This is a genomic window from Enterococcus sp. AMC1086 (genome assembly GCF_058216575.1).
The window spans coordinates 2132744-2190414 of record NZ_CM177100.1 but is presented as its reverse complement, the minus strand read 5'-3'; the positions used below and the strand labels follow the sequence as shown (position 1 = coordinate 2190414).

Here is a 57671-nt window from a genome sequence, read left to right as displayed (position 1 = left end):
GTCGCTTGTTTAATGTACTTGAGCGTGGAAATGCGAGTTATGACCGTGTGAATGAATTACTACATGAGAAAACACATATTACAGAGAAAAAAGATGCGATCCAAATACCAGCTAAAGGTCGTTTATCAATGGAAATTGCTCAGTTCACGTATCCTAAAGATGATCAAGCTACACTAGAACAAATCAAATTCACTGTGGGTGTGGGAGAAACATTAGGAATCGTTGGGAAAACTGGCGCTGGTAAAACGACAATTTTAAAATTATTGATGCGTGAATACGATCATTATCAAGGCCGTGTGATGTTTGGCGAACATGATATCAAAGAATATTCATTGGATGCTTTGATGAACTCAATGGGGTATGTTCCTCAAGATCATTTTCTGTTTTCTATGACAGTACGAGATAATATTCGTTTTGCTAATCCTGATTTTACTGAAGCAAAAGTTGAACAGGCTGCTGAAATGGCGTTTATCAATAATGAAATCAAGGCTTTCCCTAAAGGATATGATACGTTAGTTGGGGAGCGTGGGGTTTCTTTATCAGGTGGGCAAAAACAACGGATTTCAATTGCTAGAGCCTTGATCGTAGATCCAGAGTTATTGATTCTAGATGATGCATTATCTGCTGTGGATGCAAAAACGGAAGAAGCGATTCTTTCAAATTTAAAAGAGGCTAGAAAAGAAAAAACAACGATTATTTCAGCCCATCGATTAAGTAGTGTGATGCATGCAAAAGAAATCATCGTTTTAGATGAAGGGAAAATCGTTGAACGCGGTACTCATCAAGAGTTGTTAAGGTTAGATGGATGGTACAAGCGAATGTGGGATAAACAACAATTAGAAGCGAAGATTGAAGGGAGTGAAGCATAATGGAAGAAAAATATGAATCAGAATGGACAAAATCAGTTCCTTTAAAAGAACAAGTCTCGATTGTTAAGCGATTGCTTAAATTTGCACAGCCATTTCGTCGTACGTTTATAACGGCTATTTTGTTTGCATTGGTCTTATCCATCATTAATATTCTTTTACCGAGAATTATTCAAACGTTTATGGATAATTATTTGACGCCAAAAACAGCAACCAATCAAGTGATTTTCTTTTTTGCTGGTTTGTATCTATTTGGTGTGATCGTGAAAAGTATCGTCTGGTTTTTCCAATGGTTTTTATATTCTACCGCTTCACTCAAAACGTATCAGTTTATTCGTGTGAAGTTGTTTGAAAAGTTGCAAACCTTAGGAATGCGTTATTTTGATCAAACACCAGCAGGCTCGATTGTTTCTCGTGTAACGAATGATACGGAGACATTATTTGAATTCTGGTATGTATTTTTAATGGTTTTAACCGGGATTTTTGCCGTAGTTTCTTCATTTATTGCGATGTTTCAAATCAGCGGGAAAATTGCGTTGTATAATCTGGTTTTCTTACCTATTTTATTGATCGTGATTTGGTACTATCAAAAATTTAGTTCTAGAATCTATAGAAGTATGCGTGAAAAATTAAGTCAGCTAAATACGAAGCTAAATGAATATATTTCCGGCATGCAGATTATTCAGCAATTTAGACAGGAACACCGTTTGGAAAAAGAGTTTGAAGAGACGAATAATGATTATTTACGTACACGTTTTTCAATGATCAAAACTAACTCATTGTTGTTGGGTCCAATCATTAATTTCCTTTATACGTTGGCGATTGCCTTGACACTAACATTATTTGGGTTTGATGCATTGCATTCTCCTGTAGAAGCTGGAATGATTTATGCTTTTGTTACCTATGTGCAGGCTTTCTTTAATCCAATGACACAAATGATGGATTTTTTAAGTGTTTTTACGGATGGGATGGTTGCAGGGAGTCGAATTTTGAAAATTTTTGATAATGAAGAATTGACTCCGCAACAAAATGTAGGAGCTAACGCAGAAATTATGCGTGGGAAAATCGAGTTTCGTAATGTTAGCTTTTCTTATGATGGTAAGAATAATGTTTTGAATAATATTAGTTTTATTGCCAACCCTGGTGAAACCGTGGCGTTGATCGGACATACAGGAAGTGGTAAGAGCTCGATTATTAACGTTTTGATGCGTTTTTATGAATTTTATGAAGGTGAAATTCTGATCGACGATCGTGATATTCGTGAGTATCCTTTAGCTGAGTTGAGGAAAAAATTGGGATTGGTTTTACAAGATGCATTTATGTTCTATGGCGATATCGCTGGGAATATTCGAATGTTGAATCCAGAAATCACGGATGAACAAATCAAAGTCGCAGCGGAATTTGTGCAAGCAGATAAATTTATTGAAACCTTACCAAAAAAATATCATGCAAAAGTCATCGAAAGAGGCGCAAGTTATTCAAGTGGTCAGCGTCAGCTGATTTCATTCGCTAGAACGATTGTAACTGATCCGAAAATCCTAGTATTAGACGAAGCAACAGCGAATATCGATACTGAAACAGAAGGATTGATCCAAGAAGGCTTAGCGAATATGCGTCAAGGTAGAACAACGATTGCGATTGCTCATCGTCTATCCACCATTCGAGATGCTGATTTAATTTTAGTGTTGGATAAAGGTCGGATCGTCGAACGTGGGGATCATGTACATTTATTAGCCCAAAATGGGTTGTATGCAGATATGTATAAATTGCAAAACAGTGAAGGATAAAAGATACTAAAATTCGATGTGCTCTAAGCGAAGAGTAGCTGATTTTTTCTCGCTGTTTCGTCGAATTTGGAGTGTAGAACAAAACGGATGTTTCGTTTTGTTCTACACTATTTTCTTATTAATAGTAAGTACAAAAGAGATGCTATCCAGAAAAAAGCATGATATAATGAAAAACGAAAATAAACGATTCAAAATAAATTTGTTTTAAGCAGATACTATCATTGGGCAGAAATATAGACAATCAACACGTTAAGTTGTAAAGTGAATGTACTTGAAAATTTCGGAGGGTGAAAAACTTATGTATGATGTAATTATAATTGGAGCAGGACCTGCTGGAATGACTGCAGCGCTGTATGCGTCACGCTCTAATCTTTCAGTATTGATGATCGAACGCGGTGCGCCAGGCGGACAAATGAATAATACAGCCGAAGTAGAAAACTATCCAGGTTTTGATTCAATCATGGGACCTGATTTGGCGTATAAAATGTACGAAAACGTTGAGAAGTTTGGCACTGAAAATGCATATGGTATTGTGAAAGATATCAAAGATCAAGGTGCTTATAAAGAAGTCATTTGTGATGATAAAACGTACCAAACAAAAACGGTGATCATTGCAACAGGTTGTGAACACCGTAAATTAGGTGTTAAAGGTGAAGAAGAATTTGCAGGTCGCGGTGTCTCTTATTGTGCAGTTTGTGATGGTGCATTCTTCCGCAATAAGAAACTTTTAGTGATTGGCGGAGGGGATTCAGCTGTTGAAGAAGCGATCTATCTAACACAATTTGCTTCAGAAGTTGTAATCGTACATCGTCGTGATGAACTACGTGCCCAAAAAATTATTCAAGACCGTGCGTTTGCTAATGAAAAAATTTCGTTTGAATGGAATACTGTTTTAGAAGAAATCGTTGGAAATGATATGGTCGTAACAGGTGGACAACTAAGAAACGTCTTGACGGATGAAGTGAAAGAAATTTCAGCAGATGGTGTTTTTATCTATGTTGGACTTGATCCATTAACAGAGCCGTTCATAGAAGCTGGATTAACAAATGCAGAAGGCTGGATCGAAACAGATCAAGAGATGAAAACAAGTATGCCAGGTGTTTTTGCCATTGGTGATGTTCGTGAAAAAACATTACGTCAAATCACAACAGCTGTTGGAGAAGGCGGAATTGCAGGGCAGCAAGTCTATAAATATATTGAAGATATGACAGAAGTTGAAGAAGTGAAATAATCAATCATTTTATTGAAGCATCATTATAATTTTGATTGACCAAGAGTTAGGTCAAAGCTTGATACGTTTTGACTTAGCTCTTTTTTTATACTATCTAATAGGAGTGAATCTGATGAGCCTTGATTTAAAAGCAATCGAAGAAGTCGTCAATAAAGAAAAAAATGCAGGTGGATTTTCTGAGTTGATCCGTGATTTTAAAAAGATCGGTGTTGAAAAATATGATTATTTAGTAGAAGCAGGTATGTATCGCTACTATGATGAGGCATCATACATTGAAATCCAACTGAATGGTAAACCTAAAAAAGTGGCGGCAACTGAGTCTTCTACAGAAATAAAAAGAGCCGTTTTAAAAGCACAAGCAGGTGACATTACATTTGAAAAATTTACAGAACTTGCTGGAGTTGCAGGCGTAGCGTATTGGCGGACAGATTTACTTGCAATGAAAGTGGATTACTTTGGTCAAAGTGGAGAAATTTTGTTAAGTGAACCAATTCCAGAAGTTTAAATTTAAATGGAGAATTATGTTTTCTTTTGACAATTTTTGATATATGAACTATTATGAATACGGATTAAGAACTGAATAATTGTTAGGTGAGGCTCCTATTTTGACATATGCTACTGCCGCGAAAGAATCGAGAGACTCTTAGTTGGTTGAACAGGAATGATCGTGAAGGTCATTCATAATGTAGCTGATAAGAAATTATCTACGCTTTATAGTGCTAAAGCTCAACGATAGAGAAGCTTTATTTAAGTTGCTATTTCACGCACACTCTATTGTTGAGTGTGCGTTTTTGTTTTGCTGTGAATCACAGCGACTGGCTCCGCCAGAGCTGATGATGAACAGTACTTGGCGACCAAAGGGAGCGAAGTTCCGCAAAAAGAACCAAACAGCTAAAAGAAAAATCAGAATCAGCTAGCCAAAGCCTTAAGACTTGAAGGACCAACAGGCTTTGCCAAAGCTGATGGTAAACAGTACTTGGCGACCAAAGGGAGCGAAGTTCCGCAAAAAAAAGACAAACAGCTAAAAGAAAAACAAAAATCAGCTAGCCAAAGCCTTAAGACTTGAAGGACCAACAGGCTTTGCCAAAGCTGATGATGAACAGTACTTGGCGACCAAAGGGAGCGAAGTTCCGCAAAAAAAAAGACAAACAGCTAAAAGAAAAACAAAAATCAGCTAGCCAAAGCCTTAAGACTTGAAGGACCAACAGGCTTTGCCAGAGCTGATGATGAACAGTACTTGGCGACCAAAGGGAGCGAAGTTCCGCAAAAAGAAACAAACAGCCAAAAGAAAAATCAGAATCAGCTAGCCAAAGCCCTAAGATCAGAAGGACCAATTGGATCTGCCAGAGCTGATGTTAAAAAGTATAAGGAGCAGTACTCAATATAACAAAATCCACACCTAGCAAAAAATTTCATCGTTCCAAAATAAACAAAAGAGAGGAAGAGACTCATGGAAGACCCCAGTCAGTCGAGAAATAAACGAAATGTAGCCTTTATCTTAGAAACGATGGAATCGAAATGATTTTTTCCTGCCCCTTCTAAATAAGATGAAGCAAAAGGAGGAAAAGAAAATGATGAACAAAAAAATAGCAGATGCCAAGAAATTAACAAAAGACCAAGAATTAAGAAAATTAGCACTACTTTCTGAACGAGAATTGATGATGGAGCTTCGTACCTCAGAAAAGGGCTTATCTGAAGAAGATGCCAAGAATCGTTTAGAAGAATATGGACCAAATGAGGTATCCGCACAAAAACCGACGCCCGCAATTATTATGTTTTTAGAAGCCTTTAAAGATCCGTTTGTTTATGTATTAGCATTATTGATGGTCGTATCAGCTGCAACAAAAGATTTTGAAGCAGCAATTGTTATGGGAACTATGATTTTAGCTAGTGTTATTATTGCATTTATTCAAGAATATCGTTCTCAAAAAGCAAGTTTGAATCTAAAAGAACTAATCGAAAATACAACAGCTGTGACACGTGCCGGGCAAACCAAAGAGATTCCGATGGATGAAGTGGTGCCAGGAGACATCGTAACACTTGCAACAGGGGATATGATCCCAGCAGATGCTGTGTTGATCTGGACAAAGGATTTATTTATCAATCAATCATCGTTGACTGGAGAATCAATGCCTGTAGAAAAATTTGTGGATGCAGGCATCGATAAAAATTCAGATTCTATCTCTGCTTTAGATATGCAAGACTTGATTTTTATGGGAACTGACGTATTAAGTGGACAAGGTAAAGCGATTATTTTAAAGACTGGGCAAAATACGTTCTTCGGTGATATTGCCAAAAATGCGACAACGCAACGTGGAAAAACTTCTTTTGATATTGGTTTGACTAAAGTTAGCAAATTTTTATTAAGAATGGTTATGATCTTGTTTCCTATCGTATTTTTGATTAATGGTCTTACTAAAGGAGAATGGGGCGAGGCATTTTTCTTTGCGATTGCTGTGGCAGTTGGTTTGACGCCTGAGATGTTGCCGATGATCGTAACAAGCAATTTAGCAAAAGGTGCGTTGAGTCTATCTAAACATAAAGTGATTGTGAAAGAATTACCCTCTATTCAAAATTTAGGTAGTATGGATGTTCTTTGTACGGATAAAACGGGAACGATCACAGAAGACAGAGTCGTCTTGGTGCAACACCTAGATCCCTTAGGCGAAATCAATGACCAAGTATTAGATATGGCTTTTTTGAATTCTCATTACCAAACAGGCTGGAAGAACTTAATGGATATCGCTGTAATCAACTTTTATGAAGAAAATAATAATCAAAGCCCATATAGCTCAGTCACAAAATTGGATGAAATTCCGTTTGACTTTTCTCGCCGTCGTTTAACGGTAGTCGTTAATGCTGATGGTCATCAATTTATGATCACAAAAGGTGCTGTTGAAGAGATGGAGGCTGTCTGCACACACGCAGAAATCAATGGCGAAATCGTCCCTCTAACACCAGCATTACAAAAAAGAATGCGTGAAGTCAATATTCGCATGAATGAACAAGGGATGCGTGCATTAGCTGTAGCTGTAAAAAAAGATGTTCATAGTGAAGCTATCTATAGTGTGGAAGATGAACAAGGAATGACCTTGATCGGTTTTATGGGCTTTTTAGATCCAGCTAAAAAATCAGCGATCACTGCTATTAAGTCTTTGCATCAGCATGGCGTAAACGTAAAAGTTTTAACAGGAGACAATGATATTGTCGCTAAAAAAGTCTGTAGTGATGTAGGAATAGAAGTGTCACATGTTGTACTTGGATCGGACATTGATAATATGTCGGATGAACAAATGAAAGAAGAAGTAGAAAAAACTAATTTATTTGCTAAGTTGAATCCGATGCAAAAATCACGAATTATTGAAACCTTACAAGATAATGGTCATACAGTTGGATTTATGGGAGATGGGATCAATGATGCGCCAGCGCTTCGTAAAGCGGATGTTGGAATATCTGTTGACACAGCAGCTGATATTACCAAAGATGCAAGTTCGATCATCTTATTAGAAAAAAGTCTCAATGTTTTAGAAGATGGTGTGATCGAAGGTCGAAAAGTGTTTAGTAATATGATGAAATATATTAAAATCACGATCAGTTCTAACTTTGGGAATGTTTTCTCAATATTACTTGCAAGTGCGTTTTTACCGTTTTTACCAATGCTTTCCATTCAATTATTGATTCAAAATCTAATCTATGATATCGCACAATTAGCGATTCCTTGGGACAATGTTGATGAAGAAGATTTATTAAAACCTGTACGTTGGGAAACCAATGGATTAATGAAATTTACCCTATGTATTGGGCCAGTAAGTAGTATTTTTGATATTATGACATATGCTGTGATGTGGTTTGTATTTAGTGCAAATACTGTTGGCAGTCAACATTTATTCCAAACAGGTTGGTTTGTTGTGGGCTTAGTCAGTCAAACATTAGTTGTTCAAATGGTTCGTACTCGAAAATTACCATTTATTCAAAGTATTGCCTCACCTGCTGTGATTCTGTCCAGCTTAGGTGCAGTTGCCTTAGGATTGTTGATTGTCTTGACACCAATTCGGGAGGTTTTCGACTTTGTGAAACTTCCAGCTAATTATTGGGGCTGGTTCATTTTGATCATTGTACTATATTTGATCACAGTAGAGGTTGCCAAACGACTTTATATCCATATCACTAAAGAGTGGATTTAATGTAGAAAATGTTCATACCTCATTTTAGTAAAAAATAAATAGGGTGAAATAATTATTTTTCAGGAATAAAAACTCGAAAGAAATAACGAAAAATTTCATTGTGTTTAAAGTTGTTATTCGTAAAGAGAAGAGAAAAATAGGTTTTTAGATATTAATATTCGTTTTTTGGGGAACAAAGACAAAATTAGAAGAATTTTGTCTTTGTTCTTTTTAGTATGCTTGAAAAAAACTACTCTGTTTTCAGCAAATAATTTCTAATTTAAAAATCTACTGTAACATAACAAGGATTACATCGACTATAACAGAGTAATGTCAAAAGATATGATTGGGAGAGCTTTTTATAAAACGGTTTCTTGTTTGTGATTTTAATCACTAACCTTTGGTACGATAGGTTTCAGGTATTTTAATCAAATTTGAAGAAATGCTCACTTTTTACTTGCTCTTTTACCTAATTAGTGATAATTTGTAAGTGTAGTCGATAAAAAGTAATACAGTTTTTGATGCTGTTTTATTTTTTACGAAAAAAAGAAACGTAACAGAGAGGATTGTGTGACAAAATGGCAAAGGCAAAGAAACAAAAACCTATTGACTTTAAAGCACTTATGGAAAAAGTCGACGCTGATTTCCCAACATTTCAAATTTTAGATAAAGATGGGAAAATCGTAAACAAAGACGCTGTACCAGATTTATCAGATGACGAATTAGTAGAATTAATGACTCGTATGGTTTGGTCACGTGTATTAGATCAACGCTCAACTGCTTTGAACCGTCAAGGTCGTCTAGGATTCTTCGCACCAACAGCTGGACAAGAAGCAAGCCAATTAGCAAGTCAATTTGCTATGGAAAAAGAAGATTACCTATTACCAGGTTATCGTGATGTACCTCAATTAGTTCAACACGGTTTACCATTGACAGAAGCATTTTTATGGTCTCGTGGCCATGTAGCAGGTAACCACTATGCACCAGAATTAAATGCTCTACCACCGCAAATCATCATTGGTGCGCAATACATCCAAGCAGCTGGTGTTGCTTTAGGAATGAAAAAACGCGGCAAGAAAAACGTTGTCTTCACTTATACAGGTGATGGCGGTTCTTCACAAGGTGATTTCTATGAAGCAATCAACTTTGCAGGAGCCTATCATGCAAACGGCGTGTTCATCATCCAAAACAATGGTTTTGCGATTTCAACACCTCGTGAAAAACAAACAGCTGCTAAAACATTAGCACAAAAAGCTGTAGCAGCAGGAATTCCAGGGATCGTCGTTGACGGTATGGATCCATTAGCAGTTTATGCAATTGCAAAAGAAGCGCGCGAATGGTCTGCAAATGGCAATGGCCCTGTATTGATCGAAACATTAACTTACCGTTATGGTCCACATACATTATCAGGTGATGATCCAACTCGTTACCGTTCAAAAGATATGGATGACGAATGGGTACAAAAAGATCCACTAATTCGTTTCCGTAAATATCTAGAAGACAAAGGGTTATGGTCTGAAGAAAAAGAAAACGAAGTAATCGAAAAAACTAAAGAAGAAATCAAAGTAGCAATTGCAGAAGCAGATAAAGTTCCAAAACAAAAAGTATCTGATTTCTTGAAAAATATGTTTGAAGTTCAACCTCAAAACATTAAAGAACAAATTGCATTCTACGAAGCGAAGGAGTCGAAATAATCATGGCACAAAAAACAATGATCCAAGCAATTACAGATGCCTTAGCTCTTGAAATAGAGAAAGACGAAAACGTCTTGGTCTTCGGTGAAGACGTTGGTAAAAATGGCGGAGTTTTCCGTGCAACTGAAGGCTTACAAGAAAAATTTGGCGAAGACCGTGTCTTCGATACTCCTTTAGCAGAATCTGGAATCGGTGGTTTGGCTTTTGGTTTAGCATTAGAAGGATACCGTCCAGTTCCTGAAATCCAATTCTTTGGATTCGTATTTGAAGTCTTTGATGAAATCGTCGGTCAAATGGCTCGTACTCGTTACCGTATGGGTGGAACACGTAATATGCCTATTACTGTTCGTGCGCCATTTGGTGGTGGTGTGCATACACCAGAACTTCACTCAGATAACTTAGAAGGATTGATTGCTCAATCTCCTGGTATCCGTGTAGTCATCCCATCAAATCCATATGATGCAAAAGGACTATTGATTTCTGCGATCAGAAGCAATGACCCAGTTGTTTATTTAGAACACATGAAACTATACCGCTCATTCCGTGAGGAAGTGCCGGATGAAGCATATGAAGTGCCTTTAGATAAAGCTGCTGTTACTCGCGAAGGTACTGATGTTTCTATCATTACTTACGGTGCAATGGTTCGTGAAGCAATCAAAGCTGCTGACAATTTAGCAAAAGACAATATTTCTGTTGAAATCATTGACTTACGTACTGTCGCTCCTTTAGATGTTGAAACAATCATTCAATCAGTTGAAAAAACGGGTCGCGTAGTCGTAGTTCAAGAAGCTCAAAAACAAGCTGGCGTTGGTGCTATGGTTGTTTCTGAAATTTCTGAACGTGCAGTATTATCATTAGAAGCGCCAATTGGCCGTGTATCTGCTCCAGATACAATCTTCCCATTTGGACAAGCAGAAAACATTTGGTTGCCAAATGCTAAAGATATCGAAGCGAAAGCAAGAGAAATCGCAGAATTTTAATTAAAACTGAATAAAATTGCTTTAAATAGCATGCCTGAATTTTCACGTGACATGTTTTCACGTGGAAATTTAGCGCTGTTGTTTCCGCATTTTTCCAGTTAGACAGATACGATAAAGGAAGGGAAGGCTTAAAAAATGGCTTATCAATTTAAATTACCAGATATTGGTGAAGGTATTGCAGAAGGCGAAATCGTAAAATGGTTCGTTAAAGCAGGAGATACCATCAATGAAGATGATACATTATTAGAAGTTCAAAACGATAAATCTGTAGAAGAGATTCCATCTCCAGTTACAGGAACAGTTAAATCTATCGTAGTACCAGAAGGCACAGTAGCAAATGTTGGAGATGTGTTGATCGAAATCGACGCACCTGGACATCCAGAAAATGATGCAGCACCGACAGCTGCTCCAGCTCAAGAACAAACGCCTGCACAACCAGCAGCGGTTCCAGAAGCACCTGCAGCAGACAGCAGTGGCGGCGTGTTCCAATTTAAATTACCAGATATTGGTGAAGGTATTGCAGAAGGCGAAATCGTAAAATGGTTCGTTAAAGCAGGAGATACCATCAATGAAGATGATACTTTATTGGAAGTACAGAATGACAAATCTGTCGAAGAAATCCCTTCACCAGTAACAGGAACAGTTAAAAATATTGTGGTTCCAGAAGGCACAGTAGCAAACGTTGGGGATGTATTGATCGAAATCGATGCACCTGGACATAACTCTGCATCAAGTTCAGCACCAGCAGCAAGTGCGCCTGCTCAAACTGAACAAGCAGCACCAGCACAAGCTGCGTCAACAGGTGTCGTAGCAGCAGCTGATCCAAACAAACGTGTCTTGGCTATGCCATCAGTACGTCAATTTGCTCGTGAAAAAGACGTTGATATCACGCAAGTTGTACCAACTGGAAAAGGTGGACGTGTCACAAAAGCAGACATCGAAAGCTTTATCTCAGGTGGCGGACAAGTAGCGCCAGCACAAGCTGAACAAACTGCAGCAACACCACAAGCAACTGCTACAGCTGAAACAGCTGCACCAAAAGCTCCGGCTAAACCATTTGTTTCTGATCTAGGTGAAGCTGAAACTCGCGAAAAAATGACGCCAACTCGTAAAGCAATTGCTAAAGCGATGGTGAACAGTAAACATACTGCACCGCACGTTACATTGCATGACGAAGTGGAAGTATCTAAATTATGGGATCACCGTAAGAAATTTAAAGATGTTGCAGCAGCAAACGGTACTAAATTAACATTCTTACCATACGTTGTAAAAGCATTGACAGCAACAGTTCAAAAATTCCCAATCTTGAATGCATCAATTGACGATGCAGCACAAGAAATCGTTTATAAAAACTACTATAACATTGGTATCGCAACAGATACTGATCATGGATTATATGTACCAAACGTTAAAAATGCGAACACGAAGAGCATGTTTGCTATCGCTGATGAAATCAACGAAAAAGCAGCTCTTGCAATCGAAGGTAAATTAACAGGTGCGGATATGCGCGATGGCTCGATCACAATCAGTAATATCGGTTCAGTTGGCGGAGGCTGGTTCACACCAGTTATCAACTACCCGGAAGTTGCAATTTTAGGCGTAGGTACAATTGCTACTCAACCAGTTGTAAATGCAGACGGTGAAATCGTTGTTGGACGTGTTATGAAACTTTCAATGAGTTTTGACCACCGTATCGTTGATGGGGCAACTGCTCAAAAAGCAATGAACAACATCAAGCGTTTATTAGCTGATCCAGAATTATTATTAATGGAAGGATGATTATCACATGGTAGTAGGAGATTTCGCCATTGAATTAGATACAGTCGTAATTGGTTCAGGTCCTGGAGGATACGTTGCAGCGATTCGTGCTGCTGAAATGGGTCAAAAAGTTGCGATCATTGAACGTGAGTTTATCGGCGGTGTATGTTTGAACGTTGGATGTATTCCTTCTAAAGCATTGATCGCAGCTGGACATCACTATCAAGAATCACTAGATTCAACTATGTTTGGTGTAACAGCTAAAGGTGTTGAGCTAGACTTTACAAAAACACAAGAATGGAAAGACAACAAAGTTGTTAATACTTTGACAAGCGGTGTTGGTTTCCTTCTAAAAAAACATAAAATCGAAATTATTGAAGGAGAAGCTTTCTTCGTTGATGAAAACACATTACGCGTGATTCATCCGGATTCAGCTCAAACATACTCATTCAATAATGCAATCGTAGCAACAGGTTCTCGTCCAATCGAAATCCCAGGATTTAAATTTGCCGGACGTGTCTTAGATTCTACTGGCGGTTTGAGCTTGAAAGAAGTACCTAAGAAATTTGTTATTATCGGTGGCGGTGTTATCGGTGCGGAATTAGGTGGAGCATATGCGAATCTTGGTTCTGAAGTAACGATTTTAGAAGGTAGCCCTTCAATCTTACCAACGTATGAAAAAGACATGGTTAAACTAGTTACAGATGACTTCAAGAAGAAAAATGTAACAGTTGTAACAAAAGCAATGGCTAAAGAAGCAATCGACAATGGCGACAGCGTAACTGTAAAATATGAAGTAGACGGTAAAGAAGAATCTGTCACTGCTGACTATGTAATGGTAACAGTTGGACGTCGTCCAAACACAGATGATCTTGGTTTAGAACAAGCAGGTGTTGAAGTTGGCGAACGTGGTTTAGTTAAAGTGGACAAACAAGGTAGAACAAACGTATCAAATATCTTCGCTATTGGTGATATCGTACCTGGCGCTGCTCTTGCTCATAAAGCAAGCTACGAAGCGAAAATTGCGGCAGAAGCAATTTCTGGTAAAAAAGTAGAAGTTGACTACAAAGCAATGCCTGCTGTAGCCTTCACTGATCCAGAATTAGCAAGTGTTGGTATGACAATTGCTGAAGCCAAAGAAGCGGGATTAGAAGCAACTGCGTACAAATTCCCATTCGCTGGTAACGGTCGTGCTATTTCTTTAGGTAAAACTGAAGGATTTGTACGTTTGGTAACAACAAACGAAGACAATGTCATTATCGGAGCACAAATCGGCGGAGTTGGCGCAAGTGATATGATTTCTGAATTATCATTAGCAGTTGAATCTGGCATGAATGCTGAAGATATTGCATTAACGATCCATCCACACCCATCTTTAGGGGAAATTACTATGGATGCTTCTGAGTTGGCTTTAGGTTTGCCAATTCATATTTAAATAGCATATTTGTCACACAAAGAAAGACCGAGCTAGCCAAGCTCGGTCTTTTGTTTTTTGGGCTCTTTGTCAACTAATGTTGGTGAAGAAAATCCAAAGAATTAAATCAATTATTGTAAGGCCTAGAGGAAAATACCTCTAGGTTTTTCTATTTGGCTGAAAAAGAACGTTACCAAAGCATAAAGCAATTCTCAATTTAAAGTTATAAAAGTTACGAAACCCATACGCATTTCTCTTTAACACTTTGATATGGTTGTTCAAGCATTCCAATGGGCCATTGGAATAGGATAATTCTAGAGCATGCTTAATTTCATTTTGAACTTTCTTAAAGGTAGAAAAAACTGTTTGGTAATAGACGGGAAGTCCAGAACAATCTTGTTCTAATAGCGAGTGGAATCTTGTGTAGTCTCGTGTTTGTACCGCATAAAGAACGTTCTGATAACAGGTGTAACCAGATTTTAACTCCTCATCATATGCAAGGAGTCGATCAACGAGTTCTGTTTCTGTTAAATAGGTGCGGAAAGAAGGACGCCATTGGCGTTTTTCAAAATCGAGCTTCGATTGGTTCTTTTGAAGAAGTTTCCAGTACTTCTTCAAGTGTCGATATTTTTTTGCCTCTACAGTTCCTTTCTGGAGAAACAGATTCATTCGTTGAATGCGGTGTTTTAAAAAGGTTCGTCCAATGTGTTGGACAATGTGAAAGCGATCGAGAATAATCTGAGCCATAGGAAACAATTTTTTGACGAGAGAAAAATAAGGAGCGTACATATCACAAACGATATATTTTACACGTTCACGAACAGACAAAGAGAATCGTGAAAAATAACGTTGTAAAAAGGACAATTGACGGTTTTCAATGACATCAATTAACTGCTTTGTTTGACCATCCATCATGATAAAACTCATAGAAGCAGCGACCTGTTTAACCGATTTAAATTCATCAAAACAAAGGACTTCAGGCAAGGTCAGGCGATTGATTTTTTTCGGTTCATAAAATTGTTTCAAGACGCGATAGACAGAAGAAACAGAGACCTTCTTTTGACGCGCAATCTCACTCATAGACGTGACCTTTCTTAATCGATCGGCAATGGATAGCTTCACTTTCTTAGAAATCGAACACCCTTTTTGGATCAGACTTGTTTCAGCGACGAACGTTCTTTCACAGGAATAACAGAAGAAACGGCGTTTCTTCAAGCGTAAATACGTTTGATACTCAGACACATCGTTCATTAAAATAAGACAAGTCGTATAGCCCCAACGAATAATCTTTCCTTTTTCTTTCTCTCCACAATGAAGACAGGAGTGGGCTAAATAGTCTAATGTACCAGAAAATACCTGACAAATTCGTCCCTTAATGCGTTCTTTTTCTAAAGAATTTTCAGTAAAAGTAATGTTTAAGTCTAGAATATCTAAGGTATTTTTGATAAGATTGGTGTAAGACATCTTGATTTCCTCCTTTTAATTGGTTTTAGTCGACTTAATTCTAAAGGATATCGGGATGTCTTTTCTATTATTTTGCATTAAAAAAAGATGCCGGTGATTTCTCACCAACATCAGAAAGTATAGAGCCGTTTTTTGTTAAATAGAACGTATCTGGAACTATTTTTTATTTAATGGTTGGTGAATCATAATGACTATTTGCCTTATACTATTGATCGCATCTTCTTTGATTTGAAACGACAAAAATATTCCTATTATTTAGCAAGTATTTTCACTAAAGTGTATTGTTTTTTCCCTTTTCGAACAATAATAAATTTTCCATCAAAGCTATGATCTGCTGTAACGGTAAAGTCCAATTCTTTAATACGATCACCATTGATTGAAATTGCACCATTTGTGATATCTTCTCTAGCTTGGCGTTTAGAAGGTTCGATTCCAAGTTCAATCAACCAATCTACAAGATTTTGATCAAGCGATTCTGTTTCAATAGTAGGCATGTTTTTAAAACCTTCTTCAATTTGCTTGGAGGTTAGATTTTTTACGTTACCTGAAAATAATGCTTCTGAGATTGCTAGAGCATCATTTAAATCAGCTTCACTGTGAACAAACTTTGTCATTTCTGCTGCTAGTACGCGTTGTGCTTCACGTAAGTGTGGTTCCGTTTGGACTTTTACTTCTAGGGCATCAATTTCCTCTTTCGTTAAGAAGGTAAAGAATTTCAAGTATTTGATTACGTCGCGGTCGTCTTGGTTTACCCAGAATTGGTAGAATTCGTAAGGCGTTGTTTTTTCTGGATCAAGCCAAACTGCACCGCCAGCTGATTTACCAAATTTTGTTCCATCTGCTTTTAACATCAATGGAATTGTTAAACCAAAGGCTTTTGCATCCGCACCTTCTTTTTTACGAATCAAGTCTAAACCTGCTGTAATATTGCCCCATTGATCGGCGCCGCCAATTTGCATGCGGACATTATTATTTTGAAATAAGTGCAAAAAGTCCATTGATTGTAGGATTTGGTACGTGAATTCTGTAAAGGAAATTCCTGTTTCTAAACGGCTTGCTACGATATCTTTGGCAAGCATTGTGTTGATGTTGAAAAATTTACCATAATCTCTTAAGAAGTCTAAAAGAGTAAGATTGTGTGTCCAGTCATAGTTGTTTACTAATGTTAATGTATTGTCAGTATCTACAGCAAATAATTTTTCCATCTGTCTTGTTAAAGAGTCAACGTTATGTTGGATGGTGTCCATTGTCTGTAATTGACGTTCTGTTGTTCGTCCACTTGGATCACCGATTGTTCCGGTTGCGCCACCGATTAAAATAACAGGATGGTGTCCGAATGCTTGGAATCTTTTTAGCATCATAAATGGAATCAAATGCCCGATATGCATACTGTCTCCTGTAGGATCCACACCGCAATATAGTGAAATGCTCTCGGTCTCAACGTATTTTCGTAAACCTTCGCTATCTGTTTGTTGGTTGATGGCGTCACGCCATTCTAATTCATCAATAATGTTTTTCATTTCGCCTATTCCTCTCCTAAATAAAATAAAAAACGCCCCATAGGTTTTAGCCTATGGGACGAACTTCGCCGTGTTACCACCCAAATTGTACATGAAAAGATCATATACCTCTCAAATCTGTATCGTAGATAGACGCCTACTTACGGTAGGAAACTAAAAGTGTAATTCACAAAAATGTATATGCCAACTCTCACTAAATGCTGACTCTCTGAAAAAGGGACATTACTGCTACTTCGCTTTATTAAAGTTTGATATGTTATTTTGTAGCAATTTTACGACAAATAAGCCAACTTGTCAAATACTTCCTTGAGAGTCACGTTTACAAGTTTTGGTTTAGGCATTAATTCATCGGCCTAAACAATTTTATAAGCGTTGATTTAGCTATTTTTTAAACGAAAGCAGAGCAAAGGAATTATTTTTCTTTATTATTTTCTGGATCATATGTTATTTTTTCAGTGAAAGAATGGATGGGTTTGACCTTTAAGATATCTAAAAAGAAAGTAAAAATCGGGATACCGACAATCAATCCCCAAACACCAAACAATCGTTCACTGATCAATAAAATAACAAATGTATAAAAAATCGGTAATTCTGTTTTGCTGGACATAAATTTGGGATTCAATACGTAAGACTCAAATAAATGCACTACGATGATCACCACTAAAATATAAATTACATCGTTGATACCACCTTGTGAATAGGCGATGAAACTTAGCGGAATACAGGAGATAATCACTCCTGCAACGGGTATTAGACTCAAAAGAAAAATCATGATTGCTAAACTTGGCAATTGATGAAATCCAATCAAAGCCAAACAAATCGTTGTAATACTAGTATTAACAACAGCAATAAAGAATTGAGCTTCCATTACGACACCAAATGTATTTACAAACTTATCAGCAAAATAATAGATGTCTTGAAAAAACCAGTCGAAATCACTTTTTAAAAATAACTTAGAAAACTCAGTCATTTGTTTTTTCTCGATCATAAAAAAGAAACTTAGAACAAATGAAAGGACAAAGGAAATACCGATCGAACCAATGTCTTGAACATAACGTAAAATGGTACTCGCCCCATTTTGGATTTGTGACATTAAATTTGATTTCTCTAGATAGTCATCTATGATCATCAATAGTTGGTTATGATTATCTCCTGGATTTTTATAAAAATGGATCACCGAGTTATACATCTGAACTGTTTGATGGATAACAACTGGTACATACTTTGTAATAGCCAGATAGACTAAAAAAACAATTAAAGAATAGGTTGCTAAAACTAGTATGAGCGATGGGATTTTTAAAAAGCGCTGAACAAATTTCACGAAATGAAGCGCTAAAAACGTAAAAATAAATGTTAATAAAATCATTGTGATCATACTTCTAGCTAAAAATAAAACAAAAATAACAACACCCAAAACAAAAAAACGTCTTAATCGTTCGTTTTGAATAAATTTTTCATAAACCGACACAGACTTCACTCCTTTAAACTATGATTCGTTGTTTGTAATATCTTATATAACTATAATGCTTTTTTACATTTTTAGATAGTAGTTCTATCTATAATTCTAAAAAAAGAATTATTTTTACTCAGGCTCAAATTTAAAAAGGTGTTCCCCTTTACAAAATGAACGTATGTTCGTATAATTGGTTTTGAAATAAAACAAGGAGAGGAATGCTATGTTTTTTGATTATGAAAAAGAACCAAGAAGAGTGATTTTTTGCATTGATGTAAAATCATTTTACGCGTCAGTAGAATGTGTCGCTAGAGGTTTCAATCCAATTGAAAAAATGTTGGTAGTCATGAGTCATGCAGAAAATACGGGTGGTTTGGTTTTAGCTTCTTCTCCAAAAGCGAAAGAAGTACTGGGAATCACCAATGTGACACGAAAATATGATGTTCCAAACCATCCAGAATTGGTAATCGTCCCACCGCGAATGAATGAGTATATCAAGGAAAATATGAAAATCAATGAGATATATAAGAGCTATGTAGCAGATGAAGATCTACATATTTATTCGATTGATGAATCGTTTTTAGATGTGACCGCTAGTTGGAAATTATTTGGACGAACACCGGTAGAACTCGCACAGATCATCCAACAAAGAATCAAAAATGAAACAGGATTAGCGATCACAGTTGGAATAGGGGATAATCCCTTATTAGCAAAATTAGCGATGGATATTGAAGCTAAGCATAATCAGGAGCGCTTAGCCCAATGGCATTATGAGGATGTATCCGAAAAAGTTTGGACAATCGAAACGATGACCGATATGTGGGGGATTGGGAGTCGAATGGAGAAACGCTTAAATAATTTAGGGATTCGATCCGTTTATGATTTGGCACATGCTGATTTGAATAGTCTGAAAAGAAATTTAGGAATCATCGGTGAACAGCTTTATGCTCATGCACATGGTATCGACCGCAGCCGTTTATCGGAAAAATATATACCAGAAGAACGCTCTTATAATAATTCTCAAATTTTGATGCGAGATTATTTGCGACAAGAGGAGATCGAAGTTGTGATACGTGAAATGGCGGAACAAGTGGCGGCCAGACTTAGAAAGGCACATTGCCAGACAGAATGTGTGCATTTATCCATTGGTTTTTCAAGGACTGATAAGTCTTTAGGATCAGGATTTTCAAGACAAATGAAAGTTCCTTTAACAAATAGTAGTAAGCTGTTGATTGAGTATTGTTTAACAATATTCAGACAACATTGGCATGGAGAAGAAGTACGACATATTGGGATTACTTATACCAAATTGAATTATAATACTTATGTACAACTAGACTTATTTCATGAACCTGATGAACAGATCAAAGAGTTAGAGTTAGATCAGCTGATTGATGATATCCGGCAGCGATTTGGCTATGTTTCTTTAGTTCATGCGAGTTCAGTATCATCAGGCGGCACAGCAATTTCAAGAGCATCATTAGTCGGTGGGCATGCTGGAGGAATGGAGGGCTTACAATGAGCAAAGAGCGGGATTATTATTTTGAACAGTATCAAGATCGAAAAATGAAAAAGTGGGCAGGTTTTTATTTATCTGAACATACAGCAATCATTGAACAAGAGAAAAAAAGACAGCCAGCTGAAAAAAAAATTCAAATGAGTTGGACGGAAATCGATGAAGTTTTAGCTCAGGCTTTTCAAAGTCAAGCTGAAGTGAGGATTCAAAAAGAAGAACTGGATTGTGATGGGAACTACGGTGCAGACGTTATAGGAAGGATTCAAGGACATGATGCATTAGGGATTTATGTAGATGGGCATAAGATTGGCTATGATGAGATCCGCCATATCCAATTTCATAAAAAAAATAAGGCTTAGACATAACTCTACGAGTCATATCCAAGCCTTAAGGAATCAGAATAAACGCTTCTGTTCCAATTTTGTTTTAAGTTTAATGACGAGAGATAAAAAAGAATTGAACGAATGCTAAGAAAATCATCACGAATGCAATCAGTCCGCATATAATCAAATGACGGCGTTTGTGCATCATTACAATGGCAATAAACTCTCTTAAAAAAGCATTTGGTAGAAAGTAAAAGGCTGTTTTTGCTCCAAGTCCATCTGCGTTTAGATTCGCCATTTTCGCAAAAAGACCTGCACGAAACAGATGGAAATTGTTGGTTGTAAATAGTGCATGAAAATCTGTTCCACCAAAAACTGTTTCCATGATTTCTTTTGAAAATCTCATATTTTCTAAGGTGTTTTTTGAATTTGATTCAACTAAAATATCTTCTTCTGGAATTCCTTTTTCGATGGCGTAATCTTTCATTGCAATACTTTCAGCAACATGCTCATCATTCCCTTTACCACCAGACATAAGAATTTTGGGTGGACTTAATGTAGCATTGGCTTGGGCTTTATAAAATTGAATGGCCTTTTCGATTCGTTTGCCTAAAAGTGGCGGGACTGTTTTTCCATCGATCAATCCAGCCCCTAAAACGATGATAAAATCTTGATCATATTTAGGCTGATTAAATTGATAAATGACTGAAATCGTCAAAAAATTATAGAAAACAAAAGAAAAGTAGAACATTGAGAGTGGTAAGATACCAAATAATAGAGAGGCCCACTCAGGCAAAATTCGACTTGAATAATGATTAAAAATAAGAAAAGCCGTCAGACCAACTGCTAAAAGTAGTGTTAATAAGTTCGCTAATGAATGTCCTTCTTTGCGCATAACGACGATTGCATTCCAATACAAAAATACAACCAAGGCATAAAGTCCGATCAATATAAGTAGGAACAAAACAACGAGCGTAATTCCTGCTAAAACAATCAATAATGGATTGAGTGTTCTATAAAGCAAAGACCCCAAATAAGTCATACCAACAATTAGAAATAAGTTAAATAATAACCCATTTGTTAATCTACGTTTTTCTTTAAAATAACTAAAAAGAAAAAGCAGTAGAAAGCTTGATGGTAATAAGAAATAGTAGGTGTGAAGCTGAATTTCTAGGTAAATGACATACACGATAAAACAAATTGAGAACCAAAGTACTTCATAAAATTTCCAATCTTGATTCACCTTTTTTTTGCGCCACTTTGGGATCCAAAATACACCAATAAGATAAACAATGCCAATAATAATACTAAAATAATTCCCCATAATAGAACTCCTTCAATAAATGATTTCAATCTTAGTATAACGAAAAAGAAAGAAAAAAAATACTCTAACGTTTGTTTTTAGACGACTTAAAAATACTTGTATGAAAATAAGCATTCTTCAAACCAATAGAACAAAAGAATGCTTATTTTTTAATTATTCACATGAACGAACGGGGAATGTGATGAAAAAACTTGTTCCAAAACCTTCTATTGACTCTAATGAAAGGAACCATTCATACTTCGCAACTATTGAGTTTACTGCAAACAAACCAAGACCAGTCCCTTCATCAGCTGATTTCGTCGTGAAGAAGGGTTCAAATATTTTTTCTTGTAATGCTATGGGGATGCCAGGACCATTGTCAGAGATTTCCAATGTAACAAAACTGTCAATATGATTTATCCGATGGGTGTTTGTTCTCAGAAAATCAGTTGTCTCTTTTGAGGCAGGTCCGACAGTTACTTGAATTTTTTGTATATTGTCTTTATTGTTTTTTGTTGCTTGATAGGCATTGGTGATTAAGTTATAGATCAAATTTTGTAAATCAGTTTCTTCTAATTTAGTCGTTCCCAAATTATCTTGAATGGATAGCGTTAGTTGAACTTTCTTAGGAATGATTTCCCCAATCAAATGAGCGGCTACACCAATCGTAGCTGAAATGTCCATCCATTCTTGAACACTTTTTTGAGGTTTAGAAAAGTGCAATACATTTGAAGAGAGCTGTTTTCCTTTTTGGGCAGAATGTAAAATCTCTTCTAAATCTGCTTTCAATAAAGGATCGTCTCCGTGTTCCTCCAATAATAATTGTGTGTTGCCTATAATGGGGGTTAAAAAATTGTTCATGTCATGAACGATCGAAGTGGTTAATAAACCGACTGTTTCCATTTTATTTCGCTGGTAGAGTTCTAATTCAAGTTGATGCTGCATTTTTTGTTGTTTTTGCTTTTCGATCAATTGACGATTTTCTGCTTCGATCGTTTCTTTTTTTCTAAAATTATGAATAAAGAGCGAGCAGATAATGATCAATAGTAATAATAAAACGAGTAGAAAAGACAAGACGATCACAAAATTAATAATGGCATCATTTCGTTCATTATAATCGGCATTTATTGCAACAACCCAATGGGCAAGTCCGACATCGATCCATTCAAAGGCACTGATTTTTAAGACTTCTGTCGGCGTATCTTCATCCCACCAATAAGAGTTGTAGGTCAATTTTCCAGATGAATGGTTTAGCTGATATTTTTCCAATCGTTTTAAATCAGAATAATCAAAGTTCGGATAAAGTTTTTCTCGGCCGTTGATAATGTCTAAACCAACTTGCTCTTTTACAGGATGCATAATGACAGTCATTGACTGGTCTTTAATCATGGGATAGCCTTTATAGTCGACTTCAAAATCTTGCAGAAAATTCCTATAGAAAACGTCCAAATTTAGCGGTAAAATCAGATAACCATCGATAGTACCAGAAGCAGTTTTGATTTCTTGGTAAAAATTGACATAGGCTTTTTTGTCGATAAAATACGAATCACCATTTTGAACGGTCGGTTCGGCTAAAAGCTGTTTTAAAGACAAATCATGGCTAATGAATGGATGAATGGTCTTGATATCTGCAATGACTACTTGTTTTTTCTTAGAATCCCAATGAAAAGCGTATAAGGGGGTACCGTCAGGTTTCATATAAAAAAGTGCGTCAGCTTCATTGTTTAGTGATTCAAAAAATGTATTGAGAGAAGAAGAACTGTTTTTTAAGTAAGTTTCTGGATTATCACTATTTTTTAAATTGCCATCGATAGCTAGATAATTAAGTGCTTGGTGTCGATTTTTCATGGAAAGCTGAATCACTTTTCCAACATATTCTGTCGACTGTAATAAAAAGTCTTGTCCACTGGCAGTAGTTGTTTTGCGAATAACGGAAAAACCACGAACTGCAAAGAAAACGGATGCAACAATAAAAACGATCATTGCTGCGATCATGATGTTCACAATTCTATTTGTTCGTTTCATTGGTCTAGCTCCTTTTAAAAGTCTGTTCATATCATAACAAGTTCATGTTGAAATTTAAAGATAATTCCGCTATTGTATAGGTAACGTAAAAAGAATGTTGAGGTGTATACATTGCGGAATGAAAAAATTTTAGTAGTAGATGATGATCCTGCAATTCGCCGATTAATTTGGAAATCGCTTCAATCAACGGGATTATTGGTGTATCAAAGTGATACAATTGAACAAACCTTAGATATTATGGATCGAGTGACATTTCAATTATTTTTATTGGATGTTAGTTTAGAACATGAAAGTGACGGATATCATTTGGCTCAATTGATTCGAGAACGTCAACCATTGACACCGATCATATTTGTTAGTGGAAAAAAGAGTGAGTATGATATTATTAGTGGTTTAGAATCTGGTGGGGATGTTTATCTGCCTAAACCGTTTGCGCCAAATGTCTTACGAGCGCAAGTTATTAGTACATTGAATCGAACAGAGCAGCTATTGACCTTGAGTCAACAACGTGAAGAAACGATGTTGAGAGAAGGGATTTTTTCATTTGATAAAAACCAATATCAGTTTAGCAAAAATGGTGAAATTGTGAGCATGACGTCAAAGGAGATCATGATGATTTTGTTTTTTATGGAGAATCCGTATCAAGTATTTAGTAAAGAACAGATTTATGCGAATGTCTGGAGTAATGGAGATATGGATAAGAATCTAATCACTGTGTATATTAATTATCTAAGAAATAAAATCGAAGATGACCCCAAAAAACCAAAATATTTACAGACGGTTTGGGGAATTGGCTATCTGTTCAATCCGGAAGGAGAGGCCAAAGCGGGTGTTTAATAGCTATAATTATAAAACAGGTGGTGATCAATCGAGTCATCACCTGTTTTTTATTTATGTAAACCTTAAAATAAACCTTCCAATTTTCCTGAAAAGAAACTCAAAGCGACTAAATCAGCTGACCCACCAGGGCTGAGATTTTTTTTGATCAATTGCTGATCAAAAAGAAATAAAGCATCTTCTAGTTCTTTTTTTGAACAATCTATGGAAAAAGCTTGTGATAGTTCACAGGCCTGTTCTTTGACGGTTTGCCAAGCCGAAATCCCACCGCGATTAATCAAATTAGAATCTTCAGTTGTAGCCATTAAATGGAGTAGTAATAGTAGAAATAGTGTTCGTAGCTCACTCTTACAATGCTGCCTTAAAAAGGGGAGCGCACTATTTTTAAGCGTAGGATAACCTAATTCTGCTTCACCTCGAATCCCAACGATACCATATTCTAAATAAAGTTTTTCTCCATAGCTCAATTGTTGTTTTTGAGTTAAATCAGCAAAATCATTTGAAAGTAATCCTTTTGTCATAAGACGTATATAATTGAAAATAGCGGATGTGTTTTGTTGGGATAAAGGGAGTTCGAATTTTTGCGCATTCATTACTTTCCCTGTAGCGCTTAAAAGTAAGGCGAACGAAAAATTGGCTCCTTTATGGGTATTGACACCATTCGTTTGTTTCAGCATCGCGGTTTCTGCTTTCTTACCAAGTGTCCGTACCTTTTCAAATAAGTCTAATGGTGTTCCATCATGAGTGAAACCTAACTGTGCATATTCCGTAAGAAAAGGAGCAAGGGCGACACTACTATCAATAAAAGTAAAATAATTCATATCTGTATGTGCGCCGCAGCTTTTAGGATCGACTAGACCTGGTTTAGGGTAAAGAGCTGCTTCATATAATAAAGCTTGTAGTGCAAATTCGCCAATCAATTGAGAGGTGTTTTTTTTATTTAGCTGTTTCATTTAAATGTTTTTCCATTTCCTTAAGAATAAATGTTTGAGAATAATCCAAATGCTCTGTGATCAATAGCTTTAGCTGTTCTTCTTCCTGGTTCATCATACATTTATAAATTAGCCAATGTTCATTTAAAGCCTTATCTCGACGATCTTTAGAACGAATCGAAATATCTCGAAAGTAGACGAGGTATTCACGTAATTTCATAACGATCGATTTTAAACGCAGCATTTTACTTTTTTCATAAATGAATTCATTAAAATCAGAAAAATTTTGTAACACCGCATCAATTTCATTTTCGTCATTTAAACGTTCAGTTTCTGCCAGCAACATTTTCAGTTCAGCAAAATCTTCAGAAGACATTTCTTTCATTGCAGTGGTCGTTGCTAAAACATCCAAAGATTTTCTAATGGCGTAAATTTCATTGGCATCACTCAGCGATATTCCACGAACAATATTTCCCACTCCTCGAACATGATCAACCAACCCTTCTTCAAGCAACTTTTGTAAGGCATAGCGGATCGGTGTACGACTGATATTCATTCTCTCGGAAAATTCTTTTTCATTGATTCGTTGACCTGCTGGAATTTCACCAAGAATAATTGTTTTTCTAAATGCTTTATAGACAAGTTCTTTAAGCGGTTCATTTAGGCTTAAATCTAAATTTTTCCCTACGGCTTCTGATATCGTACTCATCTGATTACTCCTCTGCTTATTAATAATAGGAAAAATAAATGAATGTTTTTATTGTATACTGCTAAAAAAGATAAGAAAAAGAGTGAGACGAAAACATTTAGCTCCGAAAAACAAGTAGGTATTGCGTAAGTTCAATCTATTACGTGTATTGTGTCTTCCGATAATTTTAGTTTATTTTCGAATGCATGACTTGCGTTCCCTAAAATCGTTCTGCTTTAGAAAGTGATCTAACTATTTTGTCTCATCTTATCTCAGTCAATTTAACTAATTATTGTGGAATATAAAGTGGCATATGACCAGTCAAAACGATTGTGACAACAAAGATAATGAAAATACCGAGTGCCCATTTCGCCGATTCTTTTTGCCATTGTCCCATGTCTAAACCGGTTAAACGAAGTAATAGATAAATAAAGGCAACTAATGGACTTAACAAATGGAATGCTTGTCCCATCAATGAAGCCAAAGCCATTTGCATATCAGTGAATCCGTAAGCACGTCCAGCTTCAGCTAGTACCGGCAAGACACCAAAGTAAAAACCATCATTTGAGATAAAGAAAGTACCTGGAGCAGAAATTACCGCGATAACTAGACCCCAAAAACCAGCTAATTGATTTGGAATGATTTTTGTAAAGCTTTGAGCCAACGCTTCAGCCATACCAGTCCCTTGGAAAAGGCCCATAAAGACGCCAGCTGCAAAAACCAAGATAACCACCTGCACAGCATCACCGCCATTCGCACCGATACGAGAAGATTGATCTTTTAAAACAGGGTAGTTGACCATTAAAGCAATCACCGTACCAGTTAAAAATAGAAATAATGGAGGTAAACCAAGGCCAACGAATGAATCTGTTACTAATAACGCAATCAAAATAATCGTTAGAATAGCATTGAATAACCAAATTTTAGGGCGACGGATTGCTAATGTTTCTTCATCTGTAACAGTTGTCATTGCATCAATTTCTTCATCTGTCAGTTGCTTGATCCCAAGACGAGCACGTTCTTTTCTACCCATAGAAGGTGCAACGATGAAAATTACATAAAGTAAAGCAATGATCATACCGGGCATCAGATAAGCTAAAATTTCAGCTCCTACATTTAATACGCTCATCGCACGGGCTGTTGGTCCACCCCAAGGAAGGAGGTTCATGATTGTATTTTGTAAAATAACAATAACAGCTAAGTTCATCAATTTCATATCTAGTTTTTTATAAATAGGAATAAAAGCAGAACAACAGATCAATGTGGTTGTTGTACCATCTCCATTAAGAGAAACGGCAGCTGCGACGACTGCTGTAGCAATCAAGACTTTCATTGGATCGCCCTTTGCAATATGAATCATTTTTTTCGTGATGGGGTCAAATAACCCAGCATCCAACATAATTGAAAAATAAAGAATGGCAAACAACAACATAATACCCGTGGTAGAAGTTGTTTTGATTCCTTCCATTACAAAGTCTCCAATAGACCCTTTTTTAGAAACCCCCGCAAACATTGCAATCAAGGCAAAAATCAGTGGAATCAAAACCAAAGCTGTAAATGGTGACATTTTCTTTTTCATAATGACAAACATAAAGACAATAATCATTACATAAGATAAAACAGTTAATAACATTTTCTTCTCTCCTTCAACATTAAATTCGTTTTCCAAAACAATCAGGCGTCTCTTTTAAGGGATTAGAGCAATAGAAAAATAACAATAAGCTAAAAAGAAAACCCTTTCTTATTTCGTTTAACAAGGCTAAGTTTAATCCAAGAAAGTTTAGATAAATAGATAAAATGAGGAAAAAGAACACTAAAAAAACAAAGATGACAGCGTTTTCTTAAAGAGATATTAAAGAGATGTTAATAAATTGTTAAATGCTTGTAAATGTTGATATAGCAACGTTTTTAAGTGTTTTAAAAGAAGTGGGAGAAAGAGGAACAGTGAAAGAACAATTTAAGCTTGATGATTTCATTTTATTGCAATCGTTTTTATCTATAATGAATTCATAAACAGAAAGGATGTGAGTTCATGGGTCTATTTGAACGGCTGTTTAATAAAGAAAAAATGAAAGTCAAAATGGATAAACCAAAGTCTTCTTCTGTTGCAGGAGAACATGAATGGCAAGAAATGGTTGGATATGTTCCGGCAGAAAAGTCGGAATATCAAACGATATCATTGATTGCAACAGCCATTGCTGCTGGTGATCAACCGGAAAGTAAGTTCGTTGTTAGACGTATTTCAAAAAGGAATCCTGAAGTACAGTTAATCTCTGTAATTACCACAAGCATTGCATCTGCTAATCGGCCAGAGAGTCAGTTTGTTATTCAGTCGATCAAGGAAAAGAAGCTTATTTAGTTCTTACCTTATTTAGTCAAACGAGCGCATTACACGTTAAATTTTAGGAGGAAAAAAAATGTTACGTAAGTTCAAAATCTCAATTGATGGAAAAGAGTATTTAGTTGAAATGGAAGAAATTGGCGGTGTGCCACAAGCACCGATCGCGCCTACAGTTGCACCAGAAAAAACTGTAGCGGACGCTGCACTAACGCCTACGTCAGTAGAACAACCAGCGGCTCCCAAATCTATTGTACCTGCTGGTAATGATGCGATGACATCACCAATGCCAGGAACGATCTTAAAAATTTTAGTAAATGTTGGAGATGAAGTAAAAGAAAATCAGCCATTATTGATTTTAGAAGCAATGAAAATGGAAAATGAAGTTGTTGCGACAGCTGACGGCAAAGTAACGGGCCTTCATGTCACATTAGGACAAGTTGTCAACGCTGGAGATGCATTGATTACAATAGATTAAACTAGAAATTTTTTGGAGGAAGTGAAATCGTGGAAACATTAATTCAAGGAATCACGTCAATAACATTTGGACAAATTTTTATGATGGCGATTGGCTGTCTGTTAATGTATTTGGGAATCAAAAAAGAATATGAACCAACGTTATTAGTACCGATGGGATTAGGGACAGTTTTGGTCAATTTTCCAGGGACCGGTGTATTAACTCAGATGGTCAATGGTTCTGAGGCAGAAGGGGTTTTAGATGTATTATTTAAAGCGGGGATTGCGACAGAGTTATTTCCATTGCTGATTTTTATTGGAATTGGCGCAATGATTGATTTTGGTCCGTTATTACAAAATCCATTCATGCTTTTATTTGGTGCGGCTGCTCAATTTGGGATTTTCTTCACCGTCATTGTAGCCGTGATGTTTGGCTTCAATATTGAAGAAGCTGCATCCATTGGAATCATTGGCGCTGCAGATGGCCCGACATCGATTTTTGTGTCGAATCAATTAGCGCCTAATTTACTTGGCCCGATCACTGTGGCAGCATACTCTTACATGGCGCTTGTGCCGATCATTCAACCAATTGCGATCAAAGCTGTTACAACGAAAAAAGAACGAAGAATTCGCATGACCTATAAAGCAGACAGTGTTTCAAAAATGACAAAAATTATTTTCCCAATCGCGATCACAATCGTAGCAGGATTTATTGCACCGATTTCTTTACCATTAGTTGGTTTCTTGATGTTTGGTAATCTACTAAGAGAATGTGGTGTTTTAGATCGTCTATCAAATACTGCGCAAAATGAATTAGTGAATATCGTTTCGATTTTACTAGGCTTAACGATCTCAATTAAAATGCAAGCAGATTTATTCTTAAATGTCCAAACGTTGATGATCATTGCCTTTGGTTTAGTGGCATTCATCATGGATTCAGTGGGTGGCGTGTTATTTGCAAAATTGTTGAATCTATTTAGGAAAGAAAAAATCAATCCGATGATCGGTGCAGCCGGTATTTCTGCTTTTCCAATGTCTAGCCGTGTGATTCAAAAAATGGCGACAGACGAAGATCCACAAAATTTTGTCTTGATGTACGCAGTCGGCGCCAATGTTTCTGGGCAAATCGCTTCAGTTATTGCCGGTGGCTTGTTATTAGCGTTCTTCTCTTAATAAGTAAGATGGAAAATTGATTGAACAAAAAGGAAAGGAGCCGTAATCAATATGGATATGGAAGCGTTGAAAATTGCTGGAGAATTGATGATTTTTGGAATGGGTGGCGTATTTTTAGTATTGTTTTTACTCTTTTTGATTTCTAAATTACTACTTAAACTTTTCCCTGCAAAATAAAATAGGAAGTGACAGGCAATGATAATAAAAAGATTGTGGTTGGATCGAGATCGTCAAGCTTATGATCAGTGGGCTCAGTTGTTGCAAGATTCTGAATTGGTACCAGATACTCAAGTAGATTATACAGTTGGGATTTATGAAGGAGAAACATTGATTGCAACGGGTTCGATTTATCAAAGTATTTTAAAATGTGTCGCAATCGATCCAAATTATCAAAATGAAAATTTATTGACCAAAATTGTTGGAAATCTAAGGGAAAAGTTGATTGATTCAGGTTTTACACATTATTTTTTATACACGAAACCTACAGTCAGCCAATTATTCCACTCTTTAGGATTTGTAGAAATCATCGCAACAGAAGAATTGGTTTTTATGGAACAAGGAGGACCAAATTTTACAGATTATCTAAAAGAAATAAGTAAATTTAAACGGCCAACTAAAAAAAATACTGGCATCGTGATGAATGCAAATCCGTTTACAAATGGACATTTATATTTGATTACAGAAGCTGCCAAACAAACTGAAACGGTTTATGTTTTCGTTTTGTCACAAGAAGGTTCACTCTTTGATACAGCTACACGTTTTCGTTTAGTTCAAGAAGGAGTCAAGCATTTAAAAAATGTTGTCGTTTTGCCGACTAGACAATACATGGTTTCAAGTGCGACATTTCCTTCTTATTTTTTAAAAGACCAAGCAAAAGCTAGTGTTGCGAAAGTTCAAGCTAAACTGGACGCCACTCTGTTTAAAGAAAAAATTGCGCCTATTTTAGAGATTACAACAAGATTTGTTGGAGAAGAACCATTGTCACCTGTGACCAATATTTATAATGAAGCAATGAAGAATGTATTTTCTTCTTCCTTGCGTCTGATCATTTTACCTAGAAAAATGAAGGATGGAGAAATCATCAGTGCTTCAAGAGTACGAGCATTGATGGAAGAACAAGCCTATGAAGAAGTCAAAAAGCTTGTCCCAATGAATACCTTCAAAGAAATTATGAATCAAACTAAAGAATAAGAGGTGTACATTTTGGAAATGAAGCAAAACGCATCCGCAGGTACAACTGAATCAAGTGATATTTTAATCACACTTACTCAAAATGAGGTAAATGAGATTCAAATCGAGTTAGACAGTAGTGTTGAAAAACAATTTGGTCGTCAGATCCGAGCAAAAATTCAAGAAACATTAGAAAAATTAGCGGTAACAAATGTTAAGGTACAGGCAGTGGATAAAGGGGCATTGGATTGCACGATCGAAGCTCGAACTGTTGCAGCCGTTTATCGTGCAGCTGGTAAAGAAACGATTGATTGGCAGGTGATTCAATCATGGAACGACTAAGAAGAACCATGATGTTTGTACCAGGGGCCAATGCTTCAATGCTTAGAGATGCGACTTTATATGGCGCGGATTCATTGATGTTTGATTTAGAGGATGCTGTTTCTTTAAAAGAAAAAGATAGTGCTCGTTTACTTGTTTATAAGGCCTTACGGACGTTTGACTACTCTACTGTTGAAACCGTTGTTCGAATCAACGGATTAGATACTGTTGGACATCAAGATATTGAAGCGATGGTTTTAGCAGGTGTTGATGTGATTCGTTTACCAAAAACAGAAACGGCTCAAGATATTATTGATGTAGCCGCTGTGATGTCCGAAATGGAAACGAAATATGGAATTAGAGTTGGGACAACGAAAATGATGGCAGCAATCGAATCAGCTGAAGGTGTCTTGAATGCTCGAGAAATTGCGAAAGCTAGTGATCGTTTGATCGGAATCGCCCTTGGTGCAGAAGATTATGTGACCAACATGAAAACGCATCGCTATCCTGATGGACAAGAACTGTTTTTTGCGCGCAGTTTTATCCTACATTCAGCTAGAGCTGCAGGAATTGCGGCTATTGATACCGTGTATTCAGATGTCGATAATACAGCAGGCTTTTTAGCAGAAGTTGAATTGATAAAGCAACTAGGATTCGATGGTAAATCCGTTATCAATCCACGCCAAATTCCTTTGGTCAATAGCGTGTATGTGCCAACAGAAAAAGAAATCCAAAATGCCAAAGAAGTAATCTGGGGCATTCGTGAAGCAGAAGCTAAAGGCTCTGGTGTGATCTCAGTCAATGGGAAAATGGTAGATAAGCCGATCGTTGAACGAGCGGAGCGAGTGATTGCGCTAGCTATTGCAGCAAAATTAATTTCTGAGGAGGAAGTCTAAAATGAAAAATATTGTAGGCAAAGAAATTCCAGATAATTATGCTGAGCAATTTGGTTTATTTAAAGGTGAGTTAGCAACGATTCATGAATACAAAGAAGCAAGTCGCACAATCAATCCTGTTAGACCAAGAGACACAAAACTATTAGGAAGTTTAAGAGAAGCGATTGAAAAAACAGGTTTAAAAGATGGTATGACGATTTCTTTTCATCATCATTTTCGTGAAGGTGACTTTGTGATGAACATGGTTTTAAAGGAAATCGAAGCGATGGGAATCAAAAACTTATCGATTGCTCCAAGCTCAATTGCCAATGTTCACGAACCTTTGATCGATCATATCAAAAATGGTATTGTGACAAATATTACCTCAAGCGGTTTACGTGATAAAGTCGGCGCTGCAATTTCTGAAGGAATCATGGAAAATCCTGTTGTGATAAGATCTCATGGTGGTCGTGCAAGAGCGATTGCAACGGGTGATATCCATATTGATGTAGCGTTTCTCGGGGCACCCAGCTCAGATGCTTATGGAAATGTAAATGGAACAAAAGGCAAAGCAACCTGCGGCTCGTTAGGCTATGCTATGATCGATGCAAAATATGCAGATCAAGTCGTGATTATTACGGATAGCTTGATGCCTTATCCCAATACGCCAATCAGCATTCCACAAACGGATGTGGACTTTGTCGTAGAAGTCGATGCGATTGGTGATCCTGAAGGGATAGCCAAAGGTGCCACCCGTTTTACTAAAAATCCGAAAGAGTTATTGATTGCAGAATATGCAGCAAAGGTAATCACGCACTCACCGTATTATAAAAATGGTTTTTCATTCCAAACAGGAACAGGTGGAGCGGCATTGGCTGTTTCCAGATTTTTGAAAGAAGCAATGCTCAAAGACGGTATCACAGCTAGCTTTGCTCTAGGAGGAATCACGAATGCAATGGTTGAATTATTAGAAGAAGGACTAGTGGAAAAAATCATAGACGTCCAAGATTTTGATCATCCATCGGCCGTATCTTTAGATAAAAATAATAATCACTATGAAATCGATGCAAATATGTACGCATCCCCATTTAGTAAGGGTTCTGTGATCAACCAATTAGATACAGCGATACTTTCTGCACTCGAAATTGACACAAATTTCAATGTGAATGTTATTACAGGATCAGATGGTGTCATTCGTGGGGCATCTGGTGGACATTCAGATACGAGTGCCGCGTGCAAGATGAGTTTAGTGATCGCACCGTTGATCAGAGGTCGAATTCCAACGATTGTTGAAGAAGTCAATACCATTGTAACGCCAGGAAGCAGTATTGATGTCGTGGTGACAGAAATCGGCATAGCTATCAATCCGGAACGCCAAGATCTAATCGAGTATTTTAAAGAACTAGATGTTCCGCAATTAACAATGAAAGAACTACAAAAAAAGGCCTACAGTATCGTTGATAGACCAGATGCGATTGAGTACGGAGATAAAGTAGTTGCATTGATCGAATACCGTGATGGTTCAATTATTGATGTGGTCAGAAATGTCTAAAGCCTATCTAACGGGTGAAATGATTACTTTAGTAGAAATGCTAGATACCAGAGAAAGACGAGTAACGATCCAGCAAGAACTTTTACAAAAGTATCCAACAGGTGCCTTATTAAGCGCTACGATGAATATTCCAGGACCTATAAAAACAAATAAGCAGTTAAGACAAGCCTTTTTGACTGTCATCAAAGAAATCAATGCTCTTTTTCCTCCTGAACAACTAATTGCTTGTAAACACCGAGAATTGAAAACAGGTTCTGAATATTATCTAGTCCTTGATGAAACACCTAAAGAACTGAAAAGAAAACTGATTAAAGTTGAAGAAACACACCAGTACGGTCGTTTAATGGACTTAGATGTACTTTATTTAAAAGATCACAGTCTATCTTCAATTAGTCGTACCGAATTAAATTACAAACCAAGAATCTGTTTTATCTGCGAGAAAGAAGCAAAAATCTGTGGTAGACAAAGAGACCATAGTGTAGAAGAAATGCAAAAAACAATCAGTAATTTATTAAGAAAGGAAGGATGAAATGAAAAAAAAAATCCTTTTTACAGAAACTGTTCTGCGTGATGGTCAACAGAGTCAAATCGCTACACGAATGCCGACAAGCGATATGTTGCCGATCATTCAAACATTGGACGAAGCAGGCTATCACGCTTTGGAGATGTGGGGCGGTGCAACATTTGATGCCTGTATTCGTTTTTTGAATGAAGATCCATGGGAACGTCTAAGAACGATTCGAAAAGCAGTTAAAAATACGAAATTACAAATGCTTTTAAGAGGACAAAATCTACTTGGGTATAAAAATTATGCGGACGATGTCGTAGGAGCATTTGTTCAAAAATCTATCGAAAATGGGATCGATATTATTCGTGTTTTCGATGCGCTAAACGATACAAGGAATTTGCAAACATCGATTGAAGCAACGAAGAAGTTTGGCGGTCATTGTCAACCAGCAATTTCATACACGACTAGTGAGTTTCATACGATTGATTATTTTGTCGGTTTAACTACGGAATTAGAAAAAATGGGTGCTGATTCAATTTGCATTAAAGATATGGCAGGAATTTTGACACCAGATGATGCGTATCGCTTAGTTACAGAGATCAAAAATAAAATCCAAGTACCTCTAGAGGTTCATACGCATGCAACTAGCGGAATTTCTGAAATGACGTATTTAAAAGCTGTTGAAGCAGGTGTTGATATTATCGATACAGCGATTTCTTCTTTTTCTGGTGGAACAAGTCAACCAGCCACAGAATCAATGGCGTTAGCCTTAGAGAATTTAGGGTACGATACTCATTTAAATATGAAGAAAGTAGCAGAAGCAGTGGACTATTTTAATCCTATACGTGATAAGTTTAGAGAAGATGGCTTATTGAATCCTAAAGTAAAAGACACCGAACCAAAAACCTTGATTTATAAAGTACCTGGTGGGATGTTGTCAAATTTGTTGAGTCAATTGACAGAACAAGGGTTAGCGGATAAATACGAAGACGTTTTACGTGAAGTACCAAAAGTTCGTGCTGATTTAGGCTATCCACCGCTTGTGACCCCTTTATCACAAATGGTAGGAACGCAAGCTGTAATGAACGTTATCAGTGGTGAGCGATACAAAATGATTCCAAAAGAAATCAAGGATTATGTTAAAGGACTGTATGGAAAACCACCTGTTTCAATTTCAGAAGAAATGACAAAATTGATTATTGGTGAAGATGACGTGATCACAGTTAGACCTGCAGATTTATTAACACCAGAACTTCCACAATATAAAAAAGAAATTGGAGAATATGCAAAATCAACGGAAGATGTATTAATGTATGCAATGTTCCCGCAACAAGGAAAAGACTTCTTAGGTAGAAGAGAAGACCGATTTTACGATATTCCGTTGCAAGAAGTAAACGTTACATTAGATATTTAACTAAAAGAGAGGTTAGGATATAACTCGTAGAGTTATCTTCTAGCCTCCTTTTTTTACTTGTTTATAAAAAAAAATCGTCTAACATGAAAGCGATAAAACTAGTTCGAAATAGACAAAATATGACTCTGTAAATGTTAGTTGTAGTAGGCTGCATTTTAGTTTTTTTATTATGTCATTAAAATTAGAATAATATGTGTAATGAATGAGTATGAGCTAATTTTGGTTAGTAAAAAATCGGTTTATGACGGATTTAGTCATTATATTTAGAGATTTGAATATATGACACAAATGTGACATCGATAGGTTAATTAATGTAACTTTTCTCATTGTTCTAAAGGTTTACATTTGTTTATAATGCCGTTATAATAGCTAAAATCAAGTTATTTATAACGTTGTACATAGGTATGAAGGTAGAGTTTGGGATATTTGGTCATATGGAGTGAATGACTGGAGATAAATAGAAGTAAAGTTGCAGTAGTAAATACTACACTCCTATTTTTCAGTCTAGTCTAAATGAGCCAGCTCAGCTTTTAAATTTAGGAGGGGTGTTTTTGATTACGTATAAACAATCGTCGGAAACTTTTTTTGAAATGAAGAATCAGAAGTATCAATATTATTCATTAGCTTCACTAGAAACGGAGTCAAATCAATTTGTTGCAACATTGCCCTTTAGTATTCGTGTTTTATTGGAATCGTTGCTGCGGCAAGAAAATGGAACTGGGATTACACAAGAGCATATCAAGCATCTGGCTAAGTGGTCTTCAGAACATGCCAACAAGGGTGAGGTCCCATTCAAACCAGCTCGCGTGATTCTCCAAGATTTTACTGGTGTTCCAGCTGTTGTTGACCTCGCTTCTTTACGAAAAACAATTGCTGATTTTGGCGGTGATCCAACGACTATCAATCCGGAAGTCCCTGTCGACTTAGTCGTCGATCATTCTGTCCAAGTGGATGTTGCCGGAGTAAAACAAGCCTTGCAGCTAAATATGAAAATGGAATTTCAACGAAACCAAGAACGCTATCGCTTCTTAAGTTGGGCGCAAAAAGTGTTTGATAATTATCGAGTGGTACCCCCGGCAACGGGAATTGTTCATCAAGTCAACATTGAATATTTAGCTTCAGTTGTGACACAAAAGAAACAAAAGGATGGTACTATTTTACTTTATCCTGACACGTTAGTTGGGACCGATTCTCATACAACAATGGTCAATGCATTAGGTGTTTTGGGTTGGGGTGTTGGCGGAATCGAAGCTGAAGCTAGTATGCTTGGTGAGCCATCTTATTTTCCAATTCCGGAGGTTGTTGGTGTTCGCTTTATCAATGAATTATCCCAAGGGGCAACAGCAACGGATTTAGCATTAAAAGTAACTCAAGTGTTAAGAGAACACAAAGTTGTCGGTAAATTTGTTGAATTCTTTGGTCCAGGTTTAGTTAAATTAAGTTTAGCTGATCGAGCAACGGTGGCAAATATGGCACCTGAATATGGCGCGACCTGCGGATTTTTTCCTGTAGATAACGAAACGATTCGGTATCTGCGACTAACAGGAAGGGAAGAAGAAGCAGTCGTCATCACGGAACATTATTTGAAAGAAAATCAATTATTCTACGATCCGATAAACGATCATGAACCTCATTATACAACAGTCGTAGAAATCGATCTAAGTCAAATACAAGCCAACCTTGCAGGACCAAAACGACCACAAGATTTAGTCCCTTTATCGGAAATGAAAACAGCTTTCGAGAACGCTATGAAAGCGCCAGCTGGCTTACAAGGGTTTGGACTTTCTGAGAAACAACAAACAGAAAGCGTTACATTAAATTTAGAAGGTGTGCAACATCAATTAAAACCTGGAGCTGTAGCGATTGCAGCAATCACTTCATGTACGAATACATCAAATCCATTTGTCATGTTAAGTGCGGGATTAGTAGCTAAAAAAGCTGCATTACTTGGTTTAAACGTACCGAATTACGTCAAAACCTCATTAGCACCAGGCTCAAAAGTGGTGACAGCTTATCTGAAAAAAGCAGGTTTATTGCCTTATTTAGAACAATTAGGTTTTCATCTCGTTGGATATGGCTGTACAACTTGTATTGGTAACTCTGGGGCATTAAAACCTGAAGTCGAAGAAGTGATTAAAGAAAATGATTTACTGACTGCAGGTGTGTTGAGTGGAAATCGTAATTTTGAAGGGCGTATCCATCCCTTAGTTAAAGCAAATTATCTTGCTTCACCGCCACTTGTTGTTTTATACGCACTGGCTGGGACGGTCGATATCGATGTATTTAACGAATCAATTGGCATTGGTGAAAACGATATACCAATTTATTTTAATGATTTATGGCCGTCTAGAGATGAAATTCAGGCATTGATCGATGAATGTGTTACACCAGAACTGTACCAAGAAGAATATGCTCGAGTGTTTAGTGATAACGAAGAATGGAATAGTATTGAAACAAACGCTGAACCATTATACTCTTGGGAAGAATCAACTTACATTGCGAATCCGCCATATTTTACAGGAATGACAAAAGAAAGAGAATCAAGAAAGCCATTAAAACAACTAGCTGTCTTAGCTAAATTTGGTGATTCAGTTACGACTGACCATATTTCACCAGCTGGAAGTATTCAAAAAAATAGTCCTGCAGGCCAGTATTTGATTGATAGAGGGGTTGGGGTCCGTGAATTTAACTCTTATGGGGCCAGACGTGGTCACCATGAAGTGATGATGAGAGGAACTTTAGCCAATATTCGTATTCGTAATCAATTAGTACCGGATGTCGAAGGCGGCTATACGATTTTTGCACCAACACAAGAAAAAATGGCCATCTATGATGCCGCAATGAACTATCAGAAACAAGGGACGAAACTAGTGATTTTAGCAGGAGACGATTATGGTATGGGCTCATCAAGAGACTGGGCGGCTAAAGGAGTACAATTACTTGGAGTGGAAGCTGTAATTGCCAAAAGTTACGAACGAATTCATCGTTCAAATCTAGTGATGATGGGTGTTTTACCACTACAGTTCAAACCAGGTGAAGATGCTGATAGCTTAGGTTTAACAGGAACTGAGTTATTTGACATTGATATTGATGAAACAAAAGGTATTTTAGACACTGTAGCTGTTACTGCAAATAAATCAAATGGAGAAATAATTCAATTTGAAACGATTCTTCGATTTGATTCAGCTGTTGATATTACGTATTATCAGCATGGGGGAATTTTACCGATGGTGATTCGTAAAAAGCTTTAAGAGTAATTTAAAATGTATGCGAATAAATGGCTTTGAAGGTTGTTATTCATATATGGAAGAGAGGGACTTGGATGAAGATTCACAAAGGCTTAGAAGGTGTTGTTGTTTCTGAAACAAAAATCAGTTCGATTGTAGAGAATCAACTATTATTCGCAGGATTTAATATCGATGATCTAGTAGCTGAAAGAGTTCAGTTTGAAGAAGTGATTTTTTTATTGTGGTATTTAAGAATACCTACAAATCAAGAGTTGAAAAAATTTAGACAAGAGCTATCTTCACAAATGGCAATATCCGATACGATCATTACGTGTTTAAAAATCCAAACACGCCAGAACCTTCATCCTATGAGTGTGTTGCGGTCAACGATTTCACTTTTAGGAGTGTTTGATCCAAATGCAGAAGCGACAGATGAACGTTCAACCTATCTGCAAAGTATTGCACTACAAGCTAAAATGCCGACGATTATTGCGGCGTATGCAAGATTAAGAAAAGGCTTGGACCCAATTCCTCCAAGAAATGATTTATCGATTGCAGCAAATTTTCTGTATATGTTGACGGGAGAACTTGCTGAAGATATACGTGTAGAGGCGATGAATCAAGCTTTAGTTTTACATGCAGATCATGATTTAAATGCCAGTACTTTCACTGCAAGGGTGTGCGCATCCACATTATCTGATGTTTATTCATGTATTACAGGTGCAGTCGGTTCTTTGAAAGGGCCACTACATGGGGGAGCGAATGAAAAAGTTTTTGACATGTTAAAAGAAATTGATTCAGAAAATCTCAATGTAGAAGACTATTTAAATCAGAAATTGGATCGTAAAGAAAAAGTCATGGGCTTTGGCCATCGCGTATATAAGACAGAAGACCCAAGGAAAAAGCATCTGAAAAAACTAGCAAAAGAACTAACGACCATTACGCAAAAAGAACAGTGGTATTTTCTATCTTGCCAGGTTGAGCGTTATTTAAAAGAGACGAAAGGCTTGATTCCAAATGTCGATTTTTACTCGGCTACGGTATATCATTGCATGGATATCGATAGTGATTTGTTCACGTTGATTTTTGCAATGAGTCGTGTTTCTGGCTGGTTAGGTCATATTAATGAACAGAAAAAAGAAGATTGTTTGATTCGGCCACGGTCTCATTATATTGGACCTAAACAGTTAAAGTATAGTGAGTTGAATAACAGAATGCAATCAGGAGGAATGGAAGCATGATAAATGGGCAAAAAGTTGGTTTTAAAAATGGAAAATTAATTGTTCCAGACTATCCAATCATTCCTTTTATTGAAGGAGACGGAATCGGACCAGAAATTTGGCAAGCCGCTAAGGATGTATTTGACACAGCAATTGATGAGGCGTACAAAGGGACACGGAAAGTTATTTGGCAAGAAGTGCTGGCAGGAGAAAAAGCTTTCAATAAAACAGGAAGTTGGTTACCAGATGAAACATTGGAAACAATCAAAAATCATCTTGTAGCTATCAAAGGACCACTGACTACACCAATTGGCGGTGGGTTTCGTTCATTGAATGTGGCGTTAAGACAAGAATTAGATTTATATATCTGTTATCGGCCAGTTCGATATTTTGAAGGAGTTCCGTCACCGTTAAAACAGCCAGAAAAGACCGACATGATGATTTTCAGAGAGAACACCGAAGATATTTACGCTGGAATTGAATTTGCAGCTGAAAGTCAAGAAGCAGAAAAACTGATTGCTTATTTAAAAACAGCGTTTGGTGTCAATAAGATTCGTTTTCCAGAATCGTCAGCTATTGGGATCAAGCCAGTTTCTAAGGAAGGAACGGAGCGCTTGGTTCGTGGAGCCATTGAACATGCCTTAAAAAATGATCGACGATCTGTAACGTTGGTTCATAAAGGGAATATCATGAAATTTACTGAGGGTGGTTTTAAAAAATGGGGGTATGCGTTAGCTGAAAAAGAATTTGGTGATAAGATTTTTACTTGGGAAAACTATTTAGAAATCAAAAATAAAGAAGGAAAGTCAGCAGCGGATAAAAAGCTTGAAGAAGCAGAAAAAACAGGAAAATTAATTATAAAAGATCGTATTGCTGATATTTTTTTACAAGAAATCTTGTTACATCCTGAAAATTATGATGTTATAGCAACACTGAATTTAAATGGAGACTATATTTCAGATGCATTGGCGGCGCAAGTTGGTGGAATCGGAATTGCACCAGGAGCAAATCTAAATTTGGAAACAGGGCATGGTATCTTTGAAGCAACACATGGAACCGCTCCAGAATTTGCTGGTTTAAATCAATTAAATCCATCCTCATTACTTTTATCTGGTGTATTGATGTTTGATTATTTAGGTTGGGATGAAGCGAGTCAATTGATCACGAAAAGTATTGAAGAAGCTTTAGTGAATAAAACTGTCACAAAAGATTTTGCAGAACAAATGGAAGGGGCAACTTTGTTAAGTTGTTCTGGTTTTGGAGAAGAGTTAGTAAGGCTGATTAAACACAGTGAAACATAATGGCAAAAGTATTTAGACCAAGGAATAAGATGAGGTTAGGACCTAACTCTACGAGCTATATCGTGGCTTTAAGGAATCCGAATAAACGGTGAGAGCAGAAGCAAGCCTTTGGGCAATAAACGCTTCTGTTCCACCCGTTTTTAATACATAAAAAAACCTGACGAATATTCGTCAGGTTTTGAATTTACTAAAGTTAAGTTAATTATGCTTTGTTAACGTTAGTAGCTTGAGGACCACGTTGGCCATCTTCAACGTCGAAAGTCACTGCTTGACCTTCTTCTAAAGTTTTGAATCCGTCGCCTTGGATAGCTGAGAAATGTACGAATACATCGTTACCGTTTTCTGCAGTGATAAATCCAAAACCTTTGTCTGAGTTAAACCATTTTACTGTACCTGTTTCCATAATAAAAATCCTCCTAATGATATAAACATATTTTGCAATTACTTGAAAGGTGAAAATGTGGAAGATGTTTATTTGAAACAGCTACACATATATTACCGAACAAAAACTACACTCTTAATATAGCATATTTAAAGGCGTTTGACCAGTAATATCTATCAATTAAATAAAAATTTGTTAAGAAATAAAGATTAATTGTCAAAAAAAACTTATTTCTGTTATAGTATAGAAGTATTGAGCGTTAAATATGAAAGTAATGATAGAGTTATATCGTAGAAATCTATTCCGAAGGCGCAGCCTTGGAGCTGCATAGATTTGAAAGTAGGAAGGGTTCAGATTGTTTAGATGAGAATAAGGTTATCCTTACTAATAGATAGTTTTTACATGGTTTTATAGCTAACAAAATATTTAATCAACTTAATTAAAGAGCCACTCAACGATTCTGTTGAGTGGCTCTTGTCCATTTAGTAGAAAAAATGTTAATAGCGTAAAACAGCCAATAATGTTTTTTCATCAGGTGACGCTGTTTGATCTAAGACAAAGACTTTGCCACCTGTTCTAAGAACAGTATCTGTTACCTTATTCAAAACCTTTCGACGATCAAATTCTTCTGTCGACATTTCAGTTGTTTCATTAACGAAATTAGCAGTAGAAATGAAGAAATGAGATATTTTTCCTTCATCTGATGCAGGAACGATATCGTCCAATTGATCGACAAATTTTTTGTCTAATAACTGATTGTACGCTTTTGTCTCTATTGTTTCTAATTCTTGATTGATTTTTTGTGCACCTTTTTCAATATCTTTAAAAGAAACCTGGGCAGGAGAAGAAGAAACACAGGCATCGCTTACCAGATAAGGATTTTTTGCGATTTTTTTAAAGAGTGTTTGGTTTTCAGGTAAGGCATACAGACGAATTGGTAAGTTATCAGAATTTACAAAGGTGTCTTTCAAGTAATTATCGATTGCTTGATAGTAGTTAGTCCAATCAATTTTGACTTCTTCATCTTTTGTGTTCACACCATGATAGGCAACACCTTCTTTAGAAGAACCATTGTATCCAGCTCCGCCTTGAATGGAGTAATTCATACTGCCGCCAGTCAGCTCATCACCTAAAGTACCAACTAAATCGGTTGGTGCATCTGCAGGTAGATCGACCGATTTTACTTGATTGTTTTCAACTAAATAAAGTGCCATGGAATCACGATTTAAAGCCATTAAATAGTAACGATAATTGAATTGATTATTTTTAATGATTCCTAAAAGATAAGGTCGGTCATCAACATAATATTGATTATCGACAGGAACATGGAGTCGATGGATAAAGATATCATTTTCACTAATAATGATGGATACACTTTTTGTAGCATTACGCCAAAAGGATGAATCAGCAAGTAAGGCATCGATTTTTTCTTGAAAAGGGGCAAAAGAGTGTTCGACATACTTCTTCTCGAAGCGGACTTTTGCAGCTTTCGCGAAATTTTTGAGAGCCAAAGAATCTTTTTCAACATCTTGGTGAGCGACATGAGTATTTAAGATAAATGTTACAAAGGGACCTTGAACTTCGTCAGAGAATAGAACAGATAAGTTGTTTTTTTCTTGATCTAACATAATACATTCCTCCTAAATTTAAAAGCTTGACAAATCATTTGAACCTAAAGAAATTAGTATGCAAATAGTATTTGCTTCATTGACAATTTACGAAATTTCATAAGGAGTGATTTGTATAGTTAAAGAATACATCGGTAACATTTCTTTGGTACTAATAAAAGTGTAGCACAGGCAGAAAAATGTTGGAACTAATATGGTTCATTAGGATAGAAACAAAAGAAAAATATAAAAACCTCTTCTATGAGTAATTCCTCATGGTTTTTTTATGAAATACAAAATAGGTGTTCATTTTTATTTTAAATTCAGATGCTAATATGTCTTCATGCCAATTATCCCGAATTGGTTTTTCATACTTACTCCTACCAAGAGTAAATAACAACCTTCATTTCCACCATAGACGACGGTCGTGGTGGTTTTTTTAATTGTTCTTATCCCTTTTTTAAAGGGGTTTATGTACAGTTTGTAGTTATTTTAAAAAATGATTGAAACATTAATAAAAATAATTTACCACAGAATTAGTAAAAAAAATTAAAGGCTATTAAGAATATTCTCAAAGATATCAGCCGTTTCTTCTTCTTTATTCTTTAATAAATGAGTATAGGTATCTAAGACAGAACAAAATACACTGGAGCTTGTACAGTACTTAATGGCCAAGTATGGTTTATCTAGTGATCGAGTAGTACGGTATTATGACGCATCACGGAAAAACTGTCCTGCTCAATTTAATCTAGACGGCAATTGGAGTCGTTGGGTAGCTTTTAAAGCTAAGTTGAATCAGCCTGTTTATCAAACGCCAGAAAAACCGGCATCCAAAATAGTTAAACGTAAGCATAACCAGTACAACACAGTGCGACCAGAACAAAGTGGTCATGTTAAACCAACAAACGGATTATCCTATATGGTCCATTTAACAAGATATGGATGGGGACCGTTTGTAGAGTCCGGGCAACTGGCCGGATCGATCAGAAAAGGAAACACGATAGAAGCAATTAACGTATTAATCAATGGCTCAAAAGATTGGGTAAACATCGAGGCTCACAAAGCTGGGTCTGGATGGGATAAAGCCAAAAGAGGAGAAGGCGGATCAACTGGAAAAGGAATTCGGATAGAAGCTCTAAAAATGACTCTAAATGGCGTATTAAAAGATCAGTACAATTTAGTCTATCGTGTCCACCAATCAAGTATAGGATGGAGCGAGTGGGTGAGTGATGGTCGACAAGCTGGTATCATTGGACAAGGTAAAGGCATTGAGGCTGTTGAGATTAAGTTAGTTTCGAAGTAGTAAAATACCCTCCTCGGAGGGTATGTACATATTGAAAAAGTACGCTAAATAAAAAGAATTACAGTTTTCGTGTCTAAAAAACAAAAATATAAGTTAAAAAAACATTGAATTTTAACAGAAAGACTGATATAATTGCTTTTTATATAAAAGGGGGTTTCAAATGAAGACGGGAAAGATATTGTTGGGGATTGTTATTTTATTAGGAGTTTTTCTGGTACCAGTCAAAGCAGATGCTTACGTACTGTGGAATCATTGGTTAGGTGGATCTAATAAGATTCTGAGATACAATCAGCCAGGAACTAAACATAGTTTACAAGTAGCACATGCAGATATTCACTGGAACAAACAATCACCAGGAACAATCCAACGGATGGATAGGGCAGCTAATGTGCGGTTATATGATGTCAATAAAGGTGCAAATAAAGTGGGTGGAGTCACATCATCAGGAAACGGAACGATTGAATTTAATGATTACTATATGGTTAGGAATAACCATCCCTATAAAGAAGAATTTAGTTTCATGATTGCAACGCATGAATTTGGTCATGCTTTAGGATTATGGCATGCTCCAGGTTCTAAGAATGTAATGTATGCTAGTTTTGGTCCAGGTATTGTAAATAATCTTCCTACAGCGGACGACAGAGCTGGGTTACTTGCATCTAAAAGAAGATGGTAAAAGGAGAAAAGAATGAAAATAAAAAAATTTAGATTAATTTTACTGTTAAGTGTAACTCTTGTTTCACTTATTGCGTGTAAAAATGAAGATAAAAAAAGTGATAAAAAAGAAAGTGTAAGCACATCGATTTCACAAACAAAGGATGTTTTAGCATCACTAGGATTAAAAAACCAAAATGATGTAGACACATGGAAAACACCACTCTCCATCTTTATTTTAGAAAGTTCTTATATGGGAGCGTCCACACTTGAAGAAAAAACACTGGAAGCGGATAATATTTTTGTCGCGACTGTAGAAGAAATGGAAACAACATATCCCAATCCAGTATATGACGAGAACGGAAAATTAATTAGCAATACACCAAAAACTAATTTTAAATTGCATGTGATAGATAACTTAAGGGGGGACCTTCCAACAGGTGAAACAATTCAAGCCTCAAGAGACTATTTCGGAAACGGCGATGGGCAAGAAAAAGGGAAATTCTTAACACTAATAGAGGATGATATTATCCCCGAGGAGGGAAAAACCTACGTTTTTCTAACTTTTGTTCTAGATGGAGAATTAGCTATTCTACCTGGAGGGGAAACGCCTAGTAATTTTCCATTAGAAAATGCCCCGATGAACTTAGATAAGCAAACTAGGAGTGTTGTAGAGGATATCGTTGATTCTTCGACCAAAGTAGAGGAAATTGAAAAACAAGCAGCAAATGAGAAAGAGACATTTGATAAAATAGGAGATACTATGTTAAGCGGCCCCGAAATTCAAGCACGTATTGAAGGGCATGGAAATAAGCTTGATATGAATAAAGTCATAATAAAATAGCTGTTATTGGCTGAAAGCTTATCTCAATCATGAGGTAGGCTTATTTTTTTATTTACTCTTATCCAATGTCGAAATCTTTCTTTTAATATCCATACTCAAAACAAGCATAAACGATTTTATTTTTTACTACTAAAAGTGTAGCCGCAATCGTTACATCTCCACTGGTTCTTTTTGCCTTTTTTACCTGCAAAACCAGCCAAAGTACCTATGCCACCAGTTAGTAGCGCACCTCCGACTGCTTTTCCCATTGAAAAACCTTTCCGGTTGTTTTGCATGAACTGCACATCTAAACTTCTGCAGCGAGGACAATGAACTCCATTGTGGAATAATCCAGCTTTGTTAGTTGCTTTTACTTCAGCAATTTTATCGTCATTGTGTATCTCACCTATATAATTGTTATTACAATTAACTGCATTTTCATTTTCAAGTTCTTTTAGTATAATTGCGGTTTCTTCTGTTGTTCGCTCATCTTGACTACTCCAATCATATTTTTGATTTGCATAATATGCTACTTTTTACGACACAATCATGCAATCTTACATTCAATATTCACCCCTCTAAAAATAAAAGGGGGAGTAGAAATTATTTCACGCGGTAGTTTTATAGTATTTAGAACAAACTTATATTTAAAAGAGTTCAATTACAATAAAAACTAAATAGCTAGGTTTTTATTGAGTATGACATTATTTTTTCACAACGCTTCAATAAACCGATTCGTTCGAAACAAACGTGTTTCCAAATTCGTCCCTAATTCAACAGCTGCACTTTGCCCTTTACCGCTAAATTTATACCGAATAGCATCTGCATTGGTTTTAGCCGCGATATAAGAAACGCCAAAATTAGCCTGCATCGTATGGATCAAACGGATATAAAGGGCGCTTTCCGATATTCCAAAATGATTCGATAGCTGAGACAAATTCCAGCCTTCTTTTAAAAAGCGGAAGAATACAACATCAGGTACAAGTATTGCAGAAGCGCCGATATTTGCTTGAAACTCATGAAGTACTTCGTTATAAGAATAGTGCAAGCTACTTTCTGTATCGGTAAAAATCAGATCATTTTCAGTCATATGAAATAAATAATGCGTAATCTCATGACTGATCGTAAAATTCTTTCTTTTTTCACTCATGTTTTGATTATAGCCAATCGTTGTCTCTAAAGAGTCTTTAACGATCATACCGGAAATACGATCTCTTGCTACGCCATCGAATGGAAAACTGCGCATTGAAACTCCCTTAGATTTTACGTAGTCCCAAAGATAGGAACAGTCGTAATTTTCATAACCGATATTATTTGCTACCATCAACGCTGAGATATAATCGTTTATTTTATCAGAAAAACTAAGATATTCATCAATTTGCTCTGTCATCCAATCACGCCTTGTCGTCTTGTTTTAGTTCTCTTTCACGTTCGATTTCAGCTCGTCTAAAACGAAGAAAACGATCCACTTCATCTTTCAGTTCATCTACTTCATTTTCAGATAAGCCTTCTGTATTCATCCGAAACATGATCTGAGAAGAGAGTTTGTCCTCTTGATCAGCTTCTTTAATGGAAGATACTTCAGAACGTCCCAATAAATAGTCAGTAGAAACATCAAAATAATCAGCTACTTTTTGGATATTCTCTATTTTTGGAGAAGAAGTATCCCAACGACGAATTTGTCCATTAGAAATACCTGTATTTCGTTCGATTTCAGCAAAAGTAACTTTTTTCTTGTCTGCGAGTTCTTTAATTCTGAAAGTTAAACGCATGTTTTTCAACCTTTCATAAGCTTAAATGGAAAAAATTAGCTTTTAAGCTATTTTTAATTGACAATTAGCTTTTAAGCTATTATAATGCTCTTATAAACTAATTTGTCAGTAAGTAGTTAGATAAAGCTATTCTAGCAGTCAGCATCTATAGCGAAAGCAGCAGAAGTAGAATAAAGCTTATTTAACTATACTTACATAATAGCGTAAATGCTAATTTTAGTCAACGATTTTAATATAGATTAGCTAATTCACTAAATAAAGGAGAGGATAAAAAATGCTTTTATTCCCTGAAATCGATCGAAAGAAAACGAAAAAAAAAGTTGATAATTTATTAAAAACGTATCGTTCTTTAGTAAGAATCGCTGGAGAGAAATGTTCGCCGAAAGTAACAACGGCATATACATTTGAAATGAAAAATATTGATAAAAAATTTTCTCGCAAACCGGATAAAGTGGTTGATCGAAAATATCTTGCAGAAGTTGAATTAGAAAAGATCACAGATGCTATGAATCAGTTGGATGCGTACGATAGGCAATTATTATATGACAAATTTATGGACCGAAATTTTACAACAAATATCGCGATATATATGAAACATCATATGAGTGAAAGTAAGTTTTATCGGGAATTAGACAATGCGATGATACATTTTGCTGAGTCATATGAAAGTGGAAAACTGTTAATAGAAAAATGACACTATTATGGGAGAAATTTGGTAGTTTAACTAGACAATAATCAAGTAAAGTATTCCTATACGATAGTTAAAAAGTGTTCAAAAAAAAAAGAAAAGCATTTAAAGCAAACTATCGTAATGATTCAAAAATAATAAGCTAGTTAAGTAAATAATGAAAAAAGGTGGTAATTATGAAAATGTTTGAGTATTTAGATCGTTTTTTAGTCGATGCAGATCATAAAGCAATTTACGTGTTAACATTGATTTGTATCGCGATGATCATCGATTTTTTAAGCGGTAGTTTAGCTGCAAAAATCAACCCCAAAATTGATTTTTTAAGTAAAGTAGGGATCAATGGAATATTGAGAAAAGTAGCTAGCATGGTATTACTTATGTTCTTTATTCCCTTAGCACCATTGATTCCAGGTGGAGCTGGGGTAGGGCTGATCTATGTTTTATATGTTGGCTATCTGCTGATGGAGTTAAAGTCAATCTTTGAAAATTATAAGAAAATGGGCATTGGAACTGAATTATTTGAAGAGTTCATCAAGAGCATTAAAAATGGCAATGAAGATGACTAGTACAAGTCATTTTATTATCTATTAAAAAAATGAAACTGAACGCAGAGATTTTCTGTCGCAGTTTCATTTTTTAGTAGGTTTATCTTTTTTTAGCATTTAATGAACGGAATAAAGTTAGACCTAAAGCTGTTAAACATAAAATAAAAGAACCTAAGAACGTGATCCTCATCCCAAAAATAAAGATATCAGGTCTTGCGCTGATGTATGTCGTCACACGTTGACCATAAGCAACGCTCATTGCGTTATACAAAATTGTCGTAGCCAATGCAATTCCCAAGACCATTCCTAAATTACGAGCGAATGAGTTCATACTCCCAGCAACGCCTAAATCCTCTTTGGAAACACTACTCATGACAGTCGTATTGTTCGGTGATTGGAAAAGTGCATTTCCTAAACCCATAATACCAGTCGCCACAATATAATACCAAAGCGGTGTGCCTTGATTTAAAAACATATACATTAAAGACGTGATCGATAACAAAATCAATCCAGATAAGGTTAAAATCTTTGTGCCGATTTTATCCGTTAAAAAACCGCTAATAGGAGAACCAACGACCATTAATAAAGGAAAGACCATCATCAATAGTCCTGCTTTACTGGCTGGTAAACCACGGGCATTTTGTAAGTAAAACGGGATCACAACGTTGACAAAGAAGTTAGATGAAAAAATCAAAACAGCCGTGATCAAGCTCATTGTAAAGACCTTGTTTTTAAAAATCGAAAAAGTGATCAAAGGTTGACGGACACGTTTTTCTACTCTTATAAAAATGATAAATGAAAGTACTGCAAAAGCAAATAATACAACAGACAAAGTAGCGTCAAAGCCGATTTCCTGACCAATAAAGATACCTCCAAAGAATGTCATAATAAAGGCAGCAAACAAACTAAATCCAAGTATATCAACTTTTTTTCCGCTTTTAGTGATATCTTTTGGTAAAAATTTCTCGCCAATCAAAATTGTGATGATTCCAACAGGCACATTGATCCAGAAAATATAAGACCATGAAAAGTGAGAAAGAATCAATCCGCCGATTCCAGGTCCAGCAATTGACCCCAGAGAAACAAAAGCACCAATCGAACCTAATGCTCGACCACGTTCTTTGAAAGGAAATACTTCTGTGACAATCCCTGAATTTGCGGCCATTGTCATACTTGAACCAATTCCTTGAACGATTCGTGCAAATAAAAGGAATTCTAGCGAATGATTAAATCCGCATAATAACGAACCTACTGTAAAAATCACGGTTCCGATACGATAAACTTTGATCTTTCCAAAACTATCTCCGATTTTTCCAAAAAGCAAGAGACAAGAACAAACAATCATCAAATAAATTGAAACAATCCATTCCGATTGATTCATTGGTACCTTCATATCCTTTGAAATTGTCGGTAACGCTATATTGACGATGCTGGCATCTAAAGTGGACATAAAAGTAAACATTGCTACTGAAACTAAAATCCACCAGCGATTTTTTTGTACTTCTTTATTTTCTTGAAAACTATTAACTGACTCCATAGACTCATCTCCTCAAAAAAGTATGAACATTCCGTTCTTATGATACTCCTTTTTTCGAAAAAATGTTAGTGAGAAAATAATGAAAATTATCAGGAAAAATTTTTTCTAAAACCTTAGTACTGAATAAATTTTTTGAATTTTATGAGAGTAATGATATAAAAGGAAAAAATTGTATTTTTTTATTTTTAACTTCTGTTACAATAAAAAAAGAATAACTGTACTAAAATGTCGTTTTTTTTGTTATACTTTTTAAGTGAAGTCAATCATTGTGGAAGGTATATCTGTTTCAAAAATGTCTTATAACGAATTAAAACAGACGAACCACTTAACATAAAAAATGCTGATGATGTATGAAGAGTGAAAGAAAAACAAAAATATAAAGTCTTAAGAGAATAAGTTTTTGATTGTTCAGTCCGAAGAAAATTTTGCAAAAATGAATGACTTTCCAGCCAAAGCTGAACGAACCCACTACACTTTTAAGATAAGGAGGACATTATGGCGACGAAACATGATCAAATATTAAAGTATATTGAAGGATTACCGATCGGTGATCGTATTTCTGTTAGAAGCATTGCTAAAAATCTTGGTGTGAGTGAGGGCACTGCGTATCGGGCTATTAAAGATGCTGAAAACATTGGATTAGTCTCAACGATCCAGCGTGTGGGAACAATTCGAATTGAACGTAAATTAAAAAAACATATCGAAAAATTGACATTTGGTGAAGTAGTTCGCATTATTGAGGGAGATGTTTTAGGGGGATCGGCTGGTCTAGATAAGGTTTTGAATAAGTTTGTGATCGGTGCAATGACTGAAAAGGCGATGACGCGATACATTACGCCTGGATCACTGATGATTGTTGGGAATCGACAAGGGGTTCAAAAATTAGCTCTGGAAAATGGCGCAGCTGTTTTGATCACTGGTGGATTTGACACAGAAGTCGAAATTGCTGAGTTGGCGGATGAATTAGAAATGCCGGTCTTAAGAACAACGTATGATACGTTTACAGTGGCTACCATGATCAACCGTGCATTGAGCGATCAATTGATCAAAAAAGATATTATGTTGGTCAGTGACATTTATACGACATTAGAAAAAACGAATTACTTATATTCCACGAATACCATTGCAGATTATCAAAAGCTTTCTGAGAAAACCCATCATTCACGTTTTCCTGTAGTAAATAAAAGCCTGCGATTGGTTGGAATTGTTACAGCTAAAGATGTTTTAGGCAAAACGGAAACATTGGCAATGGACAAAGTCATGACCAAAGATCCGATCGTAGTGAAAAAAATGATGAGTGTTGCTAGTGTCAGCCACCAAATGATTTGGGATGGATTAGAAGTCATGCCAGTTGTTGAAGACGATCTGTCATTAGTTGGTTTCGTTTCTAGACAAGATGTAATGAAAGCAATGCAGCTCGTTCAAAGACAACCCCAAATTGCTGATACGATTTCAGATCAAATCTCTGGTGAAGTCATGCCTATTGACGAGAATGGAAAAGCAGATGAGCCTCAGTTCAAATTTTCCGTCACACCCCAAATGGTCAACAGTGTTGGGACGATTTCATTTGGTGTCTTAAGTGAAATCATCTCAAATGTGACACAGCGCACGATGATCACTAATCAAAGAAGAAATGTTTTGATTGAACAAATGAGTTTGCATTATCTGCGTTTGATTCAATTAGAAAGTGAACTTACTATTCGTCCAAGAGTTTTAGAAATTGGGCGACGGTCAGCGAAATTGGACATTGAAGTTTATTTGGAGAATGCTCTTGTAGCGAAAGCAATCGTTGTTTGCCAAGTAATGGAGCGTACCTAGGAGGAAGTATATTATGGATGTTGTCAAAGAGATTTTAACAAAAATAAAAAAGTATCAAACAATTATTATTCATCGCCATCAACGACCTGATCCAGATGCGATCGGTTCACAAGTTGGTTTAGCAGAAATTTTACGAGAAAGCTTTCCAGAGAAAAATATTTATCAAGTAGGCGGTCCTGTTGAGGGCTTAGAGTTTTTAGCACAAATGAATGAAGTGTCTGATGAAACATATAAAAATGCATTAGTTATCGTGACTGATACGGCTAATTCTCCTAGAATCAGTGATGAACGTTATGATTTAGGGGCGGAATTGATTAAAATAGATCACCATCCGAACGATGATCCATATGGTGATTTGGTTTGGGTCAATACGAAGGCGAGTAGTTGTAGTGAGATTATTGCGGATTTCTATCATCTTAATCAAGATGAATTGGTCCTAAATAGCAATGCAGCTCGCTTGTTATATGCTGGAATTATCGGAGATACTGGCAGGTTTTTATATCCATCAACGACGCCTCATACATTAGAAGTAGCAGCCGAATTGATGTCGTTTGATTTTAATCCTGCAGAGCTAAATCGTGAATTAGAACAAATTCCAATGAATGTGGCTAAATTAGCTGGATATGTGTACCAAAATATTGAAGTGGATGAACAAGGGGCAGCTAAAGTTATTCTGCCCCAATCGTTACTTGATGAATATGGTATTGTAGATTCAGACACAGCCGCAATCGTATCTTTACCTGGTGTGATCGATGAAGTTTTGGCATGGGGAATCTTTGTGGAACAACCACAAGGGTATTACCGAGTACGTCTACGCTCAAAAGGTCCTGTGATCAATGAATTGGCCAAAAAACATCATGGTGGCGGACATCCTCTAGCCAGTGGAGCGAATGCTAAAGATCAAAAAGAAATAAAGGCTATTTATGAAGCGATTCAAAAATTATGTAAAGAATATAAAAAATAATTAGCAAGACTTCTGCTATTCTAAAGCCAGTTAAATAGTGGATAGTGATTTTTTAAGACAAGCTAAACCTAATTGTGCCAAATAATATCATTTGGTGTAGTTGGGTTTTGCTTTTTCAGTGAATAAAAATCATGGTCAAGAAAAACGAATAAAAGAAATGACGAAAGACAAACGCCTAAGAGAATATAATTTTGGCATAGATGAAGACTTGCCCGATGGTGGATTGAAGAATGCTAGTGTGTCAAAAATAAGTTATGATGATGGAAAATAAATGATTGAGAGTATGACTGATCTTCCTTATATCGAAAAGGCAAATAAATGTTTTCTTGTAAATTTCTCTTGTAAATGGGTCTTCCCTTTCATCTGGAAATACGATAGAATGAATTGACAACATTTTGATGGATAGCTGTTATTTTTATGAGATTTTTTCATTAAAATAATAACTATCAGGAGCTATTAAAAAGAGAAGACCCGTTACTTTAAGCAGTAAGGGGCGCTGAATCTATAAAGAGAAGAGGAGAATTTAGATGGAAAATTTACCAAGTTGCCCTGAATGTGGTTCAACATACACTTATGAGGATCGCGGCATGATTATTTGTCCAGAGTGTGGACATGAATGGTCACCAACCGATACAGCTGAAGATACAGCAGCTGTTATTAAAGATTCCAATGGGAATGTTTTGGCGGATGGAGATAACGTGACAGTTATCAAAGATTTGAAGGTCAAAGGAGCAAGTGGTGCCATCAAACAAGGAACGAAAGTTAAAGGTATTCGTTTAGTGGTTGATGCAGCTGATGGTCATAATATTGATTGTAAAGTGGATGGATTTGGTCCAATGAAGTTGAAATCAGAGTTTGTGAAGAAGAATTAAAGCTAAAATAGTTGTTTTATATTATTAATTTTAACGAGCTTGGGACGTGTCCCAAGAACCATAGAATAGAAGACCGAAATCATAAAAATGATTTCAAGTCTTCTATTTTTTAGATTATTGGGAGATTCTTCCTTGTAAGGACACAAATCTGTTTATCTAAAATTTCCAGCATGTCCTCTATTTCCTTAATAGCTGTGATAAATTTTCCCACAAGTATGATATTCACGAATGATTTTCTTTTTGTTGTCAGGCATATTTTGGTCATTGAAAAAATTATTCAATAATAATAACGGTATTTCCATATAATATTTTTCTTTCATTCAAACAAAATAATTTGTGAAACCATCCAAAAAAACGATATAAGCAGTTTAAAGCTGTCAATATTGTTTCCAATGGGAAAGAAGTTTCGTAAATCGACCGAAAATAGCAATCATATCTAGAAATTCATACAAAAGCTTGGTACAATTTGAAACTTCTCTGTGAAATATATAGGATGCATTTTATATTCTATTTTTGTATCTAGTCCGAATCTTCCCGAAATGATTGCACTCGCTTCACACCACGCCAAAGGTTAATAAGAGCTAAAACGCCCCCTAAAATAAGTGGGATCCATAATAGTTCTGGCGAGTAATTTAAATTATTTAGTTGCTCGATGGAATGACTATCTTCCAAAGTCCATAATCCTTGTAATACCTGAAAACTAAACGCCATCATAAAGGTGGCAATCAGTAGAAGGACAAAGCCAATGTAATGCAGTTTGCTTTTTTTTCTAATAATAGCAAATACAATATATAAAAAAAGTAGAAAGATAGGCACGCCAAAAGCAAAGTATGGATTTAACATAAAAAGACCTCCGTATGTAAGAATTGAATGCTAAATGTAAGAATTGAATACTAAAATTTGTTCCCGTATCGTAATCTAAATCCTTATAAAACAATCATACTGCAATTTTTTCAATTTGCATAATATATTTTTTTGTTAAAACTTTCGTTTTTAGAAATGACAAAATAGTCATTTTCTACTACACTGGAGAAAAGGAGTGATTTCTAGATGTCAGCATACACTGTGCCAATCAAAACGGCGATAATCGTGTTTCCTTTTTTAGCATTTGCGATTTCGTTTGTACTTGTTATTCGAGAATATCGAAAATATGGCACCTTTTTATTTAGGCGGGCACTGATACTATATTCGTTTGTATTTTATTTGTTGTGTGCGTATTTTTTAATTATTTTACCTTTGCCGCCTCGTGCGGAAGTAGCGCAATACACTAGTCAGTATTTTGAATTACGACCATTTTATTTTGTTAGTCGTTTTTTACACGATACGGTATTGAATATCCATGATCCAAGTACCTTTGTTCCAGCCCTTAGACAAGGAGTTGTTTTAGAACCTGTATTCAATGTTTTGCTTTTAGTCCCGTTTGGTGTTTATTTGCGTTATTATTTTAAGTGCTCATTTAAAAAAGTTGTTTTAGCTAGTTTTCTCTTGTCGCTCTTTTTTGAATTGACGCAGTTGAGCGGTTTGTACTTTATTTATCCTAGACCGTACCGTTTAGCGGATGTGAATGATTTGATCAATAATACATTTGGTGGAATTGTCGGTTATGGGATCACACCGATGTTGACCTTTTTGTTTCCAACAAGAGATGAATTGGATGAGGCGGCGTATGAAAAGGGACAGTCGGTCAGTTTGTTCAGACGATTTGTGGCTTTTCTGATCGATTGGTTTGTGATTTCGATCGTTCAAACAATTGGGATGTCGCTTTTAAATTTAATTCCTCAGTATAGAGAATGGTTTGCAGGATATCCTACATTAGAAGGACGAGTTTGGTTTTTCGTTATGGTCTTTTTAGTGTTTATGCTATTGCCAAAACTTACGAATGGAGAAACGATAGGCAAGAAAATCGTGCGTATTCAAGTAGTGGAAGAAGGACATGAAAAAATTCGTTTTAGAGCGCTATTTATTCGATATGGGTATTTGTATTTTGTTTATGGTCTGATCAGTTCCTACATGACAAGTTCAGCCGATTTACTGAATTCGAATAATCGTATGTTGCAGCTTGTGAGTTTTATGTTGTTTCTATTTTGTTCATTCTTACTACTCTTGTTTTTCATCAATGTGTTTTATGTACTGATCAGAAAAAAGCGTCGGCTATTTTACGAAAAAGCAAGTCATACCTATACGATCAGCACGATAAAAAGAGAGGAAAATACAGAAAATCAATAAGGATTTGTGGTTTTTGTGGTATAATGCATGAGGACTTACACAACAAGTTTGAAAGAGGTGAGGTAAATGAGTTCATTTAAACAATTTCAGTTCAACGATTTTATCATGGAAGCACTAGCAGATAAAGGTTTTGAACAACCAACAGAAGTACAAGAAAAATTGATTCCTGTCATTAAAAAAGGCAAAAGTGTGATCGGTCAATCTCAAACAGGAAGTGGAAAGACCCACACATTTTTATTACCATTGATGAATAAAGTAAATCCTCAATTGGATGAAGTGCAAATTTTGATCACGGCACCCAGTCGAGAGTTAGCAAATCAAATTTACCAAGAAGCAGTTCAAATCGCAAAATTCAGTCAGCCGGAAATTCGTGTGACAAATTTTGTCGGTGGGACAGATAAACAACGTCAAATTGCGAAATTAAAACATCAGCAACCGCACGTGGTTATTGGAACGCCGGGCCGTATTTTAGATTTGATGAATGAACAAGCATTAAAAGCTCATACTGCATTTGCTTTTGTGGTGGATGAAGCAGATATGACATTAGACATGGGCTTTTTAGAAGAAGTTGATCAAATCGCCGGACGCCTGCCCGATAAATTACAGATGCTCGTTTTCTCAGCGACGATTCCTGAAAAGCTAAAACCTTTCTTAAAAAAATACATGGAAAATCCTGTAATAGAGCATATCCAACCGAAGAATATCATCTCAGAAACAATCGATAATTGGTTGATTTCTACTAAAGGAAAAGATAAGAATCGTCTAATTTATCAATTATTGACGATAGGACATCCTTACCTTGTCATAGTATTTGCTAATACGAAACAACGTGTTGATGAAATTACTGATTATTTAAAAGACCAAGGCTTGAAAGTTGCGAAAATTCATGGGGATATTTCTCCTAGAGAACGTAAACGTGTCATGCGCCAAGTGCAAGATTTAGAATATCAGTATGTCGTTGCCACCGATTT

General features: G+C 36.2%; 51 protein-coding genes, 1 riboswitch and 1 other annotated feature (2 of these 53 running past the window's edge). Of the genes, 36 read left to right on the top strand and 15 right to left on the bottom strand.

Features of this window, described 5'->3' with window-relative positions; translation table 11 throughout:
- The 9 genes from AC4BC4_RS10305 to lpdA form a co-directional block, all read left to right on the top strand.
- On the top strand, window positions 1-869 hold the end of the coding sequence (locus AC4BC4_RS10305) for an ABC transporter ATP-binding protein (RefSeq protein WP_490475633.1). 883 nt of this gene lie to the left of the window's left edge; only the last 869 of its 1752 coding nucleotides appear in the window; the start codon falls outside the window, past its left edge; it ends in the stop codon at window positions 867-869.
- A complete protein-coding gene (locus tag AC4BC4_RS10300; RefSeq protein ID WP_490475632.1) occupies window positions 869-2653 on the top strand; it encodes an ABC transporter ATP-binding protein in 1785 nt (594 codons plus the stop codon). Before AC4BC4_RS10305 ends, AC4BC4_RS10300 begins: the two co-directional genes overlap by 1 nt.
- 298 nt (window positions 2654-2951) lie before the next feature.
- A complete protein-coding gene (gene trxB, locus AC4BC4_RS10295; RefSeq protein ID WP_490475631.1) occupies window positions 2952-3884 on the top strand; it encodes a thioredoxin-disulfide reductase in 933 nt (310 codons plus the stop codon).
- A gap of 112 nt (window positions 3885-3996) precedes the next feature.
- Window positions 3997-4389, top strand: a complete 393-nt coding sequence (locus AC4BC4_RS10290; protein WP_438756699.1) for a DUF1398 domain-containing protein — start codon at window positions 3997-3999, stop codon at window positions 4387-4389.
- Between the two features lie 71 nt (window positions 4390-4460).
- Window positions 4461-4629: riboswitch (M-box (ykoK) riboswitch) on the top strand.
- Between the two features lie 802 nt (window positions 4630-5431).
- Window positions 5432-8068 (top strand): magnesium-translocating P-type ATPase, encoded by a 2637-nt coding sequence (mgtA, locus tag AC4BC4_RS10285; RefSeq protein ID WP_438756698.1) that lies wholly within the window; start codon window positions 5432-5434, stop codon window positions 8066-8068.
- Between the two features lie 557 nt (window positions 8069-8625).
- Window positions 8626-9741 (top strand): pyruvate dehydrogenase (acetyl-transferring) E1 component subunit alpha, encoded by a 1116-nt coding sequence (gene pdhA, locus AC4BC4_RS10280; RefSeq protein ID WP_438756697.1) that lies wholly within the window; start codon window positions 8626-8628, stop codon window positions 9739-9741.
- A gap of 2 nt (window positions 9742-9743) precedes the next feature.
- Entirely contained in the window at window positions 9744-10721 is a 978-nt protein-coding gene (locus AC4BC4_RS10275) for an alpha-ketoacid dehydrogenase subunit beta (RefSeq protein ID WP_438756696.1), read from the top strand.
- 135 nt (window positions 10722-10856) lie between these two features.
- The gene (locus AC4BC4_RS10270) at window positions 10857-12500 is read left to right on the top strand and encodes a dihydrolipoyllysine-residue acetyltransferase (protein ID WP_438756695.1); all 1644 of its coding nucleotides are present in this window, start codon (window positions 10857-10859) and stop codon (window positions 12498-12500) included.
- A 7-nt stretch (window positions 12501-12507) separates the two neighbouring features.
- Window positions 12508-13914 (top strand): dihydrolipoyl dehydrogenase, encoded by a 1407-nt coding sequence (gene lpdA / locus AC4BC4_RS10265; RefSeq protein WP_438756694.1) that lies wholly within the window; start codon window positions 12508-12510, stop codon window positions 13912-13914.
- 138 nt (window positions 13915-14052) lie between these two features.
- On the opposite strand, the gene AC4BC4_RS10260 is transcribed toward lpdA, so the two are convergent.
- From AC4BC4_RS10260 to AC4BC4_RS10250, 3 genes are all read right to left on the bottom strand, one after another.
- Window positions 14053-15357 carry an ISL3 family transposase gene (locus AC4BC4_RS10260; RefSeq protein ID WP_438755906.1) on the bottom strand — a complete coding sequence of 435 codons (1305 nt, stop codon included), beginning with the start codon at window positions 15355-15357 and terminating at the stop codon, window positions 14053-14055.
- Window positions 15358-15608: 251 nt separating this feature from the next.
- On the bottom strand, window positions 15609-16877 hold the full coding sequence (gene tyrS / locus AC4BC4_RS10255) for a tyrosine--tRNA ligase (RefSeq protein WP_490475630.1): 1269 nt from the start codon (window positions 16875-16877) through the stop codon (window positions 15609-15611).
- Between the two features lie 51 nt (window positions 16878-16928).
- Window positions 16929-17131, bottom strand: a binding site (T-box leader).
- Window positions 17132-17289: 158 nt separating this feature from the next.
- The gene (locus AC4BC4_RS10250; RefSeq protein ID WP_490475629.1) at window positions 17290-18345 is read right to left on the bottom strand and encodes an AI-2E family transporter; all 1056 of its coding nucleotides are present in this window, start codon (window positions 18343-18345) and stop codon (window positions 17290-17292) included.
- Window positions 18346-18553: 208 nt separating this feature from the next.
- Here AC4BC4_RS10250 and AC4BC4_RS10245 point away from each other — a divergent pair, with 208 nt between their 5' ends.
- Together AC4BC4_RS10245 and AC4BC4_RS10240 are read left to right on the top strand one after the other, a co-directional pair.
- Window positions 18554-19852 carry a Y-family DNA polymerase gene (locus AC4BC4_RS10245; RefSeq protein WP_490475628.1) on the top strand — a complete coding sequence of 433 codons (1299 nt, stop codon included), beginning with the start codon at window positions 18554-18556 and terminating at the stop codon, window positions 19850-19852.
- Window positions 19849-20205, top strand: a complete 357-nt coding sequence (locus AC4BC4_RS10240) for a hypothetical protein (RefSeq protein ID WP_438756690.1) — start codon at window positions 19849-19851, stop codon at window positions 20203-20205. The genes AC4BC4_RS10245 and AC4BC4_RS10240 overlap by 4 nt, the downstream gene beginning before the upstream one ends.
- 73 nt (window positions 20206-20278) lie before the next feature.
- On the opposite strand, the gene AC4BC4_RS10235 is transcribed toward AC4BC4_RS10240, so the two are convergent.
- Entirely contained in the window at window positions 20279-21493 is a 1215-nt protein-coding gene (locus AC4BC4_RS10235; protein WP_490475627.1) for a YdcF family protein, read from the bottom strand.
- Between the two features lie 153 nt (window positions 21494-21646).
- The gene (locus AC4BC4_RS10230; protein WP_490475626.1) at window positions 21647-23497 is read right to left on the bottom strand and encodes an ATP-binding protein; all 1851 of its coding nucleotides are present in this window, start codon (window positions 23495-23497) and stop codon (window positions 21647-21649) included.
- A 111-nt stretch (window positions 23498-23608) separates the two neighbouring features.
- Here AC4BC4_RS10230 and AC4BC4_RS10225 point away from each other — a divergent pair, with 111 nt between their 5' ends.
- Window positions 23609-24334 carry a response regulator transcription factor gene (locus tag AC4BC4_RS10225; RefSeq protein WP_490475625.1) on the top strand — a complete coding sequence of 242 codons (726 nt, stop codon included), beginning with the start codon at window positions 23609-23611 and terminating at the stop codon, window positions 24332-24334.
- Window positions 24335-24399: 65 nt separating this feature from the next.
- Here the strand turns inward: AC4BC4_RS10225 and citG are convergent, their stop codons facing one another.
- From citG to AC4BC4_RS10210, 3 genes are all read right to left on the bottom strand, one after another.
- Window positions 24400-25287 (bottom strand): triphosphoribosyl-dephospho-CoA synthase CitG, encoded by an 888-nt coding sequence (gene citG, locus AC4BC4_RS10220; protein WP_490475624.1) that lies wholly within the window; start codon window positions 25285-25287, stop codon window positions 24400-24402.
- Entirely contained in the window at window positions 25271-25975 is a 705-nt protein-coding gene (locus tag AC4BC4_RS10215) for a GntR family transcriptional regulator (RefSeq protein WP_490475623.1), read from the bottom strand. The genes citG and AC4BC4_RS10215 overlap by 17 nt, the downstream gene beginning before the upstream one ends.
- 268 nt (window positions 25976-26243) lie before the next feature.
- A complete protein-coding gene (locus AC4BC4_RS10210) occupies window positions 26244-27587 on the bottom strand; it encodes a CitMHS family transporter (protein WP_438756684.1) in 1344 nt (447 codons plus the stop codon).
- A gap of 399 nt (window positions 27588-27986) precedes the next feature.
- Between AC4BC4_RS10210 and AC4BC4_RS10205 the strand changes: the two genes are divergently transcribed.
- The 13 genes from AC4BC4_RS10205 to icd all read left to right on the top strand — a co-directional run bounded on the left by AC4BC4_RS10205 (window position 27987) and on the right by icd (window position 41509).
- Window positions 27987-28313, top strand: coding sequence for a hypothetical protein (locus tag AC4BC4_RS10205; protein ID WP_490475622.1), 327 nt, complete (start codon window positions 27987-27989; stop codon window positions 28311-28313).
- A 58-nt stretch (window positions 28314-28371) separates the two neighbouring features.
- Entirely contained in the window at window positions 28372-28770 is a 399-nt protein-coding gene (locus AC4BC4_RS10200; RefSeq protein ID WP_490475621.1) for an acetyl-CoA carboxylase biotin carboxyl carrier protein subunit, read from the top strand.
- A 29-nt stretch (window positions 28771-28799) separates the two neighbouring features.
- Entirely contained in the window at window positions 28800-29921 is a 1122-nt protein-coding gene (locus tag AC4BC4_RS10195) for a sodium ion-translocating decarboxylase subunit beta (RefSeq protein WP_490475620.1), read from the top strand.
- Between the two features lie 51 nt (window positions 29922-29972).
- Window positions 29973-30098 (top strand): OadG-related small transporter subunit, encoded by a 126-nt coding sequence (locus AC4BC4_RS10190; protein ID WP_438756680.1) that lies wholly within the window; start codon window positions 29973-29975, stop codon window positions 30096-30098.
- Window positions 30099-30116: 18 nt separating this feature from the next.
- Entirely contained in the window at window positions 30117-31112 is a 996-nt protein-coding gene (gene citC, locus AC4BC4_RS10185) for a [citrate (pro-3S)-lyase] ligase (RefSeq protein WP_490475619.1), read from the top strand.
- 12 nt (window positions 31113-31124) lie between these two features.
- Window positions 31125-31433: a citrate lyase acyl carrier protein gene (citD, locus tag AC4BC4_RS10180; RefSeq protein WP_438756678.1), complete on the top strand. Its 309-nt coding sequence runs from the start codon at window positions 31125-31127 to the stop codon at window positions 31431-31433.
- The gene (gene citE / locus AC4BC4_RS10175; RefSeq protein ID WP_490475618.1) at window positions 31421-32308 is read left to right on the top strand and encodes a citrate (pro-3S)-lyase subunit beta; all 888 of its coding nucleotides are present in this window, start codon (window positions 31421-31423) and stop codon (window positions 32306-32308) included. Before citD ends, citE begins: the two co-directional genes overlap by 13 nt.
- A 1-nt stretch (window position 32309) precedes the next feature.
- On the top strand, window positions 32310-33839 hold the full coding sequence (gene citF, locus AC4BC4_RS10170; RefSeq protein WP_490475617.1) for a citrate lyase subunit alpha: 1530 nt from the start codon (window positions 32310-32312) through the stop codon (window positions 33837-33839).
- Window positions 33832-34368 (top strand): citrate lyase holo-[acyl-carrier protein] synthase, encoded by a 537-nt coding sequence (gene citX, locus AC4BC4_RS10165; RefSeq protein WP_490475616.1) that lies wholly within the window; start codon window positions 33832-33834, stop codon window positions 34366-34368. Before citF ends, citX begins: the two co-directional genes overlap by 8 nt.
- A 1-nt stretch (window position 34369) precedes the next feature.
- Window positions 34370-35761, top strand: coding sequence for an oxaloacetate decarboxylase subunit alpha (locus AC4BC4_RS10160; protein ID WP_490475615.1), 1392 nt, complete (start codon window positions 34370-34372; stop codon window positions 35759-35761).
- 554 nt (window positions 35762-36315) lie between these two features.
- The gene (gene acnA, locus AC4BC4_RS10155; RefSeq protein WP_490477370.1) at window positions 36316-39012 is read left to right on the top strand and encodes an aconitate hydratase AcnA; all 2697 of its coding nucleotides are present in this window, start codon (window positions 36316-36318) and stop codon (window positions 39010-39012) included.
- Window positions 39013-39083: 71 nt separating this feature from the next.
- Window positions 39084-40229, top strand: a complete 1146-nt coding sequence (locus AC4BC4_RS10150; RefSeq protein ID WP_438756673.1) for a citrate synthase — start codon at window positions 39084-39086, stop codon at window positions 40227-40229.
- Complete coding sequence (gene icd / locus AC4BC4_RS10145) at window positions 40226-41509, top strand: NADP-dependent isocitrate dehydrogenase (protein WP_490475614.1); 1284 nt, start codon at window positions 40226-40228, stop codon at window positions 41507-41509. Before AC4BC4_RS10150 ends, icd begins: the two co-directional genes overlap by 4 nt.
- Window positions 41510-41711: 202 nt before the next feature.
- Here the strand turns inward: icd and AC4BC4_RS10140 are convergent, their stop codons facing one another.
- Together AC4BC4_RS10140 and AC4BC4_RS10135 are read right to left on the bottom strand one after the other, a co-directional pair.
- Window positions 41712-41912, bottom strand: a complete 201-nt coding sequence (locus AC4BC4_RS10140; protein ID WP_069698145.1) for a cold-shock protein — start codon at window positions 41910-41912, stop codon at window positions 41712-41714.
- A 476-nt stretch (window positions 41913-42388) separates the two neighbouring features.
- Window positions 42389-43519: a baeRF6 domain-containing protein gene (locus AC4BC4_RS10135; protein ID WP_490475613.1), complete on the bottom strand. Its 1131-nt coding sequence runs from the start codon at window positions 43517-43519 to the stop codon at window positions 42389-42391.
- 646 nt (window positions 43520-44165) lie between these two features.
- Between AC4BC4_RS10135 and AC4BC4_RS10130 the strand changes: the two genes are divergently transcribed.
- The 3 genes from AC4BC4_RS10130 (at window position 44166) to AC4BC4_RS10120 (ending at window position 46299) form a co-directional block, all read left to right on the top strand.
- The gene (locus AC4BC4_RS10130) at window positions 44166-44801 is read left to right on the top strand and encodes a hypothetical protein (RefSeq protein ID WP_490475612.1); all 636 of its coding nucleotides are present in this window, start codon (window positions 44166-44168) and stop codon (window positions 44799-44801) included.
- Window positions 44802-44961: 160 nt separating this feature from the next.
- Window positions 44962-45477, top strand: coding sequence for a matrixin family metalloprotease (locus AC4BC4_RS10125; RefSeq protein WP_438756669.1), 516 nt, complete (start codon window positions 44962-44964; stop codon window positions 45475-45477).
- A gap of 12 nt (window positions 45478-45489) precedes the next feature.
- On the top strand, window positions 45490-46299 hold the full coding sequence (locus tag AC4BC4_RS10120; RefSeq protein WP_490475611.1) for a hypothetical protein: 810 nt from the start codon (window positions 45490-45492) through the stop codon (window positions 46297-46299).
- Between the two features lie 116 nt (window positions 46300-46415).
- On the opposite strand, the gene AC4BC4_RS10115 is transcribed toward AC4BC4_RS10120, so the two are convergent.
- From AC4BC4_RS10115 to AC4BC4_RS10105, 3 genes are all read right to left on the bottom strand, one after another.
- Complete coding sequence (locus AC4BC4_RS10115) at window positions 46416-46547, bottom strand: hypothetical protein (RefSeq protein WP_490475610.1); 132 nt, start codon at window positions 46545-46547, stop codon at window positions 46416-46418.
- 443 nt (window positions 46548-46990) lie between these two features.
- Entirely contained in the window at window positions 46991-47668 is a 678-nt protein-coding gene (locus AC4BC4_RS10110) for an ImmA/IrrE family metallo-endopeptidase (RefSeq protein ID WP_438756666.1), read from the bottom strand.
- 4 nt (window positions 47669-47672) lie between these two features.
- Window positions 47673-48050, bottom strand: a complete 378-nt coding sequence (locus tag AC4BC4_RS10105) for a helix-turn-helix domain-containing protein (protein ID WP_490475609.1) — start codon at window positions 48048-48050, stop codon at window positions 47673-47675.
- Window positions 48051-48324: 274 nt separating this feature from the next.
- On the opposite strand from AC4BC4_RS10105, the gene AC4BC4_RS10100 reads away from it, so the two are divergent.
- The gene (locus tag AC4BC4_RS10100; protein ID WP_490475608.1) at window positions 48325-48744 is read left to right on the top strand and encodes an ArpU family phage packaging/lysis transcriptional regulator; all 420 of its coding nucleotides are present in this window, start codon (window positions 48325-48327) and stop codon (window positions 48742-48744) included.
- 176 nt (window positions 48745-48920) lie between these two features.
- Window positions 48921-49304 carry a phage holin family protein gene (locus tag AC4BC4_RS10095; protein ID WP_490477369.1) on the top strand — a complete coding sequence of 128 codons (384 nt, stop codon included), beginning with the start codon at window positions 48921-48923 and terminating at the stop codon, window positions 49302-49304.
- A gap of 79 nt (window positions 49305-49383) precedes the next feature.
- Here AC4BC4_RS10095 and AC4BC4_RS10090 read toward each other — a convergent pair whose 3' ends face one another.
- On the bottom strand, window positions 49384-50820 hold the full coding sequence (locus AC4BC4_RS10090) for an MFS transporter (protein WP_490475607.1): 1437 nt from the start codon (window positions 50818-50820) through the stop codon (window positions 49384-49386).
- 495 nt (window positions 50821-51315) lie between these two features.
- On the opposite strand from AC4BC4_RS10090, the gene AC4BC4_RS10085 reads away from it, so the two are divergent.
- From AC4BC4_RS10085 to AC4BC4_RS10070, 4 genes are all read left to right on the top strand, one after another.
- The gene (locus AC4BC4_RS10085; protein ID WP_490475606.1) at window positions 51316-52638 is read left to right on the top strand and encodes a DRTGG domain-containing protein; all 1323 of its coding nucleotides are present in this window, start codon (window positions 51316-51318) and stop codon (window positions 52636-52638) included.
- Between the two features lie 13 nt (window positions 52639-52651).
- Window positions 52652-53602 (top strand): DHH family phosphoesterase, encoded by a 951-nt coding sequence (locus tag AC4BC4_RS10080; protein ID WP_490475605.1) that lies wholly within the window; start codon window positions 52652-52654, stop codon window positions 53600-53602.
- 118 nt (window positions 53603-53720) lie between these two features.
- The gene (locus tag AC4BC4_RS10075) at window positions 53721-53873 is read left to right on the top strand and encodes a hypothetical protein (protein WP_490475604.1); all 153 of its coding nucleotides are present in this window, start codon (window positions 53721-53723) and stop codon (window positions 53871-53873) included.
- Window positions 53874-54129: 256 nt separating this feature from the next.
- A complete protein-coding gene (locus AC4BC4_RS10070; protein ID WP_490475603.1) occupies window positions 54130-54474 on the top strand; it encodes a zinc ribbon domain-containing protein YjdM in 345 nt (114 codons plus the stop codon).
- Between the two features lie 519 nt (window positions 54475-54993).
- Here AC4BC4_RS10070 and AC4BC4_RS10065 read toward each other — a convergent pair.
- A complete protein-coding gene (locus tag AC4BC4_RS10065) occupies window positions 54994-55317 on the bottom strand; it encodes a hypothetical protein (protein ID WP_438756657.1) in 324 nt (107 codons plus the stop codon).
- Window positions 55318-55524: 207 nt separating this feature from the next.
- On the opposite strand from AC4BC4_RS10065, the gene AC4BC4_RS10060 reads away from it, so the two are divergent.
- Window positions 55525-56700 carry a VanZ family protein gene (locus AC4BC4_RS10060; RefSeq protein ID WP_490475602.1) on the top strand — a complete coding sequence of 392 codons (1176 nt, stop codon included), beginning with the start codon at window positions 55525-55527 and terminating at the stop codon, window positions 56698-56700.
- A 66-nt stretch (window positions 56701-56766) separates the two neighbouring features.
- Window positions 56767-57671: the 5' portion of a DEAD/DEAH box helicase gene (locus tag AC4BC4_RS10055; protein WP_490475601.1), read on the top strand. 448 nt of this gene lie beyond the right edge of the window; the window shows 905 of its 1353 coding nt (coding positions 1-905); the start codon lies at window positions 56767-56769; its stop codon lies beyond the right edge, outside the window.

Coding starts and splice junctions, on each gene's coding strand:
- AC4BC4_RS10300 (WP_490475632.1), top strand. CDS start 869: ATGGAAGAAAAATATGAATCAGAATGGACAAAATCAGTTCCTTTAAAA.
- trxB (WP_490475631.1), top strand. CDS start 2,952: ATGTATGATGTAATTATAATTGGAGCAGGACCTGCTGGAATGACTGCA.
- AC4BC4_RS10290 (WP_438756699.1), top strand. CDS start 3,997: ATGAGCCTTGATTTAAAAGCAATCGAAGAAGTCGTCAATAAAGAAAAA.
- mgtA (WP_438756698.1), top strand. CDS start 5,432: ATGAAGCAAAAGGAGGAAAAGAAAATGATGAACAAAAAAATAGCAGAT.
- pdhA (WP_438756697.1), top strand. CDS start 8,626: ATGGCAAAGGCAAAGAAACAAAAACCTATTGACTTTAAAGCACTTATG.
- AC4BC4_RS10275 (WP_438756696.1), top strand. CDS start 9,744: ATGGCACAAAAAACAATGATCCAAGCAATTACAGATGCCTTAGCTCTT.
- AC4BC4_RS10270 (WP_438756695.1), top strand. CDS start 10,857: ATGGCTTATCAATTTAAATTACCAGATATTGGTGAAGGTATTGCAGAA.
- lpdA (WP_438756694.1), top strand. CDS start 12,508: ATGGTAGTAGGAGATTTCGCCATTGAATTAGATACAGTCGTAATTGGT.
- AC4BC4_RS10260 (WP_438755906.1), bottom strand. CDS start 15,357: ATGTCTTACACCAATCTTATCAAAAATACCTTAGATATTCTAGACTTA.
- tyrS (WP_490475630.1), bottom strand. CDS start 16,877: ATGAAAAACATTATTGATGAATTAGAATGGCGTGACGCCATCAACCAA.
- AC4BC4_RS10245 (WP_490475628.1), top strand. CDS start 18,554: ATGTTTTTTGATTATGAAAAAGAACCAAGAAGAGTGATTTTTTGCATT.
- AC4BC4_RS10240 (WP_438756690.1), top strand. CDS start 19,849: ATGAGCAAAGAGCGGGATTATTATTTTGAACAGTATCAAGATCGAAAA.
- AC4BC4_RS10235 (WP_490475627.1), bottom strand. CDS start 21,493: ATGGGGAATTATTTTAGTATTATTATTGGCATTGTTTATCTTATTGGT.
- AC4BC4_RS10230 (WP_490475626.1), bottom strand. CDS start 23,497: ATGAAACGAACAAATAGAATTGTGAACATCATGATCGCAGCAATGATC.
- citG (WP_490475624.1), bottom strand. CDS start 25,287: ATGAAACAGCTAAATAAAAAAAACACCTCTCAATTGATTGGCGAATTT.
- AC4BC4_RS10215 (WP_490475623.1), bottom strand. CDS start 25,975: ATGAGTACGATATCAGAAGCCGTAGGGAAAAATTTAGATTTAAGCCTA.
- AC4BC4_RS10210 (WP_438756684.1), bottom strand. CDS start 27,587: ATGTTATTAACTGTTTTATCTTATGTAATGATTATTGTCTTTATGTTT.
- AC4BC4_RS10205 (WP_490475622.1), top strand. CDS start 27,987: ATGGGTCTATTTGAACGGCTGTTTAATAAAGAAAAAATGAAAGTCAAA.
- AC4BC4_RS10200 (WP_490475621.1), top strand. CDS start 28,372: ATGTTACGTAAGTTCAAAATCTCAATTGATGGAAAAGAGTATTTAGTT.
- AC4BC4_RS10190 (WP_438756680.1), top strand. CDS start 29,973: ATGGATATGGAAGCGTTGAAAATTGCTGGAGAATTGATGATTTTTGGA.
- citC (WP_490475619.1), top strand. CDS start 30,117: ATGATAATAAAAAGATTGTGGTTGGATCGAGATCGTCAAGCTTATGAT.
- citE (WP_490475618.1), top strand. CDS start 31,421: ATGGAACGACTAAGAAGAACCATGATGTTTGTACCAGGGGCCAATGCT.
- citF (WP_490475617.1), top strand. CDS start 32,310: ATGAAAAATATTGTAGGCAAAGAAATTCCAGATAATTATGCTGAGCAA.
- citX (WP_490475616.1), top strand. CDS start 33,832: ATGTCTAAAGCCTATCTAACGGGTGAAATGATTACTTTAGTAGAAATG.
- AC4BC4_RS10160 (WP_490475615.1), top strand. CDS start 34,370: ATGAAAAAAAAAATCCTTTTTACAGAAACTGTTCTGCGTGATGGTCAA.
- AC4BC4_RS10150 (WP_438756673.1), top strand. CDS start 39,084: ATGAAGATTCACAAAGGCTTAGAAGGTGTTGTTGTTTCTGAAACAAAA.
- icd (WP_490475614.1), top strand. CDS start 40,226: ATGATAAATGGGCAAAAAGTTGGTTTTAAAAATGGAAAATTAATTGTT.
- AC4BC4_RS10140 (WP_069698145.1), bottom strand. CDS start 41,912: ATGGAAACAGGTACAGTAAAATGGTTTAACTCAGACAAAGGTTTTGGA.
- AC4BC4_RS10135 (WP_490475613.1), bottom strand. CDS start 43,519: ATGTTAGATCAAGAAAAAAACAACTTATCTGTTCTATTCTCTGACGAA.
- AC4BC4_RS10130 (WP_490475612.1), top strand. CDS start 44,166: ATGGCCAAGTATGGTTTATCTAGTGATCGAGTAGTACGGTATTATGAC.
- AC4BC4_RS10125 (WP_438756669.1), top strand. CDS start 44,962: ATGAAGACGGGAAAGATATTGTTGGGGATTGTTATTTTATTAGGAGTT.
- AC4BC4_RS10120 (WP_490475611.1), top strand. CDS start 45,490: ATGAAAATAAAAAAATTTAGATTAATTTTACTGTTAAGTGTAACTCTT.
- AC4BC4_RS10115 (WP_490475610.1), bottom strand. CDS start 46,547: ATGGGAAAAGCAGTCGGAGGTGCGCTACTAACTGGTGGCATAGGTACT.
- AC4BC4_RS10110 (WP_438756666.1), bottom strand. CDS start 47,668: ATGACAGAGCAAATTGATGAATATCTTAGTTTTTCTGATAAAATAAAC.
- AC4BC4_RS10105 (WP_490475609.1), bottom strand. CDS start 48,050: ATGCGTTTAACTTTCAGAATTAAAGAACTCGCAGACAAGAAAAAAGTT.
- AC4BC4_RS10100 (WP_490475608.1), top strand. CDS start 48,325: ATGCTTTTATTCCCTGAAATCGATCGAAAGAAAACGAAAAAAAAAGTT.
- AC4BC4_RS10095 (WP_490477369.1), top strand. CDS start 48,921: ATGTTTGAGTATTTAGATCGTTTTTTAGTCGATGCAGATCATAAAGCA.
- AC4BC4_RS10090 (WP_490475607.1), bottom strand. CDS start 50,820: ATGGAGTCAGTTAATAGTTTTCAAGAAAATAAAGAAGTACAAAAAAAT.
- AC4BC4_RS10085 (WP_490475606.1), top strand. CDS start 51,316: ATGGCGACGAAACATGATCAAATATTAAAGTATATTGAAGGATTACCG.
- AC4BC4_RS10080 (WP_490475605.1), top strand. CDS start 52,652: ATGGATGTTGTCAAAGAGATTTTAACAAAAATAAAAAAGTATCAAACA.
- AC4BC4_RS10070 (WP_490475603.1), top strand. CDS start 54,130: ATGGAAAATTTACCAAGTTGCCCTGAATGTGGTTCAACATACACTTAT.
- AC4BC4_RS10065 (WP_438756657.1), bottom strand. CDS start 55,317: ATGTTAAATCCATACTTTGCTTTTGGCGTGCCTATCTTTCTACTTTTT.
- AC4BC4_RS10060 (WP_490475602.1), top strand. CDS start 55,525: ATGTCAGCATACACTGTGCCAATCAAAACGGCGATAATCGTGTTTCCT.